Source organism: Pseudomonas sp. GW821-FHT02A11, from assembly GCF_059421985.1.
In genome coordinates, this window is the sequence record NZ_JBWKWB010000022.1 from 1 (window position 1) to 57,671 (window position 57,671).

Sequence of the window (57,671 nt, forward strand, 5' to 3'; positions counted from 1 at the left end):
TTTTGCTGAAGGAAGCGCTTGGCTATGAACCTGCGCAACAATTAACGCAGACATAGCCAATGAATTCGCTCCCACAGTTCGAGGGCCGCGCAGCTAGATGTTTTCAACCTTCTGCCAAACCTTCGGCTTGAAGAACAACGTCTCCCCGCGCGCCAGGCCAATCAGGCTGTCGTGATCTTTCACCACTTCCACTTCGATCAACTCAGGCTGGCCTTCAGCCTTGAGCGTCACCCGCGTGGTCGCGCCGAGCGGGCGGATGTCGCGCACTTCAGCCGCGTGGTGCCCCTGCACTTCATGACGCGACAGCGACACTTCATGCGGACGGAACAGCACATGATTGTCGTCACCCAGGTGCAGGCGGTTGGAGTCGCCAAGGAAGTGATAAACGAAATCACTGGCCGGGCTCTCGTATACCTCGCCCGGTGAGCCGATCTGCTCGATCACGCCCTTGTTCATCACCACGATACGGTCAGCGACTTCCATGGCCTCTTCCTGGTCGTGGGTCACGAACACCGAGGTCAGGTTGATGTCTTCGTGCAGGCGCGCCAGCCAGCGACGCAGTTCCTTGCGCACCTTGGCATCCAGCGCACCGAACGGCTCGTCCAGCAGCAGCACTTTGGGCTCCACCGCCAACGCGCGAGCCAGCGCAATACGCTGACGCTGGCCACCGGACAACTGCTCCGGGTAGCGATCCGACAGCCAGTCCAGCTGCACCATGTTCAGCAATTCGTGCACCTTGGCGGCGATCTGGGTTTCGTTCGGGCGCTGGTTCTTCGGCTTCATGCGCAGGCCGAAGGCAACGTTGTCGAACACCGTCATATGACGGAACAGCGCGTAATGCTGGAACACGAAACCGACGTTGCGATCACGCACATCGTGACCGGAGACGTCTTCGCCGTGGAACACGATGCTGCCCTGATCGGGAGTTTCAAGCCCCGCGATGATGCGCAGCAGCGTGGTCTTGCCACAGCCGGACGGGCCCAGCAAAGCCACCAGTTCGCCACTCTGGATGTCCAGATTGATGCTGTTGAGGGCTTTGAAAGCGTTGAAATTCTTGCTGACGTTACGGACTTCGATCGACATGAATTATTCCTCCGCCGCGCTTTGGCGCAGACGGCTAATGCGCGCTTCGCTCCACTGCTTGAGCAGCAGGATGAACAGCGCAAGGATCAATAACAGGCTCGCCACGGCAAATGCAGCCACGTGGTTGTACTCGTTGTAGAGAATCTCGACATGCAGCGGCAGGGTATTGGTCACGCCGCGGATGTGGCCGGAAACCACCGACACCGCGCCGAACTCGCCCATCGCCCGCGCGGTACACAGCACCACGCCGTAGATCAGGCCCCATTTGATGTTCGGCACGGTCACATGCCAGAACATCTGCCAACCGTTGGCGCCCAGCAGACGCGCCGCTTCTTCTTCCTGCGTGCCCTGTTCCTGCATCAGCGGGATCAGCTCACGGGCCACGAACGGCACGGTCACGAAGATGGTCGCCAGCACGATGCCCGGCAAGGCGAAGACGATCTGGATATCGTGATCCTGAAGCCACGGCCCGAACACACCACGGGCGCCGAACATCAGGATGTAGACCAAACCTGCAATGACCGGCGACACCGAGAACGGCAGGTCGATCAGCGTCACCAGAATGGCTTTGCCACGGAACGAGTACTTGCTCACGCACCAGGCCGCCGCGACACCGAACACGACGTTCAGCGGCACGGAAATCAGCACCGCATACACCGTGAGCTTGAGCGCCGAGAGCGCATCCGGCTCAAGGATGGCGGTGAAGAAGCCGCCCAGACCGTTTTTCAGGCCCTGACTGACCACCACGAACAGGGGCAACAACAGAAAGATTGCAAAGACCAGCCAGGCAAGGCCGATCAGGATGCGCCGCGACACCGCGTTGCCCCGACGGGCAGCGTTGGCGGAGGAAGCGGCAATGAGCGATGGACCAGACATAGTGCGCCTCCTCAGTTAGGGGTTTCGATGCGTCGCTGCAAAAGGTTGATCAGCAGCAGCAGAATGAACGACACCACCAACATCAGCACGCCAATGGACGTCGCGCCGGCGTAATCGTACTGGTCGAGCTTGACCATGATCAGCAGCGGCAGGATTTCGGTCTTCATCGGCATGTTGCCGGCGATGAAAATCACCGAGCCGTACTCGCCCACGCCACGGGCGAAGGCCAGCGCGAAACCGGTCAGCCAGGCAGGCAATAACGCAGGAACGAGGATGTAGCGGAACACTTGCAGAGGACGCGCGCCCAGACAGGCTGCGGCTTCTTCGACTTCACGGGGGATGTCCGCCAGTACCGGTTGAACGGTGCGCACCACGAAAGGCATGGTGACAAACGTCAGCGCCAGCGTGATACCGAACGGGGTGTAGGCGATCTTGATGCCCAGGTCCGTGGCGAACTGGCCGACCAGACCTGCGGGCGTGTACAGCGCGGTCAGCGCAATACCGGCAACCGCCGTGGGCAGGGCGAACGGCAGATCGATCATCGCGTCGATGATCTTGCGCCCCGCAAAGGTGTAGCGAACCAGCACCCAGGCCAGCAGCGTGCCGATGATGCCGTTGATGATGGCCGCATAGAACGCCGTGCCAAAGCTCAGTTTGAGCGCAGCCAGCACGCGAGGCGCCGTGACGATGGCCCAGAACTGCTCGGCCGTCAGCTGGGAAGCGTGGATGAACATGACCGCAAGCGGTATCAGCACAATCAAGCTGAGGTACACCAAGGTGTAACCCAGCGTCAGCCCGAAGCCGGGTATGACGGGGGATATGCGTCGAGACATAAGTGTCCTTGGTTGATACACGTAACCCGGAACGGGTCCGGGTCTTTATCGTCGTCAGAGAAAATTCGGCAAAATCTAGCAGATATCACTGCTCTACATGTAGGAGCGCGCTTGCCCGCGATCGCATTCGTTCAAACACCCAAGCGGCGTCTGACACACCGTCTCGCGGGCAAGCGCGCTCCTACAGGCTTATTTAGGAATGTAGATCTGGTCGAAGATGCCGCCATCGTTAAAGAACTTGGGCTGAGCCGACTTCCAGCCGCCGAAATCCTTGTCGATGGTCACCAGCTCCAGTTTCGGGAACTGCTTCTCGTACTTGGCGGCGATGTCCTTGTCGCGAGGACGGTAGAAGTTTTTCGCAGCGATCTCCTGACCTTCCTTGCTGTACAGGTGCTTCAGGTATTCCGTCGCGATTTCGGTGGTGCCGTGCTTCTCGGCGTTCTTCTCGACGACCGCAACCGGAGGCTCGGCAAGAATCGACAGCGAAGGCACGACGATGTCGAACTTGTCCTTGCCGCCATCTTCGTTCAGCGCCAGGAAGGCTTCGTTTTCCCAGGCCAGCAGCACGTCGCCCAGGCCGTTGTTAGTGAAGCTGATGGTCGCCCCACGAGCACCGGTGTCCAGAACGGGAACGTGCTTGAACAGGGTCTTGATATAGGCCTTGGCCTTGGTTTCGTCACCGCCGTTGGCTTTCAGGCCATAGGCGTAAGCGGCCAGGAAGTTCCAGCGAGCGCCGCCGGAGGTTTTCGGGTTTGGGGTGATGACCGCGACGTCTTTCTTGATCAGGTCGGCCCAGTCATGGATGCCTTTGGGGTTGCCCTTGCGCACCAGAAACACGATGGTCGAGGTGTACGGGGTGCTGGCGTCCGGCAGTTTGGTCTGCCAGTTTTCCGGAATGGATTTGCCCAGTTTGGAGATTTCGTCGATGTCGCCGGCCAGCGCCAGGGTCACTACATCCGCAGGCGAGCCGTCGATGACAGAACGGCCTTGCTTGCCCGAACCGCCGTGAGACTGATTGATCTTCACGGTGTCGTCCGGATGGGATTTCTTCCAGAAGTTGATGAATTCAGCGTTGTAGTCCTGATACAGCTCACGCGTCGGGTCATACGACACGTTCAACAGCGTGTAGTCCTTGGCAACGGCGGAACCGGCAAACACGGCACTGGCGAGAGCGGCCAGCGCGTAACGGCGAATGGACATGAATCAAGCTCCTGGAATTTAGGTGTTGTTGGCTTTTTCTAGTTTTGATTTCGGTTCAAGCAAATCGGTAATCCATGGCCGCACGCGCTGAAGCGTCCCTCAGCCTTGCTGTTTGCCCGGATTCTGCAGACGGAATTTCTCTTTGCGTTCGATCTGGACCACCTGCGCGTTATGCACTGTGATTTCAACCGCACCGAAACGCAGGTCACGCAGAGCGCTCTGAATTTCTCGCAGAATGCTTGCTTCGTCCTGGCCGTCGACGCTACGTAGAGATGCGCTCATGATCGTGCTCCTTGAAGGGGGTTGCCCGCAGCGGCGGTGGGGAGGCGGCTGCTTGTGGCGTAGGGGCGATATTAGAGAGGCACGGTTATTCTTAAAAATACTATTTAAGAATGCAGATATAACAAAAAAGAATTTGGCTGATTTTCGAGGCGTACGCCACTTGCGGGCTCCCTCATATTCACTGTGGGAGCGAATTCATTCGCGAGTCGTCGGTACAGGCAACACATCATTTTTTGCTCGTGCCATTTTCGCGAATGAATTCGCTCCCCACAGGGGTGACATCCGATTCTCTGGCTGTCATCTCAGCGCAAAAACCGGCGCATGCTGCCAGTCGATCTGCTCGGCGGGCATGGGCTTGGCAAACCAATAGCCCTGCCCCAGCTCGCAATGATTGTGCAGCAGGAAGCTCGCCTGATCGGCCTGCTCAATGCCTTCGGCCAATACCCGCATGCCCATGGCCCGCGCCAGCGCGATGATCGCGTGCACGATGGCGATGTCGTCGTCATCGTCCGGCAGACCGGCCACAAAGCCCTGATCGATCTTGAGCTTTTGCACTGGCATGCGCTTGAGCCGCAGCAGCGACGAGTAACCGGTGCCGAAATCGTCGATGGACAGCTTCAGGCCCAGCTCGCGCAGGCGATGCATCTGTTCGATGGCCTGCTCGGGGTCGTCCATCACCGCGCTTTCGGTGACCTCCAGCTCCAGATAACCCGGCGCCAGGCCCGTCTCGTCCAGCACGTTGGCAACACGACGATCAAGGTCGCCGCGGCTGAACAGCCGAGTGGACACGTTGACCGACACGAACGACAGCGCGATGCCGTCCTTGAGCCACTGGCCCATCTGCCGGCAGGATTCGGTCAGCACCCAGTTATCAATGTCGGCGATCAAACCGCTTTGCTCGGCAACCGGGATGAACTCACCCGGCGAGACCATACCGTGCTGGGGATGCTGCCATCGCACCAGCGCCTCGACGCCTTCGATGCGGCGGGTCTGCAGGTTGTGGATCGGCTGATAGAACACGCGCAACTCGTTCTGCACGATGGCTCGGCGCAGCTCGCCGGCCAGCTGCACTCGCCGTTGGGCGTGGGCGGTCAGTTGCTCGGTGTACAGCGCGTAGCTCTCGCGGCCCTGGCTTTTGGCCTGAAACAGCGCGGCGTCGGCATTGCGAAGCAGTTGCTCTGCGCTCAAGGCGTCGTTGGGAAACAGGCTGATACCGATGCTCGCGGTGAGAAACAATTGCTGCCCCTCGATCATGAACGGCTCGCGCAAGTCGTCGAGCATGGCCTGCGCCAGTTCGGCCGCCTGAATCGCCTGCTGCGGGCTTTCGACCAGCACCGCAAACTCGTCGCCGCCCATTCGCGCCAGGGTCAGGCCTTTTTCCAGCAACCCGCTCAGACGCCCGCCTACCGCTTTGAGCAGCTCGTCACCGACGTTGTGCCCCAGGCTTTCGTTGATGTGCTTGAAATGGTCCAGGTCGATCAGCAGCAGCGCCAGGCTCTGCTTGTTACTCAGCGCATGGGTCTGCGCCTGCTCGGCGCGGTCGATGAACAGCAGTCGGTTCGGCAGCCCGGTCAGGGCGTCGTAATGGGCCAGATGAGCCAGTTCGCGCTCGGAATGCTTGACCGTCGTGATATCGGAAAACACCGCGACAAAGTGGGTGATCACGCCCTTGTCGTCCTTGATCGAGCGGATGCTCTGCCATTGCGGATAGATTTCGCCGCTTTTGCGCCGATTCCAGATCTCGCCGCTCCATTGCCCGGCACTGAGGATGGTCTTGAACATGTGCTCGTAGAATTCGGGGCCATGGCGGCCGGATTTGAATTTCTTCGGCGTCTGCCCCAACACTTCGTCCTGCCGATAGCCGGTGATTTCCATGAACGCGCGATTGACATGAACGATGAGGCCGTTGGCATCGGTGACCAGCACGCCTTCTAGCGTACTGTCGAACACCGCCGAAGCGAGTCGCAGGCGCTGGATATCCTCGTCACGTCGGGCCTGTGGTCCCATCAGTCGCGACAGGCGGCTGCGCGCCAGAAAGATGCAGATACCGCTGACAGTCACCCATCCATAACCGCTCATCAGTTGGGCACGGGCCAGCTGAATCGAATCTTCGATCAACAGGGGTAACGCGTAGTCGCTGAACGCCAGCCAGAAAATCGACAGCAGCCCATACAACAGTGCGGTTTTGAGCGCATCTCGGGTGATCGCTGACATGGAAAACCAAACGCCTTACGAAAGGACAGAATTATAGAGGAAGAAACATCCTGCGACGCTTATCTAAAACACCGACTGGTTTTATCTGGTGGCTAAGTGATAATGCGCGCTGCCGTACCGGGGTCGACACGTCGCCCCTGCACCTTGCACGCGTTACAACCGAGGGCAACTCAGCCTATGTGGAACAACGGTCTGCTCGACCTTTCCGTCTGGCAATTGGTCGCAGTCATTCTGGCGATGACTCACGTCACCATCGTCAGCGTCACAGTCTATCTCCATCGCTATTCCGCGCACCGCTCGCTGGAACTCAACGCCGGGCTCAAGCACTTTTTCCGTTTCTGGCTGTGGCTGACCACGGCGCAGAACACTCGCGAGTGGACCGCCATCCACCGCAAGCACCACGCCAAATGCGAAACCGATGACGACCCGCACAGCCCGGTCATCAAGGGCCTTTCCACGGTTTTGCGCAAAGGCGCCGAGCTGTACCGCGCCGAGGCCGAAAACCCGGAAACCCTGCGCATCTACGGCAAGAACTGCCCCGAAGACTGGATCGAGCGCAACCTGTATTCGCGCTACCCGAAACTGGGTATCGCCATCATGGCCGTGCTTGATCTGGCGCTGTTCGGTGTCATCGGCATCACTGTCTGGGCGATCCAGATGATGTGGATTCCGGTGTGGGCCGCTGGCGTCGTCAATGGCCTGGGTCATGCCATCGGCTATCGCAACTTCGAATGCCGTGATGCGGCGACCAATCTGGTGCCCTGGGGCATCCTGATCGGCGGCGAAGAGCTGCACAACAACCACCACACCTACCCCAACTCGGCCAAGCTGTCGGTCAAGCGCTGGGAGTTCGACATGGGCTGGGCGTGGATCAAGCTGTTCTGCTGGCTGCGCCTGGCCAAGGTTCAGCGCGTGGCGCCTATCGCCCACCGCGTCGAAGGCAAGGGCCATATGGACATGGACACCGCCATGGCCATCCTCAACAACCGCTTCCAGATCATGGCGCAGTACCGCAAGCTGGTGATCGCGCCGCTGGTGAAGCAGGAACTGGCCAAGGCCGATGCGTCGGTGCGTCATCAGTTCCGCCGCGCCAAACGCCTGCTCTCGCGGGAAACCAGCCTGCTGGACGACAAGCATCAGGTGCGCATCCAGACCATGCTGGAGCACAGTCAGGCGCTGAAGGTGATCTACGAGAAGCGCCTGGCCCTGCAGCAGATCTGGGCACGTACCAGCAGCAACGGCCACGACATGCTCGCCGCCATCAAGGATTGGGTGCACGAAGCCGAAGCCAGCGGCATTCAGTCCCTGCGCGACTTCGCCGACCAGCTCAAAACCTACTCGTTACGCCCCTCCCACGCCTGAGCCATTGATCGGCGCACTGTCCTGACGACGTGCGCCTGTCGGAACTTAGTGCCATTACGCCGATCTCATTATCACCTTCGCACTATGCTGTGAAACATGTTGTGGCTGTGCGCCGCACCTTATTTTTGAGATGCAGTGCTCATGGACAACCCGACGACGACCCACGAAACCTCCACTTCCGCAGAGACCCTGCTGGCGCTTATGCACGCCCAGGCGGAAGTCGCGCGGCTGAGCGAGCGCGAACAGCTGTTCAGCTCGCTACTGGTCAGCGTCAACGCCGTGCTTTGGGCGTTCGACTGGCAAACCCAGCGCATGGTCTACGTCAGCCCGGCCTATGAGCGCATCTTCGGCCGCTCGGCGGGGTTGCTGTTGTCCGATTACAACGAGTGGCGCGACAGCATTTATCCCGACGATCTGGACTACGCCGAGCGCAGCCTGAGTGAAGTGCTGGAAAAGGGCTCCATCGAAGACCGCGAGTACCGCATCATCCGCGCCGATGGCCAGGTGCGCTGGCTGAGCGACAAGTGCTTCGTCAGCCATCAGGCCGAGCACGGCCAGCGCTTGATCGTGGTGGGCATCGCTGAAGACATCACTGAAAAGAAACAGCTGGAAGACGAGTTGCAACGTTTGGCGACCACCGATGTGCTCACTCAGAGCAGCAACCGTCGGCACTTTTTCGAATGCGCCCAGCGCGAGTTCGAACAGGCCCGCCTGCAGGGCACGCCGATGGCGTTTCTACTGCTCGACGTGGATGACTTCAAGTTGGTCAACGACACCTGGGGCCACCAGGAAGGCGACCTGGTGCTGCAACGCATTGCCGAATGCGGGCGCAATACGCTGCGCAGAGGCGATCTGTTCGGGCGAATCGGGGGTGAAGAGTTTGCGGCGGTCTTCGTCGGTTGCGCGCCGGACATGGCCAAACAGATCGCCGAGCGGCTACAACGGGAAATCCAGCGACTGAGTTTTCAGCGTGAGGACAAGACCTTCGGCATCACCGCAAGCCAGGGCCTGACCAACCTGCACACGCAGGACCAAAGCCTGGAAGCCCTCTTCGCCCGCGCCGATGCGGCAATGTATCAGGCCAAACGGCAGGGCAAGAATCAGATCGTGTTGGTGTGACCCTCACGCCCAGCTCATGCACAGCACCTGTGGGAGTGAGCTTGCTCACGAAGGGTCCGGTACAGGCCCAGCAGGTTTGAAGTCTGGCAGTCAGCCTTCGTGAGCCAGCTCACTCCCACAGAGATCGAACAACTGCCCCTGACTCATGCCACCAGCTTGTTGCGCACTCGCTGCAGATCCGACGCATTGACCTTCAACAGCCGCGCCGATTTGCTCTTGGCCAGCGCTTCGAGCGGGTCCTCCTGCCCGAGCCGTCCCATCTGCCCTGCAAGATTCATCGCCAGCACCTCGCGGGTGTACACCCCGGTGTTGTACTGATAAACAGCGGCGATCAGCTCGCGCAGTTCCAGCGGCAGGCGCCAGCGCGTGCGCAAGGCCGAGCCGAATGCGGCGGCGTACTGCTCGAGCGCACGGGCGATCGTGGCCTCATCCAGTGTGCCGCCGGCCTGCAACCATTCCTGAAGACAGCGAATCACCGACAGATCTCCCAGCCCCCGAAGCAGGCCCGCGCAATAGCAACGCTCATGATTGAGGTCCAGGGTGCGAGCGAGAATCCGCGCGTAGCCTGCCGTGCGGCGCGAGACTTCCCAGATCTGGCTGGCCTGCAGAATCAGCGTGTCGTCCGTCAGAATCGCGCCGCGCTTGAGCGCCAGCCCCTGCACCAGATTTGCGCTCTGAGTCGCGCCCAGTACAGTCAACGCCTGCGCGAGGGTCTGCAGGGGTTTGCCCTGATGCTGCGATGCGCTGCCCGCTGCGGCGATCAACACGGCAGTGACGTGAGGGTCTTCGATCAGTTCTTGTTCCAGCAGCTTGAGATCAATCCCGGACGGGCCCCGGCTGCGGGCGATCACCTCACGAACGTCGACGTACAGCGGGCCGCCGTCGGCCAGCTCGCGGCGTTTTTCCAGAAAGGCATCCAGCCCCACACCCGGCGCCAACGCAGGCACTTCGCAGGCGATGGCCGCGCCGTCCTTGAGCAGCAGGTTTTCCAGGCGCTGACGCAGGCTGCCGATATTCAGGGGTTTGGTAAGGTAAGCGGTGGGAGCCAACTGTATGGCTTCGCGCACGCTGGCGCTGTCGTTGCGATTGCTCAGGAGGATGAAACGCACGGCAGGCTGGCGCTTGAGCATGCGCACGCCGCGCAGAAGGCTTAGTCCGTCCACGCCAGGCAACTCGCGGGAGGCGATCACCAGATCAGGGATGTAACCGCGCATGAGTTCAACAGCCTGTTTGCCATCCGGACACACATCCAACTGTGCATCGCAGCGCACATCGAGCACGAGTTCACTGAGCATCTCGCGTGCCCAAGGGTCCGCCTCGGCGATCAACACACGAGGAACAGCAGGCGCCTCTACAACGGTCATCATGACTCTCCGGCATCAGTCTTCGTACATTAGTCAAAGACCGGCCGGTGAGACAGGGCAAAAGCGAATTTTCTGGCGCCAATAAACGAAAAAACCTGCCGAAGCAGGTTTTTTCTGACGAAGTGGTCACGATTTGATCAATCGTAACCACCGCTCACGGGCATTAAGCCAGTTCAGCGAAGCACTCTTCGATGATTTTCAGGCCTTTGTCCAGCTGCTCGTCTGGCGAGGTCAGGGGGACCAGTACGCGCAGGACATTGCCGTAGGTGCCGCAGGACAGCAGGATCAGACCCTTCTCGCGGGCCTTGGCCACGACAGAAGCCACAGCAGCCGCGTTTGGCTTGTGGATGTCGCCGTTTTCGAAGCACTCAACCGCGATCATCGCGCCCAGGGCACGAACTTCGCCGATTACGCCAGGGTTCTTGGTCTGAATGGCTTTCAGACCCGTCACCAGACGCTCGCCAACCGCTTTGCAGCGATCCAGCAGTTGCTCTTCTTCGAACACTTCCATCACGGCCAGGGCCGCGGCGCAAGCGATTGGGCTACCCGCGTAGGTGCCACCCAGGCCGCCTGGAGCGATGGCGTCCATGTATTCGGCCTTGCCGCAAACGCCCGCGAGCGGGAAGCCGCCAGCGATGGATTTGGCGAAGGTGGTCAGGTCGGCAGTGACGCCCATCTGTTCCATGGCGAAGAAGGTGCCGGTACGGCCAGCGCCGGTCTGCACTTCGTCAGCGATCAGCAGGATGCCGTGCTTGTCGCACAGTTCGCGCAGGCGAGCCATGAAGGCTTTAGGCGCGACGTAGAAACCGCCTTCGCCCTGCACTGGCTCGATGATGATTGCGGCGATGTCTTTTGGCTCGGCGTCGTTCTTGAAGATGCGCTCGATGCTGGCGATGGAGTCGTCAACGCTCACGCCGTGCAGCTGGTTCGGGTACAGCGCGCGGAAGATGCCGCCTGGCATCAGGCCCATGCCGGCCGAGTACGGCACAACTTTACCGGTCAGACCCAGGGTCATCATGGTGCGGCCGTGGTAAGCGCCGGTGAACGCGATGACGCCAGCACGGCCAGTGGCAGCGCGGGCGATCTTGACAGCGTTTTCAACGGCTTCGGAGCCGGTGGTGACCAGCAGGGTTTTCTTGTCGAAATTACCTGGGACCTTGGCGTTGATTTTTTCGCACAGCTCAACGTAGGGCTCGTACGCCAGTACCTGGAAGCAGGTGTGGGTCAGCTTGGTCAGTTGCTCTTGAACGGCCGCAACGATTTTAGGGTGCAGGTGACCGGTGTTCAGTACTGCGATACCGCCAGCGAAGTCGATGAATTCACGACCTTCGACGTCAGTGACGGTAGCGTTCTTCGCGGAATCGGCGAAGATCGGGTGGATTTGACCAACGCCACGGGGTACAGCGGCTTCGCGGCGTTTCATCAGGGATGCGTTGGTTTTGCTCATGTCTTCCTCATTCACCGCTCATCGGGCGGCGTGGTTCAAGGATAAAGCGGCGGGGGTCAACAGCGGCAGCATGCGATGATCGACTGCCGCGGCCTCCCGGCCAGCAAATGGGTTTTGCTGCTGAAAACACCCGCGCAACGTCGCTCTCGCGCTGCGCGGGCTAGATATCACTGCCTTAAACGCTCAGGCAGAGGTATTTGATTTCCAAGTAGTCTTCGATGCCGTACTTGGAGCCTTCACGGCCCAGGCCCGACGCCTTCACGCCGCCGAACGGCGCCACTTCGTTGGAGATCAGGCCGGTGTTGATACCCACCATGCCGTACTCCAGCGCCTCGGCCACGCGAAACACGCGGCTCATGTTCTGAGCGTAGAAGTACGACGCTAGACCGAACTCGGTGTCGTTGGCCATGGCGATTACTTCGGCTTCGTCTTTGAAGCGGAACAGCGGCGCCAGTGGGCCGAAGGTTTCTTCCTTGGCCACGGCTGCGTCTTTGGACACGTTGACCAGGATAGTCGGTTCGAAGAAGTTGCCTTCCAGGCTGTTGCCACCGCTCAGCACTTTCGCGCCTTTGCCCAAGGCATCGGCGATGTGCTCCTTGACCTTGGCGACTGCTTTTTCATCGATCAGCGGGCCGGTGGTAGTGCCTTCGGCCATGCCGTCGCCGACTTTCAGCTTGGCGACAGCGGCCTGGAGCTTCTCGGCGAACGCGTCGTACACCGAATCCTGCACATAGATGCGGTTGGCGCAGACGCAAGTCTGACCGTTGTTGCGGTACTTGGAGATGATCGCGCCTTCAACGGCCTTATCCAGGTCTGCGTCGTCGAACACGATGAAGGGCGCGTTGCCGCCCAGTTCCAGCGAAACTTTCTTGATGTCGTGAGCACATTCGGCCATCAGTTGACGACCGATTTCGGTGGAGCCTGTGAACGACAGCTTGCGCACGATCGGGTTGCTGGTCAGCTCGGTGCCGATGTCGCCGGCGCTGCCGGTCACGACGCTGAACACGCCAGCCGGGATGCCAGCGCGCTCGGCCAGTTCAGCCAGCGCCAGTGCGGAATAAGGGGTTTGCGAAGCAGGCTTGAGGACCATGGTGCAACCGGCAGCCAGCGCAGGGCCGGCCTTACGGGTGATCATGGCGGCCGGGAAGTTCCACGGAGTGATCGCAGCGGTCACGCCGATGGGCTGCTTGAGCACGATCAGGCGTTTGTCCGGCTGGTGGCCCGGAATCACGTCGCCGTAGATGCGCTTGGCTTCTTCGGAGAACCACTCGATGAAGGAAGCCGCGTAGGCGATTTCGCCCTTGGCTTCGGCCAGTGGCTTGCCTTGTTCCAGGGTCATCAGGCGACCGAGGTCGTCCTGGTTTTCGATCATCAGCTCGAACCAGCGACGCAGCTTGGCGCCACGCTCTTTGGCGGTCAGTGCACGCCAGGCGGGCAACGCCTTGTCCGCGGCTTCGATGGCGCGGCGGGTTTCGGCAGCGCCCATCTTCGGCACGGTGCCGAGAATCTCATTGTTCGACGGGTTGTTGACCTTGATGGTCTGGCCGCTGTCGGCATCAGCCCAGGCGCCATTGATGTACGCCTGCTGGCGGAACAACTTCGAATCTTTGAGCTGCATGTCGGCCTCCTAAACAGCACCGCGCAAGGCGGAGCGAATTATTGATTATTCAAAGGCGCCTCGGCCGAGGCTGCCGTCAGGGAAACATTCGCCGGGCCCCGCACGCACGGATCGCGAAAAGCGCGGGTGACCGAACGGGAGCGTTTGAAATCTCAAACGAATCCTAGGTTCAACAACAACAAAGGACAATAGGGTGTTCGAAAAAAAGAACAAACGCGCCCGATTTGCGAAACGTTCCAGATCAACGGCGGACTGTCAGCGCCACTGGGCAGCAGGGAAGAACCGCTCGATCAGCTCCGGTTGCCGTACCCGGCTGGCATAAGCCGCGCGATCAAAGGGTTCGCCCGTACGCAGGTCATAGACAACGCCGGTGTCGGGTTTTTCCACTTCACGTAGCCGCACCCTGACGAAGTGATAGCGCTCGCCGCGCACCTCGCGGACCGACTCGATGCGCAGAAAGTGACCGGGGGTGAACACCACCTCGGCTTCGGCGGTGGTCAGCGACATCGGCCCGATCGGCACGCCGCTGTTGAGCCCTTTGCCAATCAGCTCGTAGACCACCGAGGTGTCGTCAAAAACATTCACGCGATCCAGGCCCTTTATTTGCTTCGGTGCCACGAAGTCGCGCAGGGCGTAGGGGTTTTCAGTGAACGATGTAATGTCTGTGGTCACCAGCACGTCACCCGGGTTCAGTTCACCACTGCGAAAATGCGCACCACCGGTCGCTCGCCCCCCGCTGCCGCCGCGCCACAAGCGCAGGGCCCCGCTACGGGTCAGTTGCTCAAGCGCATCGAACAGATCCCCCAGATAAGCCAGCATATCGCTGTCGATTTTCGCACCGTGACGGAACACGCCGTTGGCTTGGGTCAGCTCATCGGTGTACGCGGCGATCAGGTCATTGTTGAAGTACTCCCCCTCGATCCAGGTATAAAAAGGCTTGCCGTCCTTGAGCAGGTAGCGAAATTGCTGCGGGGTTTCCAGCAACGGATTGCTCAGAGTGGGGCTGGGCAGGGCCGCTGCGCAGAGAGTTTCGCGCTGACGCTCGAGCAACGCCTGCGACATTTCCCAGTGCAACTCGTAATTGGGCTGCATATAGGTGTCCCAAAACCCGGACGCCACAGTTTCCGGCTGCCCACTTGCAGCCTGCATCTGTTGAACGACCTCAAGCGGCTTCCAAACGAAATCCGTCACCACCCGCACGGGCACCGTCGGCAGGAACGCGAACGGGTCCTCGTCATCCACCACCAGCCAGCTGCGCGCTTCCGGACTTTGGCGGACCCTGAGGGGCAGCTCGTTCATCTCGATCCAGGTAGAACCGTCCTCATCGACGCTCACGCCGTTGAGCATCCCGGCTTCACTTATGGGTTCCGGGACAATGCGGTTGCCCTCAATAACGTCCAAGTCATCACTGCGCAACTCGACAGGCGCAAGCGTCCAAGACGCCAGCATCCGCTCATGGGGAGGTGCTTCAAATCGCAAGGCCTTGACGCCAAGCCCGACGTCGATGATGGAAAACACTGCTGCCACCATATCCGCGGCCGCCGCGATGATTGCCTGCGTGCGTTCGACGACTGATCGCGCACGCACGGCAGCCTCAATATCCAGTGACAGACGCGCCGCCGCAGCCCCCAGCACGACCAGCCCTAATGGCCACGCCAGCACGGCAGAGCCCCCAAAGACTCCAAGGAATGCGCCCAAATAGCCGCGCCAGAGCGACTTGCGCAGGTCCGCATTACTGACCGCCAGTGTCTGGCTAATGGCGAGATCCGCCTTGGCCCACTCACGCATCTCAGCGAACAGGTCAGAAGTGATCTGGCGCCCCACACCGAAGGGCCACGCAGGCGCGTCGACAGGCCCAAAGCGATTGTGCAGATCGTTCATGGCCTGTTGGCGTTCGGCGGCGCTGGCCTGCCGATTACCCCGGTACAACGCATCGAAAGCTTCGGCGGAGCGAAGCTCACGATTGAGCCAGTGCACCAGATCGCCATGATTCGCGAAGGCGCGCGGCAGCCACTCCGTGCCAGGGCAATACAACACCGTTCGACCGTCATCCGCGCGCAGCGTAATCAGATGCCCGCCGCCGGAGACGAGGTAATGACGGATATGAAAGGCATCGGCGTTCGGCGTGACTTCAAGCTTGGTCAGGGTCACCCCGTCCTGCCCCAACCCCAGCCAGGCGCGCAGCCGCTGCCGGTCCTGCGAGGACAGTGCATTCTGCTTCACGGCTTCATCCAGGCTGGCCACCAGACGCAGCTTGGCCAGTAGCATGAAGTCATCACCCAGCTCACGCCAGAAACGCTCGGTGCGCTGTGCGAGCAGCGAGGCGAAGTCCAGCGCCCACAGGTCCCCCATGACCTTGCCCGAATCGAGCTGGACTTCATTGCGCTGGCCGTACTCACTGGCGCCGCTGCCACGGGTATAAAAGCCGCCATAGACCGGCAACACATCAGGCGCCACCTGAAAGCCGTCGTTAAAGCGGTGGATCAGCAGCTGAGTGAAGGTCATCGACTGCTTGGGCGCCCCAAAGTGACGCCAGCCTGTAAACGTCGGCGCGCTGACCGCCTCGTCGAACACGTTCCACCAGATCCGATCGGGGTCCAGCGGGTTGCCCGTGTGCTTGAGCAGATACGCGGCCGCCGTCTTGCGCGCCAACTGATAGACGTCTGGCCAAGCCTCCATGTAAGCCCGAGCCTTGGCCATCACAGCACGCGCATCCGCCATCGAATGCAGGCTGCGCTCGTAGTGTTCGAGGTCGATCGCCATCTTGAAAGTCCTTGCTGATTGAAAGACGTTCAAGGAACCAGCCGATTGGATGGGAACTGCGGTACATAGATACCGCAGCAAAGAAGATCCGAAGAGGTAATCTGAGCGGGCATGGTCGCAAGTGCGCGCGCCGCGGGTTATCGGTCAGGGCGAAACAAACGGCCAGTCAATGCAATGGACGCTTTGAACCGAGATGGGTATCATGGCGCCCGCGTTGCACCTGTAGCTCAGCTGGATAGAGTACTGCCCTCCGAAGGCAGGGGTCGTGGGTTCGAATCCCGCCAGGTGCGCCATATATAAAGAAGCCCGCTGATGTGCGGGCTTTTTTGTGAGCGTCACATTGGCCAAATGAACGCGCTCATGAAACAGCCAGACCAACAGGCAGTAGTAAACCAAAAGTTTACAACTGCGCTGCAACGCGACTAGCAGTTAACGTCCTCCTACTCATCCGTCCCACCCACTCCCAACAACACCTGCGCCTGATCCAGCCACACCGACTGCGCCTTGCCGCTGCTCCCCGTGACGTCCGCCCGCACCCAGCCGCCATCGGCGATCGAGGTCACGCTGATCAGCGTGCCGGACTTGATGAAATCGCGCTTGGTCGTGCAGGTCGATTGCGGGGCCTGGTAGATCCAGGCGTTGCCGCCGATGATCTTGCCTTGCAGCGCTGGGTTGTAGGGCTCTTCGTGCACACCGATGTTCTGGATCAGCCGTTCGCAGTCCACCGGCGGGGCGGCCATGCCGCTGACCAGTTGCACCTGTTGCATCAGTACTTGGGTGTGATGAAAGCCTGTAACGGCGCCGAACAGCGTGCCTTTGAGTACGACGGGTTGGTCGAGGTAGGGGCGCAGGTTGTCGTAGTCCTTCGCCTGCAGAACGAGCTGTACCAGGGTTTCGCTGTCTTCGACGCTGATGTCGGCTTCGTTTTCGTTGCCCTGCATGCACAGTGGTTCAGACAGCGAAAGGTAAAAGCCGACTTGCGGCTCATCGCCCGTGACGACGTCTTCAAAGCCCGGTGGACCGGGGAAGACTTGGCGGGTCAAGGTGCCCGCCAGGGTCGCGTTCGCAGGTTCGTACTGGTTGCACTCGCTGGCCTGCGCGGCAGCGAAGGGCAGCAGGCAGACACCAATGATCAGCGGCAAACAACAGCGAGAGATGACAGTCATGAAGAAGGTTCCGACAGTTCAGGAGGAAAGATCAGGAGAGGTTAGAGAAATATCCGACAGCCGCCAGCTTTACCTGAGCAAGAATGCACACATTGCGGCCTTCTCTACAAAATCATGAGGGGGTGGCTAGAAGGCCTTTTGCCACGCCTTGCGGAAGCCGGTTTTGTCACTCTATATTTCGGCCCATCGTGCGATACAGCGAAAGGATTTGCGTCAGCGATTGACGTCGCTCAAGCGCGGTTCCGACAGCCGTGCAGGGCCTGCCTCTGCGTCATGAATCATTTCTTCAAGGACGAACCAATACAGCATGAGTCCCTCCTCTTCTCCCCGTGCCGATCGTGTGCAAGGCCTTCTGATCGTCCTGATCGGCATCGTGCTGCTGGCCGTTGCCGGTTATCTGGTCAGCGAACGTCACGGTTTTCTGTCCCACGCGCAACGTGTGCCGGGTGTCGTCAAGGCACTGAACGCTGGCGGCTCCCATCCGCAGATTGAATTCACCACAACCGCTGGCGAGGTCGTTTCCTACCCGCAGGGCGGGATGATTTACGGCTATCAGGTCGGCCAACCGGTCGAAGTGTTTTATCAGACAGAAAAGCCCGGCGCGCTGGCGGTGATCAACGACGCCGGTGCGCTCTGGGGTACCCCGGCGCTGGTCGGTCTGATCGGCCTGATCTTCGCCCTGGCCGGCTTGCTGAAGTTTTCCCGTGGCAAGAAACAGCCACTGGTGTCATCTCTAAAAGGACTTTGAATCCATGACTCAGTCGCTCATCCCGCTGCCCGTCAACGCGAGCCAGTGGAAATACGTGACCGCCAGCAGTGGCGGCCTGAGCATCCTGTTCGCCGCTGGCAGCGGCGGCTCGATCACCCTGCAAGACCCACAAGGCAAGTCGGAGAGCTTTCGTTACGGCGGCCTGGGCGCAGGCATCGGCTTTGGTGCGCGCCTGCCGCGTCTGGGCAAGGTGAACATCGCGATCAGGGGCAAGAGCGTCGGCGGCGCGGGGGCGCTGGAGGCGTTTCCGAGCACAGGGCAAGTGTTCGTGTCTGACGCGATCGCCAACCGTGACCTGACCCGCGACGACATCACCGGCGTCTGTGTCTTCATGGAAGTCAGCGCCGGGTTGATTGCCGGAGGTTCGGCCTCGGCAATGCTGTTCGGCCTCGATCCCAAATTGCTGGCAATCAGTATGGCGGTCAACGCAACGCCGGCCGGCGCAGTGCTGGGGCCATTGGTGATGCAGCGCCAACTGCTGCAATCGGCCAAGGGCGCGCTCGTCATGGCGGGCCTCAACGCCGGGGTACAAGCGGGCGGTAGTGGCGCTATTTATCTGGGCGGGTTGTTCTGACGAAAAAGCCGGTCCTGCTCATGGAACAGGACCGGCTCTGGATCAATCAAACCCGCTCAATCAGACATTAGGGCAAGGCACTGGAGCCCAGTCGCCGAGGTCCGGGTTCTTGCACATGGCGTTGACCTGGGACTGACCCGTCGCTGCGACCTGCTGACCGGCAGCCTGCTTGGCCTTGGCGTCCAGCAGTGTCTTCTCGGTGCTGACGGCTTCCTGAGGCACGGTCGGCAATTTCTTCTTCACCGGCGCCTTTTTCTTGCTGGTCGTGGTGGCCGCTGGCGTGGTGTCAGCCGCGACAACGGTGGCCACATCGGTACGCTGAACGCCTACGGTTTGCAGGTCTTTTTCGTAGGCTTGGGTGTAGTTGTTGATGTCTTCACCGGTCTTGCCGTTCACAGCGGTGATCAGGTCGTTGGACTCTTTCAAACCGGCGACGATTTCAGCCAGACGCTTGCGGCCTTCGGTGTCGTTGATGGTCTTGGCCTTGCGTGCCGCGATCAGCTTGGTGAACTCGCTCTGGTAGCATGACTGCGATGCCTTGGCGTAGCCCGTGCTGCGGTCGATGTCCGCCGCACGCTTGTCGATGTCGGTGCCGTAGGAGCCGATGCGCTGGTTGTCGTCGGTGATCTGCTTCTGCTTCTCGGTGTAATAACCGGCTGCACCGCCGACCAGCGCACCCCCGGCGGCACCGATGGCGACGTTGCGCGCACGGTCCTCGGAGCTGCCCACCAGCGCGCCGGCCAGGGCACCCCCCAAAGCGCCCACGGCGGCGCCGCCAAACACCGACTTGCTCACGTCAGAATCAGTCTGACGCAGGTGCTGTACCGGCTCGTAGCAGGTCGGGTAATACTCGACCTTGGTGCTGGCTCCGACCTTGGAAACCGGCGAGTTGGCACACCCCGCCATCAGCACGAAGCCAAATCCTGCGGCAACCAACAACAGTCCACGGCACTTGGAGGTGGACACAACGGGGTTACGGGATAACTGCATGGTGATGCTCTCTTTTTTGGTTTTTTCAACGCCGGCTGGCAAAGGCCTGACCGGACTCCCTTTAAGCTCGCTGGACGACGGCCGTCATGGCTGCGCGGCCGAAGCGAGCAATTCCTTCAGAATCGCCTGTGGGTCCGCGCGCTTTTGCTGGCGGTAACTGCTCACATGACGAACGAATAACGTGGCGCGGGCGACCAGGCTCTTGCCCAGCACCGGCTTGCGATTGAGTTCTTCCTTGACCCGCTGGAACTGCGCCTGAATCACCGCGTCGGTGTAGCGCGTGCCGGTGGCAAGGTTGTCGATGTAGATCGCGACTGCGCCGTCGAGAGCGCTGGTGCCGTTTTCGATGGCCCCGGCGAACAGCTTCGCGCTGGCCTCATCCTTGGCGTCGAGGGCCTGCTTCTGGCTTTTGCGCAGATTGGTCAGGCGGATGTTGTAGTTGTTGATGGTCTCAGCGACGAGGGCCGAGGACTGGATCAGGTTGCCCGCCGCCTCCTCGCGCTGCTGGGCGATCAGCGAGACGTTGCGCTTGAGCTCCTCGTTGACCAGCCCCAACTCGGCCTGCAGGCGCGGATCGGTGCTGGCGGCGATGATGGTGTCCAGACGCTTGGTCGGGTCCTGAGCGTCGTCGATGGCGTCGGTCAGCGAAGCCAGTCGACCCTCTTTCTGCCACTGCTCGAACAGCTCTTTATAGCGAGAGCGAGGCGCTGACAGCGCGCCGATGGCGACGCGGAAACCCGTGGTGTCATTGCTCTGCTCAGTGCCGTCGGCGGCGAACAACGGGTATTCGCGGCGCATGCCGGTGAACAGCGTGCCTTCGCCCTCCAGATAATTACCGCCCTTGGCCACAAAGCCGCCATAGGTGCCCTGACGCCGCCCGGCGTGCACCAGCTGGAAGGACTCCTGAACCATTTCGGCGGCATTGCCGATCACGTCGAACAGGCCGATGGGGTTGGGCAATTTGGTGCCAATGGGCATCAGCCGCGCGGCCTGCCCGGTGCCGCCTGCAACCTGGTTGTACACCGCCCAGTCGCCCAGCGGGCCGTCTTCTTCGCTGCCCTCGACGCGACGGGGAAACAGGCGCCCTTCCAGCTCCTGACGACTCACCGCCTGCCCGCCTCGGGCGGCGTATTCCCACTCGACCTCGGTGGGCAGACGCACAAAGCCGAGGCCGCCATCGTCATCGCTTTTGCCACGCCCGCTAACCGGCAGCAGATCGCGGTGGTACTTCATCAGCCAAGCGCTATAGACCGCCGAGAAGCGCTCGGCCTCAAAGCGCGACAGCTTGACCTTGGGCAGCCGCCCAACCATGCCTTCCGGCGCTTCGCAGGCCGGGGCTGGCTCGCCGCTGGCCAGGGATTGCGCCTGGGACATGACCTGCGCGTACTGACGCGCGGTGACTTCGTACTTGCCGATGAAATACAGCATCGGCTTGAGCGGCGTGCTGCCCTCGGTTTTCGGCAATTGCGGGGCGATGGTTTTACGCCAGTCGCCGGGCAAGTCGGCCAAGGTGAACTGGCCGTTGATGAAGTCGCGGCGATAGCCTGAGATGAACGACTGTTTGTAGCCTGCCTCGCCTTCGCTGAAGGGGTAACCCAGGCTGACTTCGCGATCGTCCAGCGACCCTTGCGCCAGCACGTAGACGTAGCGAAACACCATTTCGCCGTCGCATGGCAGCGGCAGGACAACGTCGTCCGCCAGCGGCTTGGGGTTGTCCAGCGTATTTTCATCAGCGGCCACGGCCAGCGATGACAGGCTCAGGCAAGCGCACATCAGTGCGGCGGCCCCTAAGGGAAAAGCCCTGCGCCATTCAGACATCTCGTATTCCTTCGCAAGCTTGGATGCGCGCCACGCGCCAGCCGCCCAGCGCCGCAGCAGTCGCGCTGGCGCCGAGCACAGCCAGCAAGGCCACGCAGTAATGACGTAACAGCAAATGGCTGGCGTACTCGCCCGGCACCTGCACGAAAAGATGATTGAGGCCGCGCTCGGCCAGGGCGTAGAGCCCGAAACTGATGGCCGCTGCCAGCACGCCGCTGTACAGCGCTTGCAGCGTGACGAATAGCAGCAGAGCCCCGGTGCTGAAGCCCAGCAGCCGCAACACCGACAGCTCTCGACGTTTGCGCTCCACCGCCGCCAGTGCCCCGGCAAACACCGCCGCGACGGCGCCCACGACCGCCAGCGCGGCAATGATCCAGAACACCAAGGTGAGGTTGCGGCTCAGGGACTGCACCTGAGCGATGGTTTGCGCCTGGGTGGAAACCAGCAGGTGCTGCCCGGCGAAATACAGGCGCAGCGGCTCGACATCATCGAGGCTGCGGGCGTACAGGCGGAACGCTGGAAACACGCGCGCCTCGCTGACTGTTCGACCCTCGCCAGGCCAACCGAATGCCTCGACCCCACGGCCGTCGCGATAATCTTCAACGGCCTCCAGAAGCGGCAACGAGGCAAAAATTCCGTCGCGTCCGAAGGCCTCCAGCGGCAGCACCGCCGACACCTGCAATCGGGTGCGCTCAGTCTGTGTCACGCCCGAAACCTGACGGGTGAACGCAGCGTCCAGCCAGTCACCGGCCCTGGCACCGAGTTTTTCGGCGGCGGTTTTACTGAGCACAATCTGATCCATCGCACTCGGCGCCTGCGCATCGCCCAGCAGGGGATCCCCGGCAGCGGTGGGGATCATTTCGACATTCAGCGCCTGATCCTGATCGGGCATCGAGAGATCAGCTGTGGCCGCGATCTGTCGTGTGCGCGGCAGGGTGAAGGCGACATCGGGGCGCCTGGCCAGTGTGCCGACGAATTCCGCACTGAAACGCCCGCCGCCCATGGGGATGACTTCGCGCACTGTGGGGTCGCGCTCAAGCCGTTCGGTGAGGCTGCCGACCAGCCCGAACTTGAGGCCGAACAGGACCAGCAACGGCGCGATTACCGCCACCAAAGCCAACACCGCGCACGCCGACAAGCGCGCATCGGCGCGGTAGTCCTGCCAGGCCAGCGACACCACCAGAGCGAGGCGCATCAGTGCTCGCCCTCCAGCGTTGCCGTCACGCCGCCGTCGGCATCACGCACGCAAGCGATACGCAGAGGCTGCAAGCCGGCCTGCTCTGCGAGGGCTTCATCGTGAGTCGCGATCACACAGCAGGCGCCCTGCTCGCGGGCGCGGCCCAGCAGCAGTTGCATGACGCGCATGGCGTTGAGCGGGTCCAGCGCTGCTGTGGGTTCGTCTGCCAGCAACAGCGGCGGATTGTGCGCCAGGGCCCGGGCGCAACTGACCCGCTGACGTTGCCCGACGGAAAGCTGCTGCGGCCTCTTATTCAGTTGTTCGCCCACTTCCAGTTGCGCAGCCAGACGCTCCACCGTGCCGTCATCGCGCATGCCCAGCAGCTTGCGCGGCAGGCCGATGTTGTCGTGCACATTCAGATAACTCAGCAGCCCGCCCGTCTGCAGCACATAGCCGATCTGCCGACTGCGCAGCTGCGCCAATTCGTCTCGTCGCGCGTCACGCCACAGCCCGCTTACATCAATGTCGCCGCCCGGGCGTGCGAACTCGAAGCGCTGCGAGGCGTCCGGCGCCAGCGCCAGCGCCAGCAGGTCGAGCACGGTGCTTTTGCCTGACCCGCTCGGACCCACCAGCGCCCATTGCTGACCGGCCGCCAACTCCAGATGCGGGATCACCAGGCTGTAACGCTGGCGGCCCTCGCCTCGCGTTTTGCGCACCGCTTGCAGGCTCATCATCACGGCAGCGTCGACAGCGGAACGCGGTACAGCGCATCACCCGGCTCGGCATCGCCGAAACGGACCCAGTTGGCCAGATCATTGTGGAAGGTTTCATAGAGGCGGATCTTCGAATCCAGCTCGTCGATGAAATCCTCCTGCTCGGCCACGCTCAGCGACAACCACAAATCCTGAGTCATGCTCAGCGACTTGCTGCGGTACGGCAGGCCTTCCAGGTATTCGCCCAGCACGCCGCTCTGGGCGAGGTTGCCGCCCTTGCGCAAGGCCGAAGGATCGCGGCTCATGTAGGCACTGGCGCTGGCGATTTCCTGAAAGAAATCCTTGGGCGAGCTTTGCGTCTTGCGCGCGGCATCGACGATCAGTTTCAGCGACTGTTGCAGGTCATTGAGCTGCAATTTGCTGAGCATCACGCACACCTGAAACTCCGGCTGCGCGGGATTGGTCAGGTCGCGGTCGGCGGTCCAGGCGCTGACCAGTTGCGGCGCGCGCACGCCGGTCTGTTGGCCGAGGAAATCCATGCGCATCGCATAGCCAATGGCTGCGGATTTGTCGGCCACACTCGGGGCCGAAGGCAACGACGGCGCGACTTGCGGCTGGTTGCTGCGCACCTGATGCACGAGATCCGCGAACACCGAGCCGATTTCCGACACGCGCTCGCCGAATTTCTGCACATCGCCGCCCGGCACCGGCACATAGAGGTCGCCGATCTGTGGGTTGGCGTCGGCGGTCAGGGTGCGGTACTGCTGCTCGGCGAAGGCGTGGTTCTTTTTGCCTGCTTCGGTTTTCAGGTGCAGGGCGTAGATCTTGATCTGCTTGCCCAGCGCGGCCTGACGCACTTCGGCTTCGTTCATCTGGGTGCTGCTGAAGGGGTCGTTCTTGCGCAGGGAACCGGCGTCGCTCACCAACAGAATCAGGCGCCCGCCATAGCCCGACCAATCCATGCCGTTGACCGCCTGCATCACTCCGGCAAAGGCATCTTCATTGAAGGAGTGGCTCGACACATTGGTGGCCTTGACCTGCCGCGCCAGCTCGAGAAAACGCTGAGGGTCCCGGCCTTGATCCAGCGTGACCAGGGTCTTGGCGAGGTATTCCAGGCCCGGCGTCTTGCTGACGTTATTGCGGAATCCCACCAGGCCAAAGCTCACGCTGTCCAGCTCGCCGCGCTGACCAATCTGTTTCTGCAGCTCGGCGATGACGTCACGCACCTGATCGATGTAGGGCTGCATCGACACCGAAGTGTCGACGACCAACACCACGCCAGTACGAAAGGCGTCCTTGCTGGCAGCGGTCTTGATTGTCTCGCCTGAAGCCGTGCGCTGCGGCGTGTTGCCGGGGTCGATGGAGGCGACGTTGAGCAACTGAACCGGCTGGCCGTTCTGGTCGAAGGTCTCTTTGGCGTCGAAGATCGGCAGCAGGTAGAACTGGTTCTGCGGCACTGCGCTGGCGGCCGGCTCCAGGGCCAGCACCTGCTGGGTGTCCTCAGCGTTCTTCTGCGCGTTAAGCAGCAGTTTTTTCGCTGCCGCCGGATCGTTCAGCAGTTTTTCCAGCTGCTTGGGCTCGCGCAGGAACATCGCTGGCGCACGCCCGGACCGCTCGCTGAACTTCAGCACCAGACTCTGCTTCCAGTCGCTGACCTGATTGGCCGGCAACCAGCCTTCGCTGTGCCCGTCGCTGGCGGCGCCCACTCGCAGCCATTCAGCGCCATTCACCTGCTTGCGCTGATAGACGTAGAGCACTGAAAACGCCGGAAGCGCCTGTTCCCCGGACGCGCCTGCATCGGCGGAAAACTTCGCACCCGGCTTGCTCAGAACACGCTGAAAGAGGGTTTTCTTGTTGGCCATCAGCAACGGACGACCGCCACCATCGGCATCGGTCACCGGGGTTTGAACCGGGGGCTCGATAACAGGGGGTTTGTCAGGGGTTACCGGCGACTTGGTGCTGGAGGCAGGCGTGGACGAAGCAAGCGCTGTCGACGCCACCGCAGGTTTGTCCTGCCCCAACCACCAATAGCCCGCGATGCCCAACCCGAGTGCCGCCGCTATTGCGACGCCAAGCAGCGCCAGCACCGGGCCTTTGCGCTGCTCTGCGCTGTTTGAGTTGTCAAGCACAGGCACCGGGCGCGGCGGCGGAGCGGGTTGCGCAGGCGGCGTGTCGGGGATGTCGATGGAGACCGGGGTCAGGCCCGCGAGATCATCCTTGGGTTTAGGCTCGACGTGAAAATCCGCAGGTGGCAATGGCAACACACGGATCATGGTTGCGTCGTTGTCTTGCACCGGCAGGTTGTCCAGCGCGGCGATCAGCTCGGCAGCATCGGAAAAACGCTCTTCACGATCCTTGGCCAGCAAGCGCGTGAGGATGTGCTGGTAACGGCCATGGTGAATCGGCAACTCAGGCAACGGCTCGGTGAGATGCGCCAGAGCGGTCGAGAGCGCATCGGTGCCGTTGTAAGGCAGCTTGCCGACGAGCATTTCGTAGAGCACGACGCCCAACGCATAGAGGTCGGCGCGGCCATCGATCTCCAGGCCACGGGCCTGTTCGGGGCTCATGTAACTCGGCGTGCCGACGGCAAACCCCGCCTGAGTGAACTGGGTGCGGTCATCCAGGGATTTGGCGATGCCGAAGTCCGACAGCACCGCCGAACCGTTGGCACGAAAGAGGATGTTGGCGGGTTTCACGTCGCGATGAACCAGCCCCTGCGCGTGGGCGTAACCCAGTGCCGAAGCGATCTGGCGAATGTAAGTCAGGCCCTGCTCGGCGCTCATGCCGGCGGCGACGCGCTCTTTGAGCGTGCCGTTGGGCAGGTACTCCATGGCCATGTAATACAGGTCGCCGACGTTGCCGATGTCGTGAATGGTGACCGTGTGCGGGTGCGACAGGCGCGCCAGGGTCTTGCCTTCGCGCAGGAAGCGTTCGCAAAACGTCGAGTCGGCTGCCAGCGCGGCTGCCATGATTTTCAGGGCGACCTTGCGCTCCAGCGAGCGTTGCGTGGCGAGATAAACGGTAGCCATGGCGCCTTCGCCAATCTCGCCTTCTATGTCGAATCCGGGGATCTGTATGTTCATGCGCAGGTCTTCAGGAGGCTTTGACGACAATGGCCGTGATGTTGTCGGGGGCGCCCCGGGTCAGTCCCAGATGCACCAGGCTGCGGACCACCTGATAGGGGTCGGCGTGGCCCAGCACATCGCGAATTTCGTGGTCTTCGGCGGTCTTGTTGAGGCCGTCGCTGCACAGCAGCCAGGTGTCGCCGGGCAGGATGTCAAGGTTGAGCATCGCCACCTCCAGCGCATCGTCGACGCCAACGGCACGGGTGACGATGTTCGCGCGAGGGTGCACGCGAGCCTCGGCTTCGCTGAGCAGGCCGCTGTCCTGCAGGTCCTGGACGTAACTGTGGTCGCGGGAGATACCGATCAGCTCGCCATCGCGCAGCCGATAAAGGCGGCTGTCGCCGGCCCACAGGCAGACGCCCTGATCGCCGCGTACCGCCAGCGCCACCACGGTGCTGCCCATCATGCTCAGACCCCGGCGCAGCGTTTCGCTGCGCACCGTCGCGTTGACCTCGGTGAGGGCGGTTCGCAATGCGCAGGTGTAGATCGACAGCGCATCGACCGGTTGTGCACGCCGCAGGCTGTCGACGATCAGACTGGCGACGTAATCCCCCGCCGCGTGGCCGCCCATGCCGTCGGCAACCGCCCACAAGCCGTTTTCCGGCAGCTCGAGAAAGGCATCTTCGTTGACCTGCCGCACCATGCCCACATGGCTATAGCTGGCAGAGCGGTATTGAAGAATGTGAGGTCGCGCAGGCATCTAAATGGACGCTCCTTGTCCCAGCAGGTAGCTGCCGAATTCGTCGGCATCGGGTAGGCCTTGGCAACGCATCAGGCCCGGCGCGATGCGCTCGGAACCCTTGCCCCACCACAGGCTCGCGCCTTCACAGGCGAGCTCTGCCAGCATGCGGCGTCGGCTGTCCGGATCGCTCGCGTCGGTACGCTGTAACCCGGCAAAGCGGCTGATCGGCTCCCGTATCGCAGTCGGCAGAAAGCCCAGAGAAGACACGCTATCGTCGAACACCGGGAAATCGGCGCTTTCGTCCAGCGTCGACAGCATCAGCGCCTCGACCTGCTCGAACCACGCATCCGGCGCGCTCGCCAGTGCTGCCAGCGATTGGTCCGGTTCCAGCATCTGCGCGACGGTGAGGGGGAAATAACGCCCCACCCGATCGATGCTCGGCATCAGCACGCCCACCACCGCATCAGGTCCACACACACCTGCGGCCAATGCAAAACGCCACAATGGGCTGACCAGATAAGCGCTGAGCCAATCCTCGCCCAATTGCTGCTGGCTGACGTGCAGCCCCGCCGCCAGCCAGGTGTCCCAAGGCTGAATGAAACTCTGCGGCAAACCGCGACTGACAAAATCACCACGACTGGCCAACTTGCCGTAAAAACCCAGCGTCGTCATAACCGCTCCGGCAGGCTGAAGCCGCTCAACACACGGCTCTTGAACGGGTTGAAGGCACTGTTAGCGCGCAGCTCGTAGGAAATGCTGGCGCTGTCGACCCGCAGCCGCAGGTTGAAGCGATCGGGCGAGCCACCGGCCACCAGGTCCGACTGTTCCAACAGGCGGAACCACGCCCACGGCCCATCCAGCGTGATGCCCGAACGGCCGCTGGCGGCAGGCGGTGAGATCGACAGGCGCACCACGCCAATGCTGCCGGGGTTGGGCCATTGCATCGCCACCGGGCGGCTGGGGCCGTGGTCGTAGCTGATCTGCTGGCCGTCGAGGTCAAGCAGGAACTGAGTGATCGAGGCGTCCATCGCCACCGGTTTTAGCTCGAAGCGCACGGTCGGCTGCACGCCACCTGCACGGAAAAACGCATCGCGAATCGCTGCCGCGCGCTGGAAGGTCTGCAACACGGATGCATCGATGCCCAGCTTTTGCGCCGCCCCCGGCTGCCAGCGCCAGGCCGATGCCGAGGTGTCCACGTAGGCTTGCAGGTATTTGCGGAAGTAATTGTCCATCACCCCGCCGACACCGAAAAACTGGCCGAAGTCATCCAGCGTGGCATCCCGCGCACTGCCGGGCGCCAGTGGATAACGACCACTCAAGGACTGGCGATAGACGTTCACCACATCGCTGACCCACGCGGCGTTCAGCTGATTGCGCACGCCACCCATCATGGTATTCGTCGTCGAACTCACAACTGATTTCACCAGGCTTTGCACCACCGGCGGCTGACGCTCGGCGTTCAAATTGACCCGCGTAGCAGCAGCGCTCGCCGAGTTTTTCGCCTCGCCAAGCAACGCATCGCCGCTGGCGCCAACCATCGCGCTGACCTGCACGTACAGCGCATTCATGTCCGCCAGCAGCCCATCGATCGCTGCAGGTTCGCCCTCGCCCTTGCTGACGAAGGCATTGAGCTCGGCGAAGTGCGCGCTGACCGGGTCCTCACTGGCCGCAGGCGCAGCGACGTTGCTGGCCTGCTCCTGGCCGAGAATCGAACCCAGGCGCTGCTTGAGCTGATCGACCCCGCCTTCGACCTTCTTGCCCTGCTCGGCCAGCAGCTTGTCTTCCTGCTGCAGGTTGGTTTCTTTGGCGACCGCCACCAGCAGTTTTTTCAGCGGCGAGGTCGACCCGGAGATCACCCGCAACACGTCGGCGGCCTGGGCCACGCTGGTGATCGGTACGAAGTCGATATCGGCGAGCAGCGCATCCCACTGGCGCTGGTAATCCTGAAAGTACAGGCGCCGCACATCGCCCGCGAGGCTGGCGACGTTCTGCTGATCGGCACGATCGAGCCCCAGCACCCACTGCTCTTCAGCCAGGGTGCCGGCCTGACTCAGGCTGGTGGCCAGAAACACCTCGCGATAGCCCTTGGCGGTGAAGAACCCACTCAACGGGTCGCCCAATGGTTTGCCGCTCTTGCGGGAAAACACCAGTGCGGCATCACGCCCGGCAGCGTCGGTGATACGGAAATCCGGCACGCTTTCGGGCAGCTTTTGACGTTTGACCCGGTCATAGACGCGCTGCGCTACGGGCAGTTGCTGCAGTTGCCGGCGAAGATCGTCGATCAGCCGTTGGTCCAGACGCGACGTCGGCGGGTGACGCTCGAACAGCGCCTGCAAGTGCTCGCCCAGTGCCTGACGCTGATCCGGTGGCAGGTCCCGTGGCAGGCTCTGGTCCCAGTCCAGCGCGACCCAGGCCTTGATGAAATCCGGGTCGTAGTGCTCGCTGTCGGCGAGCATGAGGTAGGCCTTCAAGCCTTCGTAAAGAAAGTCCGAACTGCCGCCGCTGCGCAATTGCTCTTCAACACGGGTCACCAGACGCGGCGCAAACACGGCAATCAACAGCTTGCGATACACGCTGCCAGATTCGGCTTCCAGCATGTCGCCCTGGTAAAGGCCCAGACCCTGGGACATGCCCGGCGGGTCGCCCGCCAGATGACGCACGGCGTTGAGCAACGGCAGCACGGCGAGCACGTCACGCTGCGCCGGGCTCAGGCTTTGCACGCTTTGTCCCAGCGGCGCGACCTTCTGATCGACCTGCGCAATGTAGGCCTGATTGGCGCGAAAGCTGATCAGCCACAGCGTGCCGACCACCAGCACCACCGCGACTGTCGCAGCCAGTACACCGCGTGCCAGCCACTTGCGCCGACGTTCGACCTTCGGGTTGACGCCCACCAGCCCGCGCTCGGCGAAGGCCACAGCGGTGAACAGTTTCTCGATGAAGTAGCTGCGACCGGTGCCGGTCTGGCGCGCCAAATGCTGACGATCCAGGTTCATGCTCTGGGCCATGGCGCCGATCAGTCGGTCGATCGGGCTGCCTTCCTGGGTGCCGCTGGTGAAATACACGCCGCGCAGCAGGGCGCGATCCTCGAACGCGTTGGGCTTGAACACCCCATCGAGGAAGCTTTGCAGGGTATCTTTCAGGGCGGCGAACTGTTGCACAAACCCGTAGATCAGATCGCGCCGCGCCGGGTCGCGTTCCTGTTGCAAACGCTCGACCAGACGCGCATTCAGGCGCTGCTCAAGCAACGCGAACTCGTTGAGGAAGTTCGTCAGGGGGCCGTCTGCCTGCTTGCCGTCGTCGAGCCCGAAGGTCATGCCCCAGACCTGACCACGCTCCTCTTTGCTCAGGGCGTCGAAGAACTCCATGAAGCCGGGCACCAGATCGAACTTGGTCAGCATGACGTAGATCGGAAAGCGCACGCCTAACTGGCTGTACAGCTCCTGAATCCGCGCCCGGATCGCGGCCGCGTGGGCTGCGCGTTCGGCTTCACTGCTCAGCAGTAGATCCGAAAGGCTGATGGCGATGAACGCGCCGTCGATAGGGCGACGAGAGCGTTGGGTTTTCAGCAGATCGAGAAAGCCCAGCCAGGCGGCCTTGTCGACTTGGGCGTGGCTGTCCTGCGTGGTGTAGCGGCCTGCGGTGTCGAGCAGCACCGCCTCATCGGTGAACCACCAGTCGCAGTTGCGTGTGCCGCCAACGCCGCGAATCGCCCCGGCACCCATTTGCGCCGCCAGCGGAAAATGCAGCCCGGAATTGACCAGCGCGGTGGTCTTCCCCGAGCCTGGGGGGCCGATGATCACGTACCACGGCAACTCGTAGAGACTGCGACGCTCGTCGCCGCCCAGGCGTGCTTTCTTCAGCAGCTTGAGCGCTTCGTCCATGCGCTGGCGCAAGGTGGCCAGCTCTTCTGCGGTAGCGACGCTGGCAGGGTCCGGCGCCGTTTCTGCCGCCAGACTTGCCATGACGTTCGCCGCGTGACGCCGCGCCTGAACGATGCGAAACACTCGCCAGGCGATCCAGATCACAAAAAGCAGGATGATCAACGCCCAGCGCCGACCTTCGGGCACCAGCACATCGAGTACCGGGCCGACGAACCAGATGATCAGGCTCAGCGCGATCAGCCCGAAAACCGGCACGACCCAGCGAATGACAAACCCTAAGAACGCCTTCACTCAACCCCCTCCGCCAATACTGTGATTTCAACCCGACGGTTTTTTGCGCGGCCCTCTGCCGAGGCGTTTGAGGCCACAGGCTCGGTGTCGCTGCGCCCTTCGGCGGAGAAGCGCTCGGGCTGGCCGGTCTTGGCCGCGAGGATCTGCAGCACCTGCTCGGCGCGGGCCTGGGACAGCGCCCAGTTGGACGGAAAACGCAGGGTGGCGATGGGACGGTTGTCGCTGTGGCCGGTGACGCGTACCTGGCCTTTGACTTTGCGAATGGCGTCGGCAATGCGCAGCATCAGCGGCTGAAAATCATCGACGATGGTGGCGCTGCCGGACGAGAAGATTTCATCGCCGCGAATGGTCACCACCGAGCGGTCCACGGCGTCTTCAACGGCCACTCGATTGGCCTTGATGTCGTCCACCAGAAAGCCCGCCAGACGCGGCCGTTCGACGACCTTGGGCTGCACGACCGCAGGCGTGATGGCCTGCACCGGAATCTCGCCCAGCGCATGAATATTCTTGAACACCGGCTCCGCATCGGCGGCCAGTTTCAGGCGCAGGCCGAACAGCAACAGCAGCAGCAACGCCACGCCAATCGCCACGCCCACCCACGGCGGCATGAATTGCGAAAGCCGGTCACGCGCCACTGTCAGCCCGCGCCAGTGAGGCGACAACTCGCGTTCGATCTCACCCCGAGCGCTGCGAATCGCGGCACTGGTGCGCTCACGCAAGACGTCCAGCTGGCTGCGACCATCGTTCATCACCCGATAGCGACCTTCAAAACCCAGGCTCATGCACAGGTACAAAAGCTCCAGCAGATACAGGCGTTCACGCGGGCTTTGCAGGCAATGTTCCAGCAGCTGAAACACCTTTTCGCCGCCCCAGGCTTCGTTGTGCACGGTGATCAACAGACTCTGTTTGCCCCACTCGCTGGTACTGCCCCAAGGCGTGCTGAGCACGGCTTCATCGAGGGCGGTGCACAGCGCGTACCGGGCGAGAAGAACCTCGTTGCGCACAATGCCGGCGGCCTCAGCGCGCTCTTCGAACTGGCGCAGATAACCCAATAACTGGGCCCGCAGGCTGGCCGGTGCGGGGTGGGCGATGGTGCTGCGCAAACGGGTGAGCATGGCGAGCAACGGGCCGGCGGCAGCTTCCAGCGGATTGAGGCCCTGGGCCTGGCCAATCGGCAGCGGCGCAGCAGGCACCGACAGCGGCGGTGGCGTGGGGCTTGCGTGCGCAGCGGGCTGCGGGCCTCGTCCGCCGGGGCGCGGCATGAATTGTGTGCGGTCGTTTCCGGGCATCGGCGGATTGAACGGTTCGTCGTGGGAAGGCATCGCGCGTTATCCTCGGATGGCCCAGAAAGCCAGGTTCAAGCCCGGAAACTCACCCGCCACGTGGAACGCGAAGCCGCCCGATTGCCCGAGCTGCTTCCAGTGTTCGCTGCCGCGATCCAGCTCGTAATACGTGGAACCCGCGTGAAACGGGATCTGCCGAGGCGCGACCGGCAACGGCAGCAGGCTGATGCCCGGCAGCTGCAGGTTGACCAGATCACGAATGTGCTCCACCGAACCGATCTTGCTCTGCTGGGCGAAACGGCCGCGCAGGGTTTCGCTGGGCATGTCGGCGCGCACCACCAGAATGAAACTGGCGTTGTCGATCAGGGTGCGGTCGGTGAGCATGGCCACGTGAATGCCATAGGCTTTCTCGACGATCGGAATTGGTGTGGCTTTGCTGTCGATCAGCATCGACAGCGCCTCGCGCAAGGCCTGAATGACCGGAGCGAAGCTCACGGCGAGATTGTCATGCTGGTACGGGCCAAATGCCTGGGGCCTGCGTCCGACGCTGGAAAACGTCGCGAACTCCCCCGCCAGGCTGACCAGCTCGCTGTAAAAACGCTCAGGGTGCAGCGGGGTCAATTCGCTCAGATGACGAATCAACGGCTCAGCCCGGTTGACCAGTTGCAGCAGCATGAAATCGGCAATTTCCGAGGCGCCTCCAGCACCGGATGCAACGACACGCCCGGCCAGCGCTTCGCCGCGCTGATGCAGCAAGCCGGACAGCTCATTGCGAAACGCGGTCAGCGGCTTGGAAGCCGTGACGTCGAGCACCGGCGGGATGTAGCCCTGATCGAGGACCAAGGAGCGGTCGGCGCGTTTTTCCTTGATGCATACCACGCCAATCGCTGCGTAGTCGCTCAAGCCGTCCTTCTCGGTCAGCAGGCGCAATGCCCGCGCGCCCACGGCAACCGGGGCGCGATTCTCGAACGGTGCGTTGTCGTCGCGGACCTCGCGCACCTGGCTGACAAAACGCGCGCCGCCTGACGGCTCGCCCTCATCCACGGTGTCCCGCTGACCCGCGCGCTTGAGCGGCAGGGCCAGATACACCAGCCCGTCGCGCAGCGTGTCATCGATGTTAAGCGGGCTGGGTGCCACATCGTCATGGGGAATGTTGAACGGCGTGCCATCCGGCAGCAGGCCCCGCGCCGAGGTGATCGCCAGCTTGCCCTGAGCCAGCAGACCTTCATCCAGCGACAGCTCGGAAAAACCCCAGGCCCCGGCCGACAGCGGGCGGCTGCGGGCGTCGATCAGGTTTTCCAGGTAGCGGTCATGCTGCTGAAAGTGCTGTGTTCCGATGAACATGCCTTCCGACCAGACCACACGATTGTTCCAGGACATGGGTTCTCCGATTGTCTATTGCGCGGGGCGGGTGGGATGGGTGGCGGCATCGTTGCTGACAGCGCGGGGGGCGAGGCCGATCTGAAACTCACGGGCCTCGCGCGGAGTAACGTCGAGCAGCAGGCGCCATTGCGCGCGATCGATTTCGCGATAGCCGACCACCAGCCCGACTTGACGCGTGGCGGCGTTGAGGGTGCGATCGACACTGAGTTGCTGGCCGGGCTGAAGCAGCACCTCGTCCTGATCGAGCAGATCAGGGCCCAAGGTCCCTGGAGCACGTTCAGCGAGGGCGAAGTAATCGGCGCGGCTGAAACCTGCGGTGTTCTTCAACTCGAAAATCCGCACGCGCACAGGCGCGGGCACGCCGTTGGCGCCGGGGTTGAGGCCCTCGGCAGCGTTGAAATGCAGCGCAATGGTGGTGATGTCAGCGGTCTTTTCGACCGGCTGAGGCGATTCCGCGTTTTTGGCACACGCGATCAGCAACAGCGCCATGGCTGCGGCCGATACAACTCTTCGAAACATCCTGCGTCCTCATGACGTACTGACTGTCTATCCGTTTTTCCATGTGCGCCCCTTACAGGCGCCGCAGCCGTGCGCTGTGCTCCTCGTACGCACGACTGAATTCGCGGCCGAACAGGACCTGAAAATCCTCTTCCGCTTCGCGGGAAATCTGTGTGTAAAGCTCGGTGAATTGCTGCCAGTGCTGGGCCTGACGGGAGCCGAACAGGTTGGATAACGCGCCCGGCTTGCCCATGCGCGCCTCAAGCTCCGCGGGTTCGAAACGCTTGAGCAGCGCCTTGATCGCGGCCTCGACCCCGGCCATGACGGCCAGTTGGTGGGCGCGCAAATCGTCGAAGCTGTCGGCAATGGCCTGATCCGGGGGCATGAACGCCTGATTGCCGTGACGCAGCAGCAAGAGCAGCGCCTCATCGGCATTGGGGGCGAACTTGAGCGGGTTGTTTTCCACCGGGCGAATCATGGTCTGCTGCATGCGGAATTCGCCCTTGAGGCTGCTGCGCGCACGCAAGACATCGATCAAACCCTCCACCATCAGCCGATAACTGCGCCCGATGGCCTCCATCTGCAACTCCACCTGCGCAGTGTCGAGGCGCAACCGGTCCAGACCTGCGCCACGCAAAAATGCAGTGAGCAGATCAGGTTGGGCATCGCCGCAGGCAACCGGGCGCGACTCGGCGACCGGGGTTGGCGATGCTTCGGCTACAGGCTCAGCGGCGGGTAGCGGCACGGGCTCGGCCTGCACCCCTGTCGGCGCAATCGGCGCTTTGGGCATGTCGGCGAACAGATCCCAGTCTTCCGGAATCACACCCGCACCGGTGACCGGTGTGGGCTGGGCAACCGGGATCGGCGTCTGTGGAACAGGGGGGCGGAAATCATGGCGTTCGACGGGCACGTGATCCGATCGGGTGGCCGGCGGCACGCTGGAAGGGGTCAGGAAATCGAACAAGTCGGGGAAGGTGTCGTGGGCCGCGCCACCCTGAAAATGCGCGGTCGGCGTCACGTCCAGCGGGACCGGTGCAGCGCTGTTCTGACGCCCCAACAACGCTTCAAAACTGTCGGATGAGTCAACGTGTGGAACACCCGAGGAAGACAGACCTGTTTCGAAGTCAATTCGTGCTCGAATTTCATAGTCGCCGATGCGGATAATTTCGCCGTTCTCTAACGGCTCGCTGTTTCCGCGACGCAGTCGAATACCCGAGTTGACCAGCTCTACGCCGTTAGTGCTGTTGTCGGTAATGAAGTACCGGCCGTCTTTATATTGGATGACGCAATGCCTAGAAGAAACAAGGCGTTCGGGGTCGGGAAGTACCCAGTCATTTTCTTGACTGCGGCCAATTGCCATCACCCCTTTATCCAGCGATTTCTCGGGGATCTGGCCAGGGGTTATCTTGTGGTAACTGGTAATAGTCAAACAGAGCGACACTTCGCCTCCTTGCTTGCACACGACCGCCCTGAGCACAGGCGCAACGGCCTGAGCATGACAGTCGAATCTCGTGCAGAAACGCTCAAATACCGGGTTTAATCGCGCCATCTACGGGCTTTGGCGCGATTCTACACACACCTGCGTGACACTCGTACAGCCCGTGACCGGGCAGTCCCGACGCTGTTAGCTACATCACAACTGTCACAGAGGGCGCATAGCTTACCTTGACAAGCGATAACTTCCACACCAAAAATGCACAACTTTCCAAACTTGCATGATGTCTCCGTGACATCACAGATCACATAGAACAAAGAATGTTCCGCAGTTAACGTAGGAAATTTCTCACGCTAACTAACTGGCTATCCGCACCCGATAAGGAGATCGATTTTGGTGGATGTTCCGTTGTTGCTCGCCGCAGTTTCAGCGAACTCTCCGTGTGGCGATGATCTGGAATACGACGCGGACTTTCTGCAGTTGGAACGCGACGCGCAGGGCAAGCCAGAGCGTACGATGGGTGATTCGGTTCACCCTGCCGAACCGCCACAATGGCGGCAGATCGAACAGTCCAGCATCGCGCTTCTGCAACGCAGTAAAGACCTGCGAATCACCCATTTCCTTCTCCAAAGTGCCTTGGCCCTCGACGGGTTTCCCGGGCTGGCCAACGCCCTGACGCTGATCAGCGATCTGCTCGGGCAATACTGGCCGACGCTCTATCCGCAACTCGACGCGGACGACGACAACGACCCCACCGTTCGCATAAACGCCCTCTCCGGCATCGCCTGTGACACCAATATCCGCCTGCTGCGGGAAAGCCTGCTGACCCGCTCGCGAACGTTCGGTCCGGTCAGCCTGCGCGCGGCCCTGAACGCCAGCGGCCTGCAGAGCTTTTCCGATGAAACCCTGACCCCTGATGAACTGGCCGGCGCCCTGCGTGACAGCGATGCCGATCAGCTGTCGGCCCTGCGCTCGGCCCTGCAAGAGGCGCACAGCACCGCCGACGCCATCGAACATTACGTCTCCGGACAAGTCGGCTCGGCTCAGGGCGTGGATTTGTCCGCCCTCAAGCAACCGCTCAAGCAGGCGCTGCACATTCTCGGCGAGTACGCCCCCGGCGGCGTGGCCCCCGAAACGCCTGGCCCTGACGCTGATGAGCCGTTGCCCACGGAGCACACCACTACAGCTGCGCCACGTGTGTCTGGCGAGATCGCCAACCGCGACGACGTGACCCGAAGCCTGGACCGAATTCTTGCTTACTACGCCCGTCACGAGCCATCGAGCCCGCTGCCGGTGCTGCTCAACCGGGCGAAGAACCTCGTGCACGCCGACTTCGCAGCCATCGTGCGCAATCTGATTCCCGACGGTATGTCCCAGTTCGAAAACCTGCGCGGTCCCGACGCCGAGTAAACCGGTTCGCTCACGCAGCGAATCCGCCCATGCAAGGATCACGCAACCCCGTTACCGGCCAAGACCGATGACGCCAATCACGTCGCAGCAGCGACCAGGAGGAGCAACGTGGCGAACACCAGTTCTCAGAAATTCATTGCGCGCAACCGCGCCCCGCGGGTCCAGATCGAGTACGACGTCGAGCTGTACGGGGCCGAAAAGAAGGTCCAGCTGCCGTTCGTGATGGGCGTGATGGCCGATCTCGCGGGCAAGCCTGCCGAGCCGCTGGCGGCAGTGGCGGACCGCAAGTTCCTGGAAATCGACGTCGACAACTTCGATTCGCGGCTCAAGGCCATGCAGCCTCGCGTCGCGTTCCACGTACCCAACGAGCTGACCGGCGAAGGCAACCTGAGCCTGGACATCACCTTCGAGAGCATGGATGACTTCAGCCCTGCCGCCGTGGCACGCAAAGTCGATTCGCTCAATCAGCTGCTCGAAGCGCGCACCCAGCTGGCCAACCTGCTGACCTACATGGACGGCAAGACCGGCGCCGAAGACATCATCATGAAAGCGATCAAGGACCCGGCCCTGCTGCAGGCCCTGGCGAGCGCACCAATGCCCCAGGACGCCGACTCTCAAAGTACCGAGCCGAAGGCCTAATCAGGACGAACGACCATGACCGAATTGCTGCGTGACAATCAGGCTCAACCCAGCCAGACCGAAGACACCAGCGAGTTTGCCTCGCTGTTGCTGAAAGAGTTCAAACCCAAAACCGAGCGTGCCCGCGAAGCCGTCGAAACCGCCGTTCGCACCCTGGCCGAACAGGCGCTGGCGCAGACCGATCTGGTCTCCAATGACGCCATCACCTCGATCGAATCGATCATCGCGGCCATCGACGCCAAGCTCACCGCACAAGTGAATCAGGTGATCCATCATCCTGAATTCCAGCAGTTGGAAAGCGCCTGGCGCGGCCTGCATTACCTGGTCAACAACACTGAAAGCGATGAGCAGCTGAAGATTCGCGTGTTGAACATTTCCAAGCCGGAACTGCACAAGACCCTGAAGAAATTCAAAGGCACGGCGTGGGATCAGAGCCCGATCTTCAAGAAGATGTACGAGGAAGAATACGGCCAGTTCGGCGGCGAACCTTACGGCTGTCTGGTGGGCGATTACTACTTCGACCAGTCACCGCAGGACGTGGAGCTGCTGGGCGAGCTGTCGAAAACCTGCGCGGCCATGCATGCGCCGTTCATCGCGGCGGCCTCGCCAACGGTCATGGGCATGGGCTCCTGGCAGGAGCTGTCCAACCCGCGCGACCTGACCAAGATTTTCACCACACCGGAATACGCGGGCTGGCGTTCGCTGCGTGAGTCGGAGGACTCGCGTTACATCGGCCTGACCATGCCGCGCTTCCTGGCCCGCCTGCCGTACGGCGCCAAGACCGATCCGGTGGAAGCCTTCGCCTTCGAAGAAGACACCGACGGCGCCGACAGCGCCAAGTACACCTGGGCCAACGCAGCCTATGCGATGGCGGTGAACATCAACCGCTCGTTCAAACACTACGGCTGGTGCTCGCGGATTCGTGGCGTGGAGTCCGGTGGCGAAGTGCAGAACCTCCCTGCGCACACCTTCCCGACTGACGATGGCGGCGTGGACATGAAGTGCCCGACCGAAATCGCGATCTCCGACCGCCGCGAAGCGGAGCTGGCGAAAAACGGTTTCATGCCGCTGCTGCACAAGAAAAACACCGACTTCGCTGCGTTCATCGGCGCGCAGTCGCTGCAAAAACCCGCTGAATACGACGACCCGGACGCCACCGCCAACGCCAACCTGGCCGCGCGCCTGCCGTACCTGTTCGCCACCTGCCGCTTCGCCCATTACCTGAAGTGCATCGTGCGCGACAAGATCGGCTCCTTCAAAGAGAAGGACGAGATGCAGCGCTGGTTGCAGGACTGGATTCTGAATTACGTCGACGGTGACCCGGCGCACTCCACCGAAACCACCAAGGCCCAGCATCCTCTGGCTGCCGCCGAAGTAGTGGTCGAGGACGTCGAGGGCAACCCGGGTTACTACAACTCGAAATTCTTCCTGCGCCCGCACTACCAGCTCGAAGGCCTGACCGTGTCGTTGCGTCTGGTTTCCAAGCTGCCGTCGGCCAAAGGCGCCTGATCAAGCGGGCTCGAAACTGTGGAACCGAATTCATTCGGGATGCTGATCGACGGCGCCGCAAAGGTCGTCTGTCCTGGCCTCTCGCGAATGAATTCGCTCCCACAGGGTTGTGTGTCGAGGCAGGTTATCGCCCGAACGCTGAGCACACTGTGCGAGCAACTTCATTCGCCAGACGGGCTGTCAGCTGATTGAGATGCGTCGCCTGAACCCATTTTTAATGAGTTCACCCACCGGGTGAATCCCGAATCTGGAACAACGCCGAAGCCCGTGCGCATCGGCAATCAACATCGTGGTGAAGACCACACTGGAGAAAACATGGCTGTTGATATCTTCATCAAGATCGGCGACATCAAGGGCGAGTCCATGGACAAGGCCCACAAGGACGAGATCGATGTGCTGGCCTGGAGCTGGGGCATGTCCCAGTCCGGCAACATGCACGTCGGTGGCGGCGGCGGTGCGGGCAAGGTCAACATTCAGGACATCTCGCTGACCAAGTACGTCGACAAGGCCACGCCAAACCTGATGATGCATTGCTCCAGCGGCAAGCACGTCGACAAGGTCAAGCTGACCGTGCGCAAGGCCGGCGGCGAAAGCCAGGTCGAGTACCTGATCATCAACCTGGAAGAAGTGCTGATCACCTCGCTGACCACCGGCGGCTCGGGTGGCGACGATCGCCTGACCGAAACCATCACCCTGAACTTCGCCCAGGTGCTGGTCGACTATCAGCCGCAGAAGGCCGATGGCACCAAGGACGGCGGGCCGATCAAGTACGGCTGGAACATCCGCTCCAACACCAAGCGTTGATTCACGACGCCCCCGCCGCCAATGGCCGGGGGCGTTTGCCGTTTTTCCGATTTCGATCCTCTTTCCGGTGCCTGACGTATGGCCTTGCCTTCCGACCTGACCTTGCGCGAACGCTTGCAGCCCTCGCTGCTCGATCGCCTGACCGACGAGGAGCCGGGCAATCTTCAGGAGAGCGCCGACAAGCGCGTATTGTCACTGAGCCAGCTCAAGGCCTCGGTGCTGCGCGACCTCACTTGGCTGCTCAACACCACCTCCTTGCTGGACCCCGACACCACGCTGCACACGCCCGCTGGCACCTCGGTGGTCAATTACGGCCTGCCTGCGCTGGCAGGCAACAGTGCGTCGAGCATCGATGTGAGCGTGCTCGAAGGGCTGATGCATCAGGCCATCGCCACCTTCGAACCGAGAATTCTGCGCCACACCCTGCGTGTTCGCGCCCAGACCCTGCCCGAGCAGATGAACCACAACGCCCTGAGCTTCGAGATCGAAGGCGATCTGTGGGCGCAGCCGGTTGCGCTGCCGCTGTTGCTGCGCACCGAACTGGATCTGGAGTCCGGTCATGTGCAGGTCGTCCCGGCCGAACAACGGAGGCGCCCATGAACCCGCGCCTGCTGGAGCTGTACAACCAGGAGCTGCAACACGTGCGCGAAAGCGCAGCGGAGTTCGCCAAGGAATACCCGAAGATTGCCGGACGCCTGACCTTGTCCGGGATGGACTGCGCCGACCCTTACGTCGAGCGCCTGTTGGAAGGGTTCGCTTATCTCACGGCGCGGGTGCAGTTGAAGCTCGATGCCGAGTACCCGACCTTCACCCATAACCTGCTGGAAATCGCCTACCCGCATTACCTCGCGCCGACGCCGTCGATGACCGTGGTGCAGATGCAGGTCGATCCGGACGAAGCGTCACTGAGCAGCGGGTTCACCCTGCCCCGTGACAGCGTATTGCGCGCCAGCCTGGGCCGTGATGCGCAGACGCCCTGCGAATACCGCAGCGCCCATCCGGTGACGTTATGGCCGCTGAAGGTCACGCAGGCCGATTATTTCGGCAGTCCCACCACGGTGCTCGGGCGCCTGGCCGCCAGTGAGCCCAAGGCCAAGGCAGGCTTGCGCATCACCCTTAAAACCGGTGCCGAACTGCCATTCAACGCGCTGGACCTGACAAACCTGCCGCTCTACCTCAATGGCGCTGACGAGCTGCCGTTTCGGCTGTACGAGCAACTGCTCGGCAACGCGTGCGCAGTGTTCGCGCGGCAACCCGGCGCCGACTGGGTCGAACGCCTGCCTGATGATGCGCTGAAATCCTGCGGCTTCAATGACCGTGAAGCCGCGATGCCCGTCGTGGCTCAGGCGTTTCAGGGCTATCGGCTGCTGCAGGAATATTTCGCCCTGCCCCAGCGTTACCTGTTTGTCGATTTCACTCATCTGGGCCGTGCGGTGCAGCGTTGTTCGGGGCAGGAGCTGGAGCTGATCGTGTTGTTCGAGCGCTTCGATCAGAGCCTTGAGGGCGGGGTCGGGCCGCAGCAGTTCGTGCCTTTCTGCACCCCGGCAATCAATCTGTTCCCGCGCCGGGTCGACCGCATTCACCTGTCCGACCGCGTCAACGAGCACCACGTGATCGCCGACCGGACACGGCCCATGGACTTCGAAATCCATTCGCTGACCGGCGTCACCGGTCATGGCACCGGGCCTGAACAGCCGTTTTTGCCGTTTTACGCCGTGCGCGATCCTTCGCGCTATGGCCGCGACAAAGCCTATTACACCCTGCGGCGTGAACCTCGCGTCCTGTCCAGCGAACAACGTCGAACCGGCACGCGCTCGACCTATGTCGGCAGCGAAACGTTCGTCAGCCTGGTGGACAGTCAGCAAGCGCCGTATCGGCACGACCTGCGTCAACTGGGCGTCACCGCGCTGTGCACCAATCGCGACCTGCCGTTGTTCATGAGCACAGGCAGTGGCAAGACCGATTTCACCCTTGCTGACAGCGCGCCGGTCACCTCGGTTCGCTGCCTCGCAGGCCCCAGTCGACCCCGCGCCAGTCACGCTCACGATCAAAAAGCCTGGCGCCTGATCAGCCAACTCTCGTTGAATTACCTGTCCCTTAGCGAGCAAGGCCAGGGCGCGGCGGCGTTGCGCGAGCTGCTGCGGCTGTACGGCGACAGCAACGACGCAGCCCTGCAATTGCAGATCGAAGGCCTGCACGAGGTCAGCAGCAAACCCTGCACGCGACGCTTGCCGATGCCGGGGCCGATTGTGTTCGGGAGGGGGCTGGAGATCACGCTGACGTTCGATGAAAACGCCTTTCGCGGCACCGGCGTGTTTGTGCTGGGTGCGGTTTTCGAGCGGTTTCTGGCGCGCTACGTGTCCATCAACAGCTTCACCGAGACCGTGATTCGTACCCGCGAGCGCGGCGAGATCATGCGCTGGAAAGCCCAGCCCGGCCGGCGTCCGACCCTGTGAGCACGCTCAACGAGATGCACGAAGCGCCCTGGGAATATGATTTTTTCCAGGCCCTGCGGCGCATCGAGTGCGAATCCCCGGAACTGCCGCGCCTCGGGCATTCCCTGCGTCTGGCCGACGACCCGCTGCGCCTCGGCCAGCAGCCGGATTGCGCGTTTGCGCCCTCGACACTGGCAGCTCTGAACCCTGCTGAAGACGGCAAGCCCGCCCGGCTGGAACAGTTTTTCTTCGGCCTTGGCGGCCCCAACGGCCCCCTGCCGCTGCACCTGACCGAATACGTGCGCGAGCGTCAGCGCAACAACGCCGACAGCACCAGCAAACGCTTTCTCGATGTCTTCCACCATCGCCTGCTCAGCCTGTTCTACCGCGCCTGGGCCGAGGCGCGGCCGACCGTCAGCCATGACCGCCCGGACGATGATTACTGGTCCGCGCGGCTTGCCGCTTTCAGTGGTCGGGGCATGCCGAGCCTGCTGGATCAAGGCCTGATTCCCGACACGGCCAAGCTGCATTTCAGTGGGCATCTGTCTGCACAAACCCGCTACCCGGACGGGCTGAAAGCGATCCTTGAGGATTATTTCGGGCTGCCGGTCGAGATCGAAGAGTACGTCGGCCAGTGGTTGGAGTTGCCGGAGCGCAGTCGCGTCGGGCGCACTGCCCATCGATTGGGCGTCGACTTTTGCCTGGGCAGTCACGTTTGGGATCGGCAGCACAAATTCCGCATCCGCCTGGGGCCCCTGACGCTCGACGAATACATGGGCATGCTGCCCGATGGCGAACCCTTCAAGCATCTGGTGGCGTGGGTCGCCGAGTACCTGGGCCACGAACTGGACTGGGACCTGAACCTGATTCTGCAACAACCGCACATCCCGAAACTGCAACTCAACGGCCAGTTCCGCCTGGGCTTCAACACCTGGCTGGGACAACCCAAAGAAGACGCCTGCGACCTGATTCTCGCCCGCCATTACGCCGACCAGGCGAATGCGGCAGAGCCTGAGCTTGCGTCGGCAAACCATTCAGTCAGGAGCACGGAACATGGGTGAGATCAGTCGCGCAGCGCTGTTCGGCAAACTCAACAGCGTCGGTTACAAGGCCATCGAAGCGGCCACGGTGTTCTGCAAACTGCGGGGCAACCCCTATGTGGAACTGGCGCACTGGCTTCATCAGTTGCTGCAATTGCAGGACTCAGACCTGCACCGGATCATTCGCCAGTTCAACGTCGAACCGGCGCGTCTGGCCCGCGACCTGACCGAGGCGCTGGATCGCCTGCCGCGCGGGTCGACGTCCATCACCGATCTGTCATCGCACGTCGAAGAAGCGGTCGAGCGCGGTTGGGTCTACGGCAGCCTGATGTTCGGCGAAAGCCAGGTGCGCACAGGGTATCTGCTGATCGGCATCCTCAAGACGCCGAGCCTGCGTCATGCACTGCTCAATCTGTCCGGCGAGTTCGACAAGCTTAAGGTCGAGGCCTTGAGCGAGCGGTTTGACGAATACGTCGGCGACTCCCCGGAAAACGCCCTCAGCGCCAACGACGGTTTCAACGCAGCGTCCACGCCCGGCGAAGCCAGTGGCGCGATTGCCCCAAGCGCGATGGGCAAACAGGAAGCCCTCAAGCGCTTCACAGTAGACATGACCGAGCAGGCCCGCAGCGGCAAACTCGACCCCATCGTCGGGCGCGACGAGGAAATTCGCCAGATGGTCGACATCCTCATGCGCCGCCGACAGAACAATCCGATCCTCACGGGCGAAGCAGGTGTGGGCAAAACCGCTGTGGTCGAAGGTTTTGCGCTGCGCATCGTGGCAGGCGACGTGCCGCCTGCGCTCAAGGATGTGGAGCTGCGCAGCCTCGATGTCGGCCTGCTGCAGGCCGGGGCAAGCATGAAAGGCGAGTTCGAACAGCGTCTGCGTCAGGTCATCGAAGACGTTCAGGCCTCGCCCAAACCGATCATCCTGTTCATCGATGAAGCCCACACGCTGGTTGGCGCAGGCGGCGCGGCGGGTACGGGCGACGCCGCCAACCTGCTGAAACCGGCATTGGCTCGCGGCACCTTGCGCACCGTCGCAGCCACGACCTGGGCCGAGTACAAGAAACACATTGAGAAAGACCCGGCCCTTACCCGCCGTTTTCAGGTGGTGCAAGTCGGCGAGCCTTCCGAGGACAAAGCCCTGCTGATGATGCGCGGCGTGGCCTCGACCATGGAAAAACACCATCAGGTACAGATCCTCGACGAAGCGCTGGAGGCCTCGGTCAAGCTGTCCCATCGCTACATTCCGGCGCGCCAGCTACCGGACAAATCCGTCAGCCTGCTGGACACCGCTTGCGCGCGTGTCGCCGTGAGCCTGCATGCCGTGCCTGCAGAAGTGGACGACAGCCGTCGGCGCATCGAGGCGCTGGAAACCGAGTTGCAGATCATCGCGCGCGAACATGCGATTGGCGTCAATACGGGCTCAAGAAAACTCAATGCCGAATCTCTCCTTACAACTGAGCGCGAGCGCCTGATTGAACTTGAAAGTCGTTGGGCCGAAGAGAAAAACCTCGTCGACCAACTGCTTGGCTTGCGCGCAACACTGCGCGAAGAACGAGGTTTGGTCGATACGATTCAGGATCCAGACAACTACGAACAAAAGGCGATGGCAGATCAACTCGCCGACCTGCAATCTCGTCTCAGCGCCCTGCAAGGCGAAACCCCGCTGATTCTGCCGACCGTGGACTATCAGGCTGTCGCTTCGGTGGTCGCCGACTGGACCGGCATCCCCGTCGGACGCATGGCGCGCAACGAATTGGAGACCGTACTCAACCTCGACCAGCACCTGAAAAAACGCATCATCGGCCAGGACCACGCGCTGCAGATGATCGCCAAGCGCATCCAGACCTCCCGCGCAGGCCTGGACAACCCGAGCAAACCCATCGGCGTGTTCATGCTCGCGGGCACCTCGGGCGTGGGCAAGACCGAAACCGCGCTGGCCCTGGCCGAAGCCATGTACGGCGGCGAGCAGAACGTCATCACCATCAACATGAGCGAGTTCCAGGAAGCCCACACGGTGTCCACGCTCAAGGGCGCGCCGCCGGGTTATGTCGGTTACGGCGAAGGCGGCGTGCTGACAGAAGCCGTGCGCCGCAAGCCCTACAGCGTGGTGCTGCTGGATGAGGTGGAAAAAGCCCATCCGGACGTCCACGAGATCTTCTTCCAGGTGTTCGACAAAGGCGTAATGGAGGATGGCGAAGGCCGGATGATCGACTTCAAGAACACCCTGATCCTGCTGACGACCAATGCGGGCACCGAGCTGATTTCGCACCTGTGCAAAGACGCGCTGAACGTGCCCGACCCTGAAGACATTGCCAAGGCCCTGCGCCAGCCGCTGCTGGAGATTTTCCCACCCGCACTGCTGGGTCGGCTGGTGACCATTCCCTACTACCCGCTCAGCGACACGATGCTCAAGGCAATCACCCGCCTGCAGCTCGACCGCATCAAGAAGCGCGTCGAGAACACCCACAAAGTGGCGTTCGACTACGACGACGCGGTGGTGGACCTGATCGTCTCGCGCTGCACCGAAACCGAAAGCGGCGGGCGGATGATCGACACGATCCTGACCAACACCCTGCTGCCGGACATGAGCCGCGAGTTCCTGACGCGCATGCTCGACGGCAAGCCGATGGCCGGGGTGCAGATCCGCGAGCGGGATAACCAGCTGGATTATCAGTTCAGCGATGTCGGCGCCTGAGCCGACGCCATCGCGAATCAATTCGCTCCCACAGAGGAATGCGATCACCTGTGGGAGCGAATTCATTCGCGAAAAAACGCCGCCCCCGAACTTCATGAGATAACCCATGCAATTCATGCAACTCACCCGCCTGGCGCAAGTCAGCAGCCCACTGGGCCCGGACGTGCTGCTGCTCAGACACATGAACGGCGGCGACGAGCTGGGCCGCCTGTTCGAATACGAGCTGCAACTGACCTCCAGCGACGACGCCATCGACCTCAATCAGCTGCTCGGCAAACCCATGAGTCTCTCCGTGCAACTGAGCAGCGGGGGTAATCGCTACTTCCACGGGCTGGTCGCGCGTTGCAGCCAGAACGTCGACACCGGTCAGTTTGCCAGTTATCAGGTTACCCTGCGGCCTTGGCTGTGGATGTTGACCCGCACCTCCGACTGCAGGATTTTCCAGAATCTGACTATCCCGCAGATCATCAAGCAGGTGTTTCGCGATCTGGGCTTTTTCGACTTCGAAGACACTCTCAGCCGTCCTTATCGCGAGTGGGAATACTGCGTGCAGTACCGCGAGACCAGCTTCGATTTCGTCAGTCGCCTGATGGAACAGGAAGGTATTTATTACTTCTTCCGTCACGAAAAAGACCGTCACGTGCTGGTATTGGCCGACGCCTATGGCGCGCACCAGCCGGCCCCGGGTTACGAGTCGGTGCCCTTCTACCCCCCGGACGGCCAGCATCGCGAGCGTGATCACATCAGTGACTGGCGTCTGGCGCAGGAGGTCCAGCCCGGCTCGCTGGAGCTCAACGACTACGACTTTCAACGCCCCAGCGCGCGCATTGACGTGCGTTCGGCCATGCCGCGCCCACACTCGGCCGGCGACTATCCGCTGTTCGACTACCCCGGCAGCTACGTGCAAAGCGAAGACGGCGAGCACTACGCGCGCACCCGCATCGAGGCGATTCAGAGCCTGCACGAGCGTGTCGAACTCAGCGGCACGGCGCGCGGGCTCGGCGCCGGGCACGTGTTCAGCCTGACCGGTTTCAGCCGCCAGGATCAGAACCGCGAATACCTCATCGTCGCCAGCCGTTACCTCGTCAGCCAGGAAAGCCTGGAAACCGGCGGCAGCTCCGCAGGCCTGCAGTTCGAGAGCGCCCTGACCTGCATTGACGCCCATCAGAGCTTTCGCGCGCAGCCCGTCACCAAACGGCCCATCGTCAAAGGTCCGCAGACCGCGATCGTCGTCGGCACCGAGGGGTCGGAGATCTTCACCGACGCCTTCGGCCGGGTGAAAGTGCATTTCTATTGGGACCGCCACGACCAATCCAACGAGAACAGCTCCTGCTGGATTCGCGTATCACAGGCCTGGGCGGGCAAGAACTGGGGCTCGGTGCAGATACCGCGCATCGGCCAAGAGGTCATCGTCAGCTTTCTGGAAGGCGACCCCGACCGCCCGATCATCACCGGGCGCGTGTACAACGCCGAACAGACCGTGCCCTACGAGCTGCCCGCCAACGCCACTCAAAGCGGCACCAAGAGCCGTTCGAGCAAAGGCGGCACGCCGGCGAACTTCAACGAAATCCGCATGGAAGACAAGAAAGGCGCCGAACAGCTGTACATCCATGCCGAGCGCAACCAGGACATCGTCGTCGAAGTCGACGAGAGCCATTCGGTGGGGCATGACCGGCATAAAAGCATCGGCAATGACGAAACCGTGACCGTTGGCCAGGACCGTGTGCGCGCCGTCCAGCGTAACGACACCCTGAAGGTCGGCGGCGCCAAGTCCGACAGCATCAGCACCCAATACCTGATCGAAGCCGGCTCGCAGATCCGCCTCGTCTGCGGCAAAAGCGTGCTGGAGCTGAACGCCAGCGGCGAGATCAATATTTCGGGGTCGTCGTTCAAGATCTACGCCAGCGGCAAGGGCGATATCGATACCGGCGGGCGACTGGATTTGAACTCAGGCGGGGCGGGTGAGGTGGATGGCAGGGGTGAGGGTGAGCAAGGGAAAATCAATGCAGACGTGAAAGCGTTTTTTTCGGGCTCAGAGAAGGAAAAATAGATCTCCATCGGGCGCTGAAAGAGATTCAGCGCCCTGCTTGGATTGTAATAGCCAAGATTAATAAGGCATCAGTTGAGCCATTGACGAGAAACGTCGCCTGTATCGAAGAATTCTTTGACCAGATTGCAGACGAGGTCAAAATCGCGGGTCAGATGTCGGGCATCCCAATCATTACCCAGTATCTCCACCATCTCAGCGCTTGCCGTTGGATTGGAATAGGATCTGACGTCGCTGTCGTCCTCAGTAGTTTCCAACAGGGTGACGAGATAGTTTCCCCTATCAGCTGCCACACTCATGTTGAACGGGGCCACATCCGGAGCATCAGTTATCTCTAAATCAACCGAACCCGCACCAAGCTTCAAACGCCTGAGTTGGGCCCAAACCTCACCCCAATCGCTCACGTAATGATTGCCGCCAGAGCTATCGCCCATTTCTGAGATAGCCCAAGACATTAGCAACTTCATTCGCCACCACTCCCACGCATCTTGTTCATTCCTGACTCCCAGAATAGTGTTCTACCTGATTTCATCTCATGAATTGACAGTGAACGGAGCCCGGCTGCCTTGGCCATCGAAGCCACATCTGACTTACAGTAATCGCACACATACTTACCTTTTACCGTCATGACCATGTCGGCATTCTTGGTCAATCCTGCTTCGTATGCCCGCTGAATAACCCCGACTTCAGCATGCGCGTCCGCCATGTTGCCGTTGGGAAAGGGCTTCTGATGCTTGGCAACTCTCTTATTCACCTTTTCGGCTATCAATGTTGGATGGTCACGATCCGCCTGAGCTGCCGGCCTAGCCCTTTGATTCACATCCCGAATAACGGCCTGACCAATCCTCCCCTCTGCCAAAACCAGAGGCTCTTCCCGCAGCCTTCGGATTTGATGACTCTTGTATAACACTGCCTCCTTCACATGGGGCTTGGCCACATTCGCCGCCTTCGGCCCCGCCCCCAACAACACAATTCCCGCCACACCCTGCAGCAGATCGCGATACCCCGGCCCTAACCGGTCGCCCAAATCCCCGAGTAAGGCCATCCCACCCATGACCGCAGAGCCAACGACCACCACCCCTGCCAGCGCTGTCGCGCCGACCATGGCGGCAAGGACGGCGGCGGTGGCCACAGCGGCCAAACCCAATACCTCAAGGCCGGTTTTCATCCAGCCTTCTAGGTCCAGAACGAATACAACCGACACCGTTGAACCGCCGATGAAGACGTTCTCACTGCCAGTCTTGATGTGGGCGCCGCACGCCAGCTTGCTACCCAGACGCGCGGCTGGCTTGCCGTTGATGAAGACGTCAGGGCTGCCTTGGGCGAGCTTGCCTGTCGTGGGTTCAGGCCAGTCTAAAAGGGTGCTTAAGCCCTTCACGACTTGCAGGACCGACAGCCCTCCACCCGCCATTGCGCCGCCCATGATGGCGATAGCCAGGCCGCCCGTGGCGGCAGTCGCTGCCAGAACCGCAGCGCCCACCAACGCACCGACGACAGCCCCGGCGATCATGCCGGCGAGGCCGAAACCATGGGCTATTTCATCGCCCACGCGAGCAGCAGGCTGCGCGTCTCTCGCAGCCTCCAATGCCTGATCCTCTGCCATCGTCTAGACGGGTATAGATCGTAGAGTGAGCGTGTGCATGACCTTCTTCCATGCCGCTTCGTGGTATGGAAGATCGTTAAAGGTTGTCGTCAGTGTGGTGATCAGGACCTTGCTGTCATGCTTAACAAACACCTGACGCAGCATCAGTTCGTGCCCTTCCCTCTCCCAGCTGTAGTCAGCCAGTGCGGCTGGAAAGCCGTTGAGTTCGAAGTCCCAGGTCTGAAGGCGCTTGAAGCCTGGCAGCTGCTGCTCGGCGCTCGTCAGCTGGTTGGCGACGTAGTCTGGGAAGTGGTCGTATGTGCCGATGGAATCGCGGCTGATAACGAAGCTGGCCTCGCTGGCACTCTCAACGGCAGGCAGCGCGAAAATATTTATCGTTTGATCCCGCCAGTCTGCGGGGATCTCAAGATCGGCTTCCTGAATTCGATAGGGCGTCATCACGAGCGGCGTTCCGTGCATATATGGATGGGCCTAAGGAGGGCGACCACATCCAGACATGTCGAGACTGAGAAGAGCCGCCCTCTTCGGGCCGTGTTTTATGCCAGCTGCGTAAAGACTATGAAGCAGGAACCGGCCTCCCAAGGCTGTAGGCCGTTTCTGAAGTCTTTGCGGTCCATCAAAGCACCCTCGTCCGAAGCGGCGTGAGGCGAACAGGGGGCTCGATTTGGACTCAGGAAGGGAAATTCAAATATTCGAAGGCACGAAATCCGGGCCACCCAACTTGTCACGCACGTTCAACGCGGTGCGCATCAAAGGCTCCCACAAGCCGGCCTTGCTGTTCCACGCTGCGCCAGCCCAGCGGGTATCGCTGACCAGCGCCGCTTTATTGGCTTCGAGCTGTTGCTTGAGTGACAAGGCCACTGCGCCCATGTCGGCGTCGAACAACTCGGCGTATCTGCCCTGGGGGTGAGAGGCTTTTTTCGACAGGCAAAAGCGGTAGTACCAGAGCCAGTCCGAAACCGCATAGATGGCCCGATTGCGGTCCGGATAAGTTGCGAGCGCTTTCAGCATGGCCGCGATGAAACGCGCCGCGAAGCTGGCATCGCGGGTCTGAAGCCAGTGAGGCAGCACCAGCTGATCGAAGGCCGCGATCACGTTTTGCGGCTCTTCGTTGTCGGCCTTGGCTTCCTGAAAGTAGAAGGGCTCGCCCACGATAAACTTTTCCAGTTCATCATTGGCCAGCGCCAGTTGCAGAACGTTGTCCGGGTTGCTGCTCATTGAATCCTCACGACGTCGTGGTTCGACATCAGCACGTTGATGTCATTGCCATGTTGAATCGAAACGTTATCCAGCACAGCCTCGCGCATACCTCCAGGATAGGTATGACCCGCTGGCCGCCAAAGCGAGTTGGCGCCGCCTTCGTTCCCGGACGGCATCAGCACGGTCGGCTTTTCCAGGTTGAGCACGTAGATTTCCTTGCCCGCCAGCGCGCCGGGATCATAGCCCAATGCCGTTTCCAACACGGACACATCTCCGGTCTTCTGAAACTCGGCGACTGTGCCCGCCAAGTCGGACTTGTTCATGACGAACTTGTTTGGGTTGAAGCCGGGATATTTCGGATTGGCGATGTCGTCTGCAGTGAAAATGAAACTGCCGCCGTCTTCGAAACTCGCCAGATGTTTGTCGATGTAGGCCTTCTCCAGATAGGTCTCGGGCAAAGGCCTGGACCCCTTGGGCATCGCCAGAATATCAGCCTCGGTGAAGCCGGGTTTGAACTTGGGAAGAGGCAGCTCATCAGGCGCGCCAAGCTTCGCCATTTTCGGGCCGAGCCCCAGCAACGCCATGCCTGCGACACCCTGGAGCAGATCGCGATACCCCGGCCCGAGTCGATCACCCAGATCACCCAGCAGGGCCATCCCGCCCATGATCGCGCCGCCGATGACCACAAATCCCGCCAGCGCAGCAGCTCCCGCCATTGCCGCGAGCACCAGCCCCGCTCCTGCGGCGATAAGGCCCAGCGCCTCAAGGCCGGTGTGCATCCAGCCTTCGATGTCGAGCACAAAGGCTACCGACACCGTAGGCCCACCGATAAAGGTGTTTTCACTGCCGGTCTTGATATGCGCGCCACACACCATTTTGCTGTGCAGCCGCGCCGCAGGGTTACCATTGATGTAGACCGTCGCACTGCCTTCGGCGATGAGCACCGGAAACGGCCACATGGGATGATTGAGCGGCAGACCACTGCAGCACGCCGACACGTCTTCACCCGCGCGCATCGCATTGCGGCTGTTGATGTAGACGTCGAAACTGCCGCGTATGAGCGCCCCCGTCGTGGGCTCCGGCAGATTGAAAATGGTGCTCAGGCCTTTGACGATCTGGAACATCGACAGGCCGCCCGCCGCAATCGAGCCCGCCATGATCGCCAGCGCGACGCCACCGGTGGCAACGGTTGCCGCGACCACCGCAGCCCCAATCAACGCCCCTGCCACAGCCCCGCCGATCATGGCGGCGACACCGAATCCGTGGGCTATTTCATCGCCTAAACGTGCTGCTGCCTGTGCATCCATCGCGCGTTCACTTCCTTGGCTGGCGGGTGCATCAGTTGAGGGTGGGTCTCGGAATCAGCGCAGCCATCACCTGCTTCCACGCAGGCTCGTGATGAACCAGGTCGCCGGGGGTAGTCGTCAGGGTAGTGATCAGCACCGCAGGCTGACGTTCGATGAACACCTGACGCAGCATCAGGTCACGACCTTCGCGCTGCCAGGTATAGTCCAGCAAGGTTGCGGCATGGCCGTGCAGCACGAAATCCCAGGTCTGCACCAGCTTGAAACCGGGCAGTTGCTGCTCGGCGCTTTTCAACTGATTGGCCACGTAATCGGCAAACGCCGCCTCGCCCTGTCCCGCATCGCGGCTGATGACGAAACTCGCTTCCTTCGCGCCGCCCACTGCAGGCAGCTTGAAGATATTAATGCTCTGATCCTGCCAGGCGTCAGGGATATCGAGGTCGGCTTCTTGGATGCGATAGGACGTCATGGGCAGGTTTACTTTCCGTGTAGGTGGGTGTCGCGAAAGGGGAAAATTTTCGGGTAATCGCCCTCAACAATCAAGGACGACAGCCTGATTACGCACGCATGCGCGACGAACTGACAGCGTCGCGCAAGCACCATTTAATGTTTATCTACGTGAACTTTATGAAACTTAATGCTCATATCGGTAGACATTAAAAGCACAAATATTGGCCGGGATTCAGTGCCACTGGCCTTCACCAGCCCTCTGCATCAGGCAGTTCACCTCAAGCCCCACCTCCAACCGCCGATAGTGTCTAATCACACCTTTCGTTTTTTCGTCTATCTCGGACAGACACACAGCAGTCCCGCAAGGAGCACGTTCGGCATGATTGTCGGTATAGATCTTGGCACCACCAACAGTCTGGTCGCCGTATGGCGCGACGGCGCCACTCAATTGGTCAGTAATGCGCTGGGCGAGCTGTTGACGCCCAGCGTTGTCGGCCTGGACGACGAGGGGCACGTGTTGGTGGGTAAAGCCGCGCGCGAGCGTTTGCAAACACATCCGACCACCACCACGGCGTTGTTCAAGCGCCACATGGGCAGCGCTCATGAGGTGAAGCTCGGTTCGCGCAGTTATCGGCCCGAGGAGTTGTCGGCGCTGGTGCTCAAGAGCCTGAAGGCCGATGTGGAACGCGCTTTCGGTGAGCCCGTGACCGAAGCGGTGATCAGTGTCCCGGCGTACTTCAGCGACGCCCAGCGCAAGGCGACGCGAGTGGCGGGCGAGCTGGCAGGTCTTAAAGTCGACAAGCTGATCAACGAACCCACCGCCGCGGCCCTTGCCTATGGCCTGCATCAGAAGGAAGGCGAAACCTCGTTTCTGGTGTTCGACTTGGGCGGCGGCACGTTCGACGTGTCGATTCTGGAGCTGTTCGATGGGGTGATGGAGGTCCGCGCCAGCGCCGGGGACAACTTCCTCGGTGGCGAAGATTTCGACAACCTGCTGCTGGAGCATTTCGTCTCGCTGCACAAGAGCGAGGCTGAATTCCCCACCACTCAGACCGTGAAACAGGCCCTGCGCCGGGAAGCTGAGCGTGTGCGAAAAGCACTGGGGCAAGACGCGAGCGCCGAGTTCGTGCTGCGCCATGCCGACCGCGAGTGGCGCAAGCCGATCACGCAGGATCAGCTCATCGAGCTGTACGCGCCGCTGCTGGATCGGCTGCGCGCCCCTATCGAACGGGCCCTGCGCGACGCTCGTATCCGCGTCGCCGATCTGGACGAAATCCTGCTGGTGGGCGGCACCACGCGCATGCCGCTGATCCGCAAGCTCACTGCCAGCCTGTTTGGCCGCTTCCCGTCCATCACCCTCAACCCCGACGAAGTCGTCGCTCAGGGCGCAGCAATACAGGCCGCCCTCAAAGCCCGGGATTCGGCGCTGGAAGAGGTGGTGCTGACCGATGTCTGCCCTTACACGCTGGGCATCGAGACCACCCAGCGCATCGGCGAGCATTACGAGGCCGGGCATTACCTGCCGATTATCGAGCGCAACACCGTGGTGCCGGTCAGCCGGGTCAGGACGGTAAACACCGTCAACGATCATCAGGCCTTCGTGACCGTGAAGATCTTTCAGGGCGAGAGCCGCAAAGTGAAGGACAACGTTGCCCTCGGCGAGCTTGAGATCAAGGTGCCGCGCCGCCCGGCCGGCGAGGTCGAGCTGGACGTGCGATTCACCTACGACAACAACGGCATTCTGGAAGCCGATGTGCGCATCCCGCTGACCGGCGAGGCGCACACGCTGGTGATTGAAAACAACCCCGGCGTGCTCACGCCTGAAGAAATTCAGGAGCGCCTGAAAGCCCTCGATTCGCTGAAGATTCACCCCCGCGAGCAGCAGGTGAACACGCACCTGACGGCTCGCCTGGAACGTCTGTATCAGGAGTACCTGGGCGATGCCCGCGAACTGGTCGGCTCGTGGGCCAATCAGTTCCAGCGCGTGCTGGAAACCCAGGATGAGCGCCAGATCAGTGAGGTACGCAGGCGCCTGGTCGAGCAAGTCGAACGCTTCGAGCGAGGGGACTGGTAAACGCCATGAACCCCTGGACTTTGCTCGGTCTTGAAGACGACGCCGATGAACGCACGATCAAACGCCAATACGCCAAGCTGCTGAAAGTCACCCGGCCCGACGACGACCCGGAGGCCTTTCAGCGCCTGCGCGAAGCGTACGAGCGGGCGCTGGACTGGGCGCGCAATCGGTTCGATGAGAAGGATGAAGACGACGCCTGTGACGCACCGATCACGACCTGCGCGCATGTTTCCCAAGCGCTGATTGAGCCTGCCCAGGCAACCCGCCCCCCTGCCGCCACAGACACCGTGGGCGTCGATCTGGTACAGCCCGCGCCAGATCCTCAGGTGCTTGCACGCCAGGCCGCGCGCTTTTTGGTGGAGCACACCACTGCGCAGAATCTGCAACAGCAGCATCAAAGCGCGGTGGAGCAAGGGTATGATCTGGCCTTCCAGCAACGCCTGCTCGAACACTGCCTGGAAGCTGAACAGCCCGACAGCGCGTTGCTCAAAGCCGCCACCGAACAGCTGCGCTGGCTGACGCCCTGGCAGACGTTGCGTTTGAGCGCCGATCAGGAAATCCAGCTCACCCAGCAATTGCTGGAAAGCGAAAGCACGACGCTTGAGCACCTGCTGATCGAAGGGCAGGAACGCGCGTTTCTCGCGGCACTGGAAAGCCTGACCGAGCGGCCATGGCTGGCGTCGCTTGAACGTCGCGATCAGTTTCAGCGCTGGACCATGTTTTTCCTGCACAACCACAAGGGCTGGACCGCCGCGCTGTTCGACCGGATCTGCACGCTGTTTGGTTGGGACGACCGCAAGGGCATCTTTCCGGAGCCGGAATTCATCTGGCGGCACCTGATCGAGCGCTGCGAAAAATACGGCTATTTCGAGCATTGGCAGCGGCTGGTCGCCAGCGGGAAGACCGACACCGTCGAAGAAAAGGCTGCAATGCTGGTTCTCAATCCTGGTCGCAAGGTCGACCGCCTGCGTCTTGCACGCTTCTGCAGCGCTGACGTGTGGATCACCTGCGAGCGCCTGTGCTCGACCATCAACAATCGCTACCCGGAAATGCTCGAACGCTTCCCAGAGGCCGATCTTCAGGCCTGGCGTGAGTTACAGGTCGCGCCAATGAACCCGACGGTGTGGACCTGGTTTGGCTGGCTGATGTTCAGCGCGCTGTTCATGGTGCCTAACGAGTTGATCAAAGGCCCTGTGGATGGCACTAAGAATGCAATGATCCTGCTGATATACCCCTTCCTGATGACGGGCATCTGCCGGATTTTCATGAGAGCATGGCGGCCCATCTCGCTGGCCATCGAAGACGCCGATGAATGGCTCAGCGACAAGGTCCTGCCCGAATGGCTGCACTGGCCGGCCTCGCAGGCGTTGGTCATGCGTCACGGCATTCCGCTGGTGTTGACGGGTGTGGTGGTGGCGCAGCAAGGGTTTGCGGCGTTGGTGTGCTATTCGCTGCTGATGCTGGCCTGGATATTCCTCTCGCCCTATCGTCATCCGCAGATCTACGCCCCGGTGCGCGAGGCAATCAAGCGCTTCCTGCACATCAACAGAGGCAAGCTGCTGCTGTCGGCAGCGGTTATTGTCGGGGCTGCGATTTTTGCCAGCATTTACCCGCTACAGCGTCACGACCTGCGCATCCCCAACGCCGGGCAAACGCTGCAGACGGCGCCCGCGCGTCAGCTCAACTGCCTCAGCGATCAGGCCATCGCCTTGATGGACAAAGAGTGCCAAAACTCGCTGATGCCGGAACGCTGCGCCAACTACACCCGCGAGCAGAAAGTCAGCCAGTGCTTCGGCTTGCAGAATCGCCTGCAGGGGGCGGCGGGCAACGCTTCGGTACCCGCTCAGTAATATAAACCGGGCTGTTTACGACCTCCTCGCCGGAAATTCTTAAACAGCCCAGTTACTTACACAATCTGATCAAACAAACTTACACGTAACCACCTTAATACAAAAAATTACACTTAATTACATGAAAGGCTGTTTGCGTAAAGTATTTGCAAAGTTCTCCCCAATTATTATAAGTGCCTGTAGCCTGAACGCCGACTGAACACCGCTTCATACCCCGCTACAGGTTACCCCCATGAATCACTTACTCTGGAAGTTAATTCCAAAGAACCAGCGCGAGTTCCTGCTTGAGCGACTTTCGGTCGTCGATCGTCAGGTGGTCAACAAGACTCTGTCGCGCAAGGCCCGGTTTCCCGAGGCTTTCGGCCATTTCGAGTGCATCTTCATTCATGTGCCCAAGTGCGCAGGCAGCAGCGTGGCGATGTCGATATTTGGCGACACCCCCACCGGCCATTTGCCCCTCTACTGGTACGAGAAGCAATTCAAAGATCGCTATGAGCAATACTTCAAGTTTGGCTTTGTACGTGATCCATTACATCGAGCATTGTCGGCTTATCGTTACTTATTGCAGAGTCCGCAGCCCCGGGACCGGGCCGCTTTTGAACTGGTCAGCCGTTACACCCGCTTCGACACGTTCATTGATAGTTGGCTCCATCCGGAGA

At 61.5% G+C, this 57,671-nt stretch carries 45 protein-coding genes and 1 tRNA gene (1 of these 46 running past the window's edge); 17 read left to right on the top strand and 29 right to left on the bottom strand.

Annotated elements, in window-relative coordinates:
* Positions 1 to 93: 93 nt before the first annotated feature.
* The 6 genes from AC07V9_RS23470 to dibA form a co-directional block, all read right to left on the bottom strand.
* Positions 94 to 1,083 carry a sulfate/molybdate ABC transporter ATP-binding protein gene (locus tag AC07V9_RS23470; protein ID WP_495018027.1) on the bottom strand — a complete coding sequence of 330 codons (990 nt, stop codon included), beginning with the start codon at positions 1,081 to 1,083 and terminating at the stop codon, positions 94 to 96.
* A gap of 3 nt (positions 1,084 to 1,086) precedes the next feature.
* Positions 1,087 to 1,959 (bottom strand): sulfate ABC transporter permease subunit CysW, encoded by an 873-nt coding sequence (cysW, locus tag AC07V9_RS23475; protein ID WP_495018028.1) that lies wholly within the window; start codon positions 1,957 to 1,959, stop codon positions 1,087 to 1,089.
* 11 nt (positions 1,960 to 1,970) lie between these two features.
* On the bottom strand, positions 1,971 to 2,792 hold the full coding sequence (gene cysT / locus AC07V9_RS23480; RefSeq protein ID WP_495018029.1) for a sulfate ABC transporter permease subunit CysT: 822 nt from the start codon (positions 2,790 to 2,792) through the stop codon (positions 1,971 to 1,973).
* Between the two features lie 189 nt (positions 2,793 to 2,981).
* Positions 2,982 to 3,992 (bottom strand): sulfate ABC transporter substrate-binding protein, encoded by a 1,011-nt coding sequence (locus AC07V9_RS23485; RefSeq protein WP_495018030.1) that lies wholly within the window; start codon positions 3,990 to 3,992, stop codon positions 2,982 to 2,984.
* Positions 3,993 to 4,091: 99 nt separating this feature from the next.
* Positions 4,092 to 4,274, bottom strand: coding sequence for a sulfur starvation response protein OscA (gene oscA, locus AC07V9_RS23490; protein WP_081565193.1), 183 nt, complete (start codon positions 4,272 to 4,274; stop codon positions 4,092 to 4,094).
* Positions 4,275 to 4,571: 297 nt separating this feature from the next.
* A complete protein-coding gene (dibA, locus tag AC07V9_RS23495) occupies positions 4,572 to 6,488 on the bottom strand; it encodes a phosphodiesterase DibA (RefSeq protein ID WP_495018031.1) in 1,917 nt (638 codons plus the stop codon).
* Between the two features lie 177 nt (positions 6,489 to 6,665).
* On the opposite strand from dibA, the gene desA reads away from it, so the two are divergent.
* A complete protein-coding gene (desA, locus tag AC07V9_RS23500) occupies positions 6,666 to 7,850 on the top strand; it encodes a delta-9 fatty acid desaturase DesA (protein WP_495018032.1) in 1,185 nt (394 codons plus the stop codon).
* Between the two features lie 141 nt (positions 7,851 to 7,991).
* On the top strand, positions 7,992 to 8,969 hold the full coding sequence (locus AC07V9_RS23505; RefSeq protein ID WP_495018033.1) for a GGDEF domain-containing protein: 978 nt from the start codon (positions 7,992 to 7,994) through the stop codon (positions 8,967 to 8,969).
* Between the two features lie 143 nt (positions 8,970 to 9,112).
* Here the strand turns inward: AC07V9_RS23505 and AC07V9_RS23510 are convergent, their stop codons facing one another.
* From AC07V9_RS23510 to AC07V9_RS23525, 4 genes are all read right to left on the bottom strand, one after another.
* Positions 9,113 to 10,333, bottom strand: a complete 1,221-nt coding sequence (locus tag AC07V9_RS23510; RefSeq protein ID WP_495018088.1) for an HDOD domain-containing protein — start codon at positions 10,331 to 10,333, stop codon at positions 9,113 to 9,115.
* A gap of 163 nt (positions 10,334 to 10,496) precedes the next feature.
* Positions 10,497 to 11,780: a 4-aminobutyrate--2-oxoglutarate transaminase gene (gabT, locus tag AC07V9_RS23515; protein WP_495018034.1), complete on the bottom strand. Its 1,284-nt coding sequence runs from the start codon at positions 11,778 to 11,780 to the stop codon at positions 10,497 to 10,499.
* Between the two features lie 175 nt (positions 11,781 to 11,955).
* The gene (gene gabD, locus AC07V9_RS23520; protein WP_495018035.1) at positions 11,956 to 13,398 is read right to left on the bottom strand and encodes an NADP-dependent succinate-semialdehyde dehydrogenase; all 1,443 of its coding nucleotides are present in this window, start codon (positions 13,396 to 13,398) and stop codon (positions 11,956 to 11,958) included.
* A gap of 255 nt (positions 13,399 to 13,653) precedes the next feature.
* Entirely contained in the window at positions 13,654 to 16,161 is a 2,508-nt protein-coding gene (locus AC07V9_RS23525; RefSeq protein WP_495018036.1) for a dermonecrotic toxin domain-containing protein, read from the bottom strand.
* Between the two features lie 216 nt (positions 16,162 to 16,377).
* Between AC07V9_RS23525 and AC07V9_RS23530 the strand changes: the two genes are divergently transcribed.
* A tRNA-Arg gene (locus AC07V9_RS23530) sits at positions 16,378 to 16,454 on the top strand.
* 147 nt (positions 16,455 to 16,601) lie between these two features.
* Here AC07V9_RS23530 and AC07V9_RS23535 read toward each other — a convergent pair.
* A complete protein-coding gene (locus AC07V9_RS23535) occupies positions 16,602 to 17,327 on the bottom strand; it encodes a DUF4431 domain-containing protein (RefSeq protein WP_495018037.1) in 726 nt (241 codons plus the stop codon).
* A 307-nt stretch (positions 17,328 to 17,634) separates the two neighbouring features.
* Here AC07V9_RS23535 and AC07V9_RS23540 point away from each other — a divergent pair, with 307 nt between their 5' ends.
* Entirely contained in the window at positions 17,635 to 18,075 is a 441-nt protein-coding gene (locus AC07V9_RS23540; RefSeq protein WP_495018038.1) for a DUF3592 domain-containing protein, read from the top strand.
* A gap of 4 nt (positions 18,076 to 18,079) precedes the next feature.
* Complete coding sequence (locus AC07V9_RS23545; RefSeq protein ID WP_495018039.1) at positions 18,080 to 18,670, top strand: hypothetical protein; 591 nt, start codon at positions 18,080 to 18,082, stop codon at positions 18,668 to 18,670.
* A 60-nt stretch (positions 18,671 to 18,730) separates the two neighbouring features.
* Here AC07V9_RS23545 and tagQ read toward each other — a convergent pair whose 3' ends face one another.
* The 12 genes from tagQ to tagH all read right to left on the bottom strand — a co-directional run bounded on the left by tagQ (position 18,731) and on the right by tagH (position 35,952).
* Positions 18,731 to 19,660 carry a type VI secretion system-associated lipoprotein TagQ gene (gene tagQ, locus AC07V9_RS23550; protein WP_495018040.1) on the bottom strand — a complete coding sequence of 310 codons (930 nt, stop codon included), beginning with the start codon at positions 19,658 to 19,660 and terminating at the stop codon, positions 18,731 to 18,733.
* A gap of 84 nt (positions 19,661 to 19,744) precedes the next feature.
* Positions 19,745 to 21,433 (bottom strand): formylglycine-generating enzyme family protein, encoded by a 1,689-nt coding sequence (locus AC07V9_RS23555; protein ID WP_495018089.1) that lies wholly within the window; start codon positions 21,431 to 21,433, stop codon positions 19,745 to 19,747.
* Positions 21,434 to 21,470: 37 nt separating this feature from the next.
* Positions 21,471 to 22,673 carry an ABC transporter permease gene (locus tag AC07V9_RS23560; protein ID WP_495018041.1) on the bottom strand — a complete coding sequence of 401 codons (1,203 nt, stop codon included), beginning with the start codon at positions 22,671 to 22,673 and terminating at the stop codon, positions 21,471 to 21,473.
* Positions 22,673 to 23,389: an ABC transporter ATP-binding protein gene (locus AC07V9_RS23565; RefSeq protein ID WP_495018042.1), complete on the bottom strand. Its 717-nt coding sequence runs from the start codon at positions 23,387 to 23,389 to the stop codon at positions 22,673 to 22,675. Before AC07V9_RS23565 ends, AC07V9_RS23560 begins: the two co-directional genes overlap by 1 nt.
* Positions 23,389 to 26,451 carry a serine/threonine-protein kinase gene (locus tag AC07V9_RS23570; RefSeq protein WP_495018043.1) on the bottom strand — a complete coding sequence of 1,021 codons (3,063 nt, stop codon included), beginning with the start codon at positions 26,449 to 26,451 and terminating at the stop codon, positions 23,389 to 23,391. The genes AC07V9_RS23565 and AC07V9_RS23570 overlap by 1 nt, the downstream gene beginning before the upstream one ends.
* 10 nt (positions 26,452 to 26,461) lie before the next feature.
* The gene (locus tag AC07V9_RS23575) at positions 26,462 to 27,193 is read right to left on the bottom strand and encodes a PP2C family protein-serine/threonine phosphatase (protein WP_495018044.1); all 732 of its coding nucleotides are present in this window, start codon (positions 27,191 to 27,193) and stop codon (positions 26,462 to 26,464) included.
* Positions 27,194 to 27,847 (bottom strand): type VI secretion system-associated protein TagF, encoded by a 654-nt coding sequence (gene tagF / locus AC07V9_RS23580; protein ID WP_495018045.1) that lies wholly within the window; start codon positions 27,845 to 27,847, stop codon positions 27,194 to 27,196.
* Positions 27,844 to 31,347 (bottom strand): type VI secretion system membrane subunit TssM, encoded by a 3,504-nt coding sequence (tssM, locus tag AC07V9_RS23585; protein ID WP_495018046.1) that lies wholly within the window; start codon positions 31,345 to 31,347, stop codon positions 27,844 to 27,846. The genes tagF and tssM overlap by 4 nt, the downstream gene beginning before the upstream one ends.
* The gene (locus tag AC07V9_RS23590; protein ID WP_495018047.1) at positions 31,344 to 32,669 is read right to left on the bottom strand and encodes a DotU family type VI secretion system protein; all 1,326 of its coding nucleotides are present in this window, start codon (positions 32,667 to 32,669) and stop codon (positions 31,344 to 31,346) included. The genes tssM and AC07V9_RS23590 overlap by 4 nt, the downstream gene beginning before the upstream one ends.
* Before the next feature lie 6 nt (positions 32,670 to 32,675).
* Positions 32,676 to 34,010: a type VI secretion system baseplate subunit TssK gene (gene tssK / locus AC07V9_RS23595; RefSeq protein WP_495018048.1), complete on the bottom strand. Its 1,335-nt coding sequence runs from the start codon at positions 34,008 to 34,010 to the stop codon at positions 32,676 to 32,678.
* A 15-nt stretch (positions 34,011 to 34,025) separates the two neighbouring features.
* The gene (gene tssJ / locus AC07V9_RS23600) at positions 34,026 to 34,532 is read right to left on the bottom strand and encodes a type VI secretion system lipoprotein TssJ (RefSeq protein ID WP_495018049.1); all 507 of its coding nucleotides are present in this window, start codon (positions 34,530 to 34,532) and stop codon (positions 34,026 to 34,028) included.
* 52 nt (positions 34,533 to 34,584) lie between these two features.
* The gene (gene tagH, locus AC07V9_RS23605) at positions 34,585 to 35,952 is read right to left on the bottom strand and encodes a type VI secretion system-associated FHA domain protein TagH (RefSeq protein WP_495018050.1); all 1,368 of its coding nucleotides are present in this window, start codon (positions 35,950 to 35,952) and stop codon (positions 34,585 to 34,587) included.
* Between the two features lie 390 nt (positions 35,953 to 36,342).
* Between tagH and tssA the strand changes: the two genes are divergently transcribed.
* From tssA to AC07V9_RS23650, 9 genes are all read left to right on the top strand, one after another.
* A complete protein-coding gene (gene tssA / locus AC07V9_RS23610) occupies positions 36,343 to 37,356 on the top strand; it encodes a type VI secretion system protein TssA (protein ID WP_495018051.1) in 1,014 nt (337 codons plus the stop codon).
* Positions 37,357 to 37,464: 108 nt separating this feature from the next.
* Complete coding sequence (gene tssB / locus AC07V9_RS23615) at positions 37,465 to 37,995, top strand: type VI secretion system contractile sheath small subunit (protein ID WP_495018052.1); 531 nt, start codon at positions 37,465 to 37,467, stop codon at positions 37,993 to 37,995.
* A gap of 15 nt (positions 37,996 to 38,010) precedes the next feature.
* The gene (gene tssC / locus AC07V9_RS23620) at positions 38,011 to 39,504 is read left to right on the top strand and encodes a type VI secretion system contractile sheath large subunit (RefSeq protein WP_495018053.1); all 1,494 of its coding nucleotides are present in this window, start codon (positions 38,011 to 38,013) and stop codon (positions 39,502 to 39,504) included.
* A 315-nt stretch (positions 39,505 to 39,819) separates the two neighbouring features.
* Complete coding sequence (locus AC07V9_RS23625) at positions 39,820 to 40,308, top strand: Hcp family type VI secretion system effector (RefSeq protein WP_495018054.1); 489 nt, start codon at positions 39,820 to 39,822, stop codon at positions 40,306 to 40,308.
* Positions 40,309 to 40,386: 78 nt separating this feature from the next.
* On the top strand, positions 40,387 to 40,908 hold the full coding sequence (tssE, locus tag AC07V9_RS23630) for a type VI secretion system baseplate subunit TssE (RefSeq protein ID WP_495018055.1): 522 nt from the start codon (positions 40,387 to 40,389) through the stop codon (positions 40,906 to 40,908).
* Positions 40,905 to 42,764: a type VI secretion system baseplate subunit TssF gene (gene tssF, locus AC07V9_RS23635; RefSeq protein WP_495018056.1), complete on the top strand. Its 1,860-nt coding sequence runs from the start codon at positions 40,905 to 40,907 to the stop codon at positions 42,762 to 42,764. The genes tssE and tssF overlap by 4 nt, the downstream gene beginning before the upstream one ends.
* A complete protein-coding gene (gene tssG, locus AC07V9_RS23640; RefSeq protein WP_495018090.1) occupies positions 42,728 to 43,804 on the top strand; it encodes a type VI secretion system baseplate subunit TssG in 1,077 nt (358 codons plus the stop codon). The genes tssF and tssG overlap by 37 nt, the downstream gene beginning before the upstream one ends.
* Positions 43,797 to 46,484 carry a type VI secretion system ATPase TssH gene (gene tssH, locus AC07V9_RS23645; RefSeq protein ID WP_495018057.1) on the top strand — a complete coding sequence of 896 codons (2,688 nt, stop codon included), beginning with the start codon at positions 43,797 to 43,799 and terminating at the stop codon, positions 46,482 to 46,484. Before tssG ends, tssH begins: the two co-directional genes overlap by 8 nt.
* Positions 46,485 to 46,590: 106 nt before the next feature.
* Entirely contained in the window at positions 46,591 to 48,534 is a 1,944-nt protein-coding gene (locus AC07V9_RS23650) for a type VI secretion system Vgr family protein (RefSeq protein WP_495018058.1), read from the top strand.
* 68 nt (positions 48,535 to 48,602) lie between these two features.
* On the opposite strand, the gene AC07V9_RS23655 is transcribed toward AC07V9_RS23650, so the two are convergent.
* The 6 genes from AC07V9_RS23655 to AC07V9_RS23680 all read right to left on the bottom strand — a co-directional run bounded on the left by AC07V9_RS23655 (position 48,603) and on the right by AC07V9_RS23680 (position 53,107).
* Positions 48,603 to 48,986 (bottom strand): DUF6911 family protein, encoded by a 384-nt coding sequence (locus AC07V9_RS23655; RefSeq protein ID WP_495018059.1) that lies wholly within the window; start codon positions 48,984 to 48,986, stop codon positions 48,603 to 48,605.
* Positions 48,987 to 48,994: 8 nt separating this feature from the next.
* Positions 48,995 to 50,134: a cytidine deaminase-like fold-containing protein gene (locus AC07V9_RS23660; protein ID WP_495018060.1), complete on the bottom strand. Its 1,140-nt coding sequence runs from the start codon at positions 50,132 to 50,134 to the stop codon at positions 48,995 to 48,997.
* A 3-nt stretch (positions 50,135 to 50,137) separates the two neighbouring features.
* Positions 50,138 to 50,572 (bottom strand): DUF1795 domain-containing protein, encoded by a 435-nt coding sequence (locus AC07V9_RS23665; RefSeq protein WP_495018091.1) that lies wholly within the window; start codon positions 50,570 to 50,572, stop codon positions 50,138 to 50,140.
* Between the two features lie 246 nt (positions 50,573 to 50,818).
* Positions 50,819 to 51,352 (bottom strand): hypothetical protein, encoded by a 534-nt coding sequence (locus AC07V9_RS23670; protein WP_495018061.1) that lies wholly within the window; start codon positions 51,350 to 51,352, stop codon positions 50,819 to 50,821.
* Entirely contained in the window at positions 51,349 to 52,641 is a 1,293-nt protein-coding gene (locus AC07V9_RS23675; RefSeq protein ID WP_495018062.1) for a PAAR domain-containing protein, read from the bottom strand. Before AC07V9_RS23675 ends, AC07V9_RS23670 begins: the two co-directional genes overlap by 4 nt.
* A 31-nt stretch (positions 52,642 to 52,672) precedes the next feature.
* Positions 52,673 to 53,107: a DUF1795 domain-containing protein gene (locus AC07V9_RS23680; protein WP_495018063.1), complete on the bottom strand. Its 435-nt coding sequence runs from the start codon at positions 53,105 to 53,107 to the stop codon at positions 52,673 to 52,675.
* A 360-nt stretch (positions 53,108 to 53,467) separates the two neighbouring features.
* On the opposite strand from AC07V9_RS23680, the gene AC07V9_RS23685 reads away from it, so the two are divergent.
* The 3 genes from AC07V9_RS23685 to AC07V9_RS23695 form a co-directional block, all read left to right on the top strand.
* Complete coding sequence (locus tag AC07V9_RS23685; RefSeq protein WP_495018064.1) at positions 53,468 to 55,162, top strand: molecular chaperone HscC; 1,695 nt, start codon at positions 53,468 to 53,470, stop codon at positions 55,160 to 55,162.
* Positions 55,163 to 55,167: 5 nt separating this feature from the next.
* Complete coding sequence (locus tag AC07V9_RS23690) at positions 55,168 to 57,012, top strand: J domain-containing protein (protein ID WP_495018065.1); 1,845 nt, start codon at positions 55,168 to 55,170, stop codon at positions 57,010 to 57,012.
* A gap of 232 nt (positions 57,013 to 57,244) precedes the next feature.
* Positions 57,245 to 57,671, top strand: partial view of a sulfotransferase family 2 domain-containing protein gene (locus AC07V9_RS23695; protein ID WP_495018066.1) — the 5' portion only. The gene runs 269 nt beyond the window's last position; the window shows 427 of its 696 coding nt (coding positions 1-427); it begins with the start codon at positions 57,245 to 57,247; its stop codon lies off the right edge, out of view.

Bases quoted from the DNA above. Each gene is read 5' to 3' on its own strand.
- AC07V9_RS23470 (WP_495018027.1), bottom strand. From the start codon at position 1,083: ATGTCGATCGAAGTCCGTAACGTCAGCAAGAATTTCAACGCTTTCAAA.
- cysW (WP_495018028.1), bottom strand. From the start codon at position 1,959: ATGTCTGGTCCATCGCTCATTGCCGCTTCCTCCGCCAACGCTGCCCGT.
- cysT (WP_495018029.1), bottom strand. From the start codon at position 2,792: ATGTCTCGACGCATATCCCCCGTCATACCCGGCTTCGGGCTGACGCTG.
- AC07V9_RS23485 (WP_495018030.1), bottom strand. From the start codon at position 3,992: ATGTCCATTCGCCGTTACGCGCTGGCCGCTCTCGCCAGTGCCGTGTTT.
- oscA (WP_081565193.1), bottom strand. From the start codon at position 4,274: ATGAGCGCATCTCTACGTAGCGTCGACGGCCAGGACGAAGCAAGCATT.
- dibA (WP_495018031.1), bottom strand. From the start codon at position 6,488: ATGTCAGCGATCACCCGAGATGCGCTCAAAACCGCACTGTTGTATGGG.
- desA (WP_495018032.1), top strand. From the start codon at position 6,666: ATGTGGAACAACGGTCTGCTCGACCTTTCCGTCTGGCAATTGGTCGCA.
- AC07V9_RS23505 (WP_495018033.1), top strand. From the start codon at position 7,992: ATGGACAACCCGACGACGACCCACGAAACCTCCACTTCCGCAGAGACC.
- AC07V9_RS23510 (WP_495018088.1), bottom strand. From the start codon at position 10,333: ATGACCGTTGTAGAGGCGCCTGCTGTTCCTCGTGTGTTGATCGCCGAG.
- gabT (WP_495018034.1), bottom strand. From the start codon at position 11,780: ATGAGCAAAACCAACGCATCCCTGATGAAACGCCGCGAAGCCGCTGTA.
- gabD (WP_495018035.1), bottom strand. From the start codon at position 13,398: ATGCAGCTCAAAGATTCGAAGTTGTTCCGCCAGCAGGCGTACATCAAT.
- AC07V9_RS23525 (WP_495018036.1), bottom strand. From the start codon at position 16,161: ATGGCGATCGACCTCGAACACTACGAGCGCAGCCTGCATTCGATGGCG.
- AC07V9_RS23535 (WP_495018037.1), bottom strand. From the start codon at position 17,327: ATGACTGTCATCTCTCGCTGTTGTTTGCCGCTGATCATTGGTGTCTGC.
- AC07V9_RS23540 (WP_495018038.1), top strand. From the start codon at position 17,635: ATGAGTCCCTCCTCTTCTCCCCGTGCCGATCGTGTGCAAGGCCTTCTG.
- AC07V9_RS23545 (WP_495018039.1), top strand. From the start codon at position 18,080: ATGACTCAGTCGCTCATCCCGCTGCCCGTCAACGCGAGCCAGTGGAAA.
- tagQ (WP_495018040.1), bottom strand. From the start codon at position 19,660: ATGCAGTTATCCCGTAACCCCGTTGTGTCCACCTCCAAGTGCCGTGGA.
- AC07V9_RS23555 (WP_495018089.1), bottom strand. From the start codon at position 21,433: ATGTGCGCTTGCCTGAGCCTGTCATCGCTGGCCGTGGCCGCTGATGAA.
- AC07V9_RS23560 (WP_495018041.1), bottom strand. From the start codon at position 22,673: ATGCGCCTCGCTCTGGTGGTGTCGCTGGCCTGGCAGGACTACCGCGCC.
- AC07V9_RS23565 (WP_495018042.1), bottom strand. From the start codon at position 23,389: ATGATGAGCCTGCAAGCGGTGCGCAAAACGCGAGGCGAGGGCCGCCAG.
- AC07V9_RS23570 (WP_495018043.1), bottom strand. From the start codon at position 26,451: ATGAACATACAGATCCCCGGATTCGACATAGAAGGCGAGATTGGCGAA.
- AC07V9_RS23575 (WP_495018044.1), bottom strand. From the start codon at position 27,193: ATGCCTGCGCGACCTCACATTCTTCAATACCGCTCTGCCAGCTATAGC.
- tagF (WP_495018045.1), bottom strand. From the start codon at position 27,847: ATGACGACGCTGGGTTTTTACGGCAAGTTGGCCAGTCGTGGTGATTTT.
- AC07V9_RS23590 (WP_495018047.1), bottom strand. From the start codon at position 32,669: ATGCCTTCCCACGACGAACCGTTCAATCCGCCGATGCCCGGAAACGAC.
- tssK (WP_495018048.1), bottom strand. From the start codon at position 34,010: ATGTCCTGGAACAATCGTGTGGTCTGGTCGGAAGGCATGTTCATCGGA.
- tssJ (WP_495018049.1), bottom strand. From the start codon at position 34,532: ATGTTTCGAAGAGTTGTATCGGCCGCAGCCATGGCGCTGTTGCTGATC.
- tssC (WP_495018053.1), top strand. From the start codon at position 38,011: ATGACCGAATTGCTGCGTGACAATCAGGCTCAACCCAGCCAGACCGAA.
- AC07V9_RS23625 (WP_495018054.1), top strand. From the start codon at position 39,820: ATGGCTGTTGATATCTTCATCAAGATCGGCGACATCAAGGGCGAGTCC.
- tssE (WP_495018055.1), top strand. From the start codon at position 40,387: ATGGCCTTGCCTTCCGACCTGACCTTGCGCGAACGCTTGCAGCCCTCG.
- tssF (WP_495018056.1), top strand. From the start codon at position 40,905: ATGAACCCGCGCCTGCTGGAGCTGTACAACCAGGAGCTGCAACACGTG.
- tssH (WP_495018057.1), top strand. From the start codon at position 43,797: ATGGGTGAGATCAGTCGCGCAGCGCTGTTCGGCAAACTCAACAGCGTC.
- AC07V9_RS23650 (WP_495018058.1), top strand. From the start codon at position 46,591: ATGCAATTCATGCAACTCACCCGCCTGGCGCAAGTCAGCAGCCCACTG.
- AC07V9_RS23655 (WP_495018059.1), bottom strand. From the start codon at position 48,986: ATGTCTTGGGCTATCTCAGAAATGGGCGATAGCTCTGGCGGCAATCAT.
- AC07V9_RS23660 (WP_495018060.1), bottom strand. From the start codon at position 50,134: ATGGCAGAGGATCAGGCATTGGAGGCTGCGAGAGACGCGCAGCCTGCT.
- AC07V9_RS23665 (WP_495018091.1), bottom strand. From the start codon at position 50,572: ATGACGCCCTATCGAATTCAGGAAGCCGATCTTGAGATCCCCGCAGAC.
- AC07V9_RS23670 (WP_495018061.1), bottom strand. From the start codon at position 51,352: ATGAGCAGCAACCCGGACAACGTTCTGCAACTGGCGCTGGCCAATGAT.
- AC07V9_RS23675 (WP_495018062.1), bottom strand. From the start codon at position 52,641: ATGGATGCACAGGCAGCAGCACGTTTAGGCGATGAAATAGCCCACGGA.
- AC07V9_RS23680 (WP_495018063.1), bottom strand. From the start codon at position 53,107: ATGACGTCCTATCGCATCCAAGAAGCCGACCTCGATATCCCTGACGCC.
- AC07V9_RS23685 (WP_495018064.1), top strand. From the start codon at position 53,468: ATGATTGTCGGTATAGATCTTGGCACCACCAACAGTCTGGTCGCCGTA.
- AC07V9_RS23690 (WP_495018065.1), top strand. From the start codon at position 55,168: ATGAACCCCTGGACTTTGCTCGGTCTTGAAGACGACGCCGATGAACGC.